At 60.8% G+C, this 57,671-nt stretch carries 39 protein-coding genes (1 of these 39 cut by a window edge); 26 read left to right on the top strand and 13 right to left on the bottom strand.

The genetic code is table 11. The features are described 5' to 3' along the window. From ASG72_RS04115 to ASG72_RS04090, 6 genes are all read right to left on the bottom strand, one after another. Positions 1 to 469, bottom strand: the 5' portion of a protein-coding gene (locus ASG72_RS04115) for an FkbM family methyltransferase (protein ID WP_056709291.1). Its footprint begins 398 nt before the window's first position; the window shows 469 of its 867 coding nt (coding positions 1-469); the start codon lies at positions 467 to 469; its stop codon lies off the left edge, out of view. A gap of 207 nt (positions 470 to 676) precedes the next feature. Next, positions 677 to 1,870 carry a beta-ketoacyl-[acyl-carrier-protein] synthase family protein gene (locus ASG72_RS04110; RefSeq protein ID WP_056709289.1) on the bottom strand — a complete coding sequence of 398 codons (1,194 nt, stop codon included), beginning with the start codon at positions 1,868 to 1,870 and terminating at the stop codon, positions 677 to 679. After that, positions 1,867 to 2,166, bottom strand: coding sequence for an acyl carrier protein (locus ASG72_RS20955; RefSeq protein ID WP_056709286.1), 300 nt, complete (start codon positions 2,164 to 2,166; stop codon positions 1,867 to 1,869). Before ASG72_RS20955 ends, ASG72_RS04110 begins: the two co-directional genes overlap by 4 nt. Positions 2,167 to 2,314: 148 nt before the next feature. Beyond that, positions 2,315 to 3,673 (bottom strand): aminotransferase class I/II-fold pyridoxal phosphate-dependent enzyme, encoded by a 1,359-nt coding sequence (locus tag ASG72_RS04100; protein ID WP_056709284.1) that lies wholly within the window; start codon positions 3,671 to 3,673, stop codon positions 2,315 to 2,317. After that, positions 3,673 to 11,118, bottom strand: a complete 7,446-nt coding sequence (locus ASG72_RS04095; RefSeq protein WP_082540059.1) for a type I polyketide synthase — start codon at positions 11,116 to 11,118, stop codon at positions 3,673 to 3,675. Before ASG72_RS04095 ends, ASG72_RS04100 begins: the two co-directional genes overlap by 1 nt. 312 nt (positions 11,119 to 11,430) lie before the next feature. After that, positions 11,431 to 12,378, bottom strand: coding sequence for a glycosyltransferase family 1 protein (locus tag ASG72_RS04090; protein WP_056709279.1), 948 nt, complete (start codon positions 12,376 to 12,378; stop codon positions 11,431 to 11,433). Between the two features lie 520 nt (positions 12,379 to 12,898). Here ASG72_RS04090 and ASG72_RS04085 point away from each other — a divergent pair. Next, complete coding sequence (locus ASG72_RS04085; protein WP_056709277.1) at positions 12,899 to 13,561, top strand: CDP-alcohol phosphatidyltransferase family protein; 663 nt, start codon at positions 12,899 to 12,901, stop codon at positions 13,559 to 13,561. 64 nt (positions 13,562 to 13,625) lie between these two features. Here ASG72_RS04085 and ASG72_RS04080 read toward each other — a convergent pair whose 3' ends face one another. Then, positions 13,626 to 15,398 carry a WcbI family polysaccharide biosynthesis putative acetyltransferase gene (locus ASG72_RS04080; RefSeq protein WP_156395782.1) on the bottom strand — a complete coding sequence of 591 codons (1,773 nt, stop codon included), beginning with the start codon at positions 15,396 to 15,398 and terminating at the stop codon, positions 13,626 to 13,628. Between the two features lie 226 nt (positions 15,399 to 15,624). Here ASG72_RS04080 and ASG72_RS04075 point away from each other — a divergent pair, with 226 nt between their 5' ends. From ASG72_RS04075 to asnB (ASG72_RS03970), 24 genes are all read left to right on the top strand, one after another. Continuing rightward, on the top strand, positions 15,625 to 17,346 hold the full coding sequence (locus tag ASG72_RS04075) for a fatty acyl-AMP ligase (RefSeq protein ID WP_056709273.1): 1,722 nt from the start codon (positions 15,625 to 15,627) through the stop codon (positions 17,344 to 17,346). 453 nt (positions 17,347 to 17,799) lie between these two features. Continuing rightward, positions 17,800 to 18,900 (top strand): hypothetical protein, encoded by a 1,101-nt coding sequence (locus tag ASG72_RS20555; RefSeq protein WP_156395781.1) that lies wholly within the window; start codon positions 17,800 to 17,802, stop codon positions 18,898 to 18,900. 364 nt (positions 18,901 to 19,264) lie between these two features. Continuing rightward, entirely contained in the window at positions 19,265 to 19,945 is a 681-nt protein-coding gene (locus ASG72_RS04070) for a winged helix-turn-helix transcriptional regulator (RefSeq protein WP_082540057.1), read from the top strand. 347 nt (positions 19,946 to 20,292) lie between these two features. After that, positions 20,293 to 21,333 carry an NAD-dependent epimerase/dehydratase family protein gene (locus tag ASG72_RS04065; RefSeq protein ID WP_056709271.1) on the top strand — a complete coding sequence of 347 codons (1,041 nt, stop codon included), beginning with the start codon at positions 20,293 to 20,295 and terminating at the stop codon, positions 21,331 to 21,333. A gap of 69 nt (positions 21,334 to 21,402) precedes the next feature. Continuing rightward, a complete protein-coding gene (gene asnB, locus ASG72_RS04060) occupies positions 21,403 to 23,274 on the top strand; it encodes an asparagine synthase (glutamine-hydrolyzing) (protein ID WP_056709270.1) in 1,872 nt (623 codons plus the stop codon). Further along, positions 23,271 to 24,119 (top strand): ABC transporter permease, encoded by an 849-nt coding sequence (locus ASG72_RS04055; RefSeq protein ID WP_156395779.1) that lies wholly within the window; start codon positions 23,271 to 23,273, stop codon positions 24,117 to 24,119. The genes asnB (ASG72_RS04060) and ASG72_RS04055 overlap by 4 nt, the downstream gene beginning before the upstream one ends. Before the next feature lies 1 nt (position 24,120). Continuing rightward, positions 24,121 to 25,539, top strand: coding sequence for an ABC transporter ATP-binding protein (locus ASG72_RS04050; RefSeq protein ID WP_056709268.1), 1,419 nt, complete (start codon positions 24,121 to 24,123; stop codon positions 25,537 to 25,539). 7 nt (positions 25,540 to 25,546) lie between these two features. Next, a complete protein-coding gene (locus tag ASG72_RS04045) occupies positions 25,547 to 27,184 on the top strand; it encodes a hypothetical protein (RefSeq protein WP_056709267.1) in 1,638 nt (545 codons plus the stop codon). Beyond that, a complete protein-coding gene (locus tag ASG72_RS04040) occupies positions 27,181 to 28,215 on the top strand; it encodes a class I SAM-dependent methyltransferase (RefSeq protein ID WP_244488684.1) in 1,035 nt (344 codons plus the stop codon). Before ASG72_RS04045 ends, ASG72_RS04040 begins: the two co-directional genes overlap by 4 nt. Positions 28,216 to 28,229: 14 nt before the next feature. Then, a complete protein-coding gene (locus ASG72_RS04035; RefSeq protein ID WP_082540118.1) occupies positions 28,230 to 28,817 on the top strand; it encodes an acyltransferase in 588 nt (195 codons plus the stop codon). Then, positions 28,814 to 29,953 (top strand): DegT/DnrJ/EryC1/StrS family aminotransferase, encoded by a 1,140-nt coding sequence (locus tag ASG72_RS04030; RefSeq protein WP_200939884.1) that lies wholly within the window; start codon positions 28,814 to 28,816, stop codon positions 29,951 to 29,953. Before ASG72_RS04035 ends, ASG72_RS04030 begins: the two co-directional genes overlap by 4 nt. A 37-nt stretch (positions 29,954 to 29,990) precedes the next feature. Continuing rightward, complete coding sequence (locus ASG72_RS04025; protein ID WP_156395778.1) at positions 29,991 to 31,451, top strand: hypothetical protein; 1,461 nt, start codon at positions 29,991 to 29,993, stop codon at positions 31,449 to 31,451. Further along, a complete protein-coding gene (locus ASG72_RS20180) occupies positions 31,448 to 32,926 on the top strand; it encodes a glycosyltransferase (protein WP_082540055.1) in 1,479 nt (492 codons plus the stop codon). Before ASG72_RS04025 ends, ASG72_RS20180 begins: the two co-directional genes overlap by 4 nt. Further along, a complete protein-coding gene (locus ASG72_RS20550) occupies positions 32,923 to 34,758 on the top strand; it encodes a glycosyltransferase (protein ID WP_156395777.1) in 1,836 nt (611 codons plus the stop codon). The genes ASG72_RS20180 and ASG72_RS20550 overlap by 4 nt, the downstream gene beginning before the upstream one ends. 77 nt (positions 34,759 to 34,835) lie before the next feature. Further along, positions 34,836 to 36,287: a glycosyltransferase gene (locus ASG72_RS20175; protein WP_162246188.1), complete on the top strand. Its 1,452-nt coding sequence runs from the start codon at positions 34,836 to 34,838 to the stop codon at positions 36,285 to 36,287. Further along, a complete protein-coding gene (locus ASG72_RS04005; protein ID WP_056709257.1) occupies positions 36,284 to 37,738 on the top strand; it encodes a glycosyltransferase in 1,455 nt (484 codons plus the stop codon). The genes ASG72_RS20175 and ASG72_RS04005 overlap by 4 nt, the downstream gene beginning before the upstream one ends. A gap of 2 nt (positions 37,739 to 37,740) precedes the next feature. After that, the gene (locus tag ASG72_RS20545) at positions 37,741 to 38,853 is read left to right on the top strand and encodes a glycosyltransferase (RefSeq protein ID WP_156395776.1); all 1,113 of its coding nucleotides are present in this window, start codon (positions 37,741 to 37,743) and stop codon (positions 38,851 to 38,853) included. 21 nt (positions 38,854 to 38,874) lie between these two features. Beyond that, positions 38,875 to 40,764 (top strand): asparagine synthase (glutamine-hydrolyzing), encoded by a 1,890-nt coding sequence (asnB, locus tag ASG72_RS03995; RefSeq protein WP_082540053.1) that lies wholly within the window; start codon positions 38,875 to 38,877, stop codon positions 40,762 to 40,764. Beyond that, entirely contained in the window at positions 40,761 to 42,329 is a 1,569-nt protein-coding gene (locus tag ASG72_RS20170) for a glycosyltransferase family 4 protein (RefSeq protein ID WP_156395775.1), read from the top strand. The genes asnB (ASG72_RS03995) and ASG72_RS20170 overlap by 4 nt, the downstream gene beginning before the upstream one ends. Positions 42,330 to 42,381: 52 nt before the next feature. Further along, on the top strand, positions 42,382 to 43,506 hold the full coding sequence (locus tag ASG72_RS03990; RefSeq protein ID WP_056709251.1) for a class I SAM-dependent methyltransferase: 1,125 nt from the start codon (positions 42,382 to 42,384) through the stop codon (positions 43,504 to 43,506). A gap of 11 nt (positions 43,507 to 43,517) precedes the next feature. Further along, positions 43,518 to 44,396: an NAD(P)-dependent oxidoreductase gene (locus ASG72_RS03985; RefSeq protein WP_056709249.1), complete on the top strand. Its 879-nt coding sequence runs from the start codon at positions 43,518 to 43,520 to the stop codon at positions 44,394 to 44,396. A gap of 6 nt (positions 44,397 to 44,402) precedes the next feature. Then, positions 44,403 to 45,584 carry a glycosyltransferase family 1 protein gene (locus ASG72_RS03980; RefSeq protein WP_156395774.1) on the top strand — a complete coding sequence of 394 codons (1,182 nt, stop codon included), beginning with the start codon at positions 44,403 to 44,405 and terminating at the stop codon, positions 45,582 to 45,584. Next, the gene (gene wecB, locus ASG72_RS03975) at positions 45,581 to 46,627 is read left to right on the top strand and encodes a UDP-N-acetylglucosamine 2-epimerase (non-hydrolyzing) (protein ID WP_056709244.1); all 1,047 of its coding nucleotides are present in this window, start codon (positions 45,581 to 45,583) and stop codon (positions 46,625 to 46,627) included. The genes ASG72_RS03980 and wecB overlap by 4 nt, the downstream gene beginning before the upstream one ends. Positions 46,628 to 46,667: 40 nt before the next feature. Beyond that, the gene (asnB, locus tag ASG72_RS03970) at positions 46,668 to 48,566 is read left to right on the top strand and encodes an asparagine synthase (glutamine-hydrolyzing) (protein ID WP_056709243.1); all 1,899 of its coding nucleotides are present in this window, start codon (positions 46,668 to 46,670) and stop codon (positions 48,564 to 48,566) included. Here the strand turns inward: asnB (ASG72_RS03970) and ASG72_RS03965 are convergent. The 6 genes from ASG72_RS03965 to ASG72_RS03940 all read right to left on the bottom strand — a co-directional run bounded on the left by ASG72_RS03965 (position 48,555) and on the right by ASG72_RS03940 (position 55,061). Continuing rightward, positions 48,555 to 49,763, bottom strand: coding sequence for a glycosyltransferase (locus ASG72_RS03965; RefSeq protein ID WP_056709240.1), 1,209 nt, complete (start codon positions 49,761 to 49,763; stop codon positions 48,555 to 48,557). The two genes, asnB (ASG72_RS03970) and ASG72_RS03965, sit on opposite strands and share 12 nt — an antisense overlap. A gap of 102 nt (positions 49,764 to 49,865) precedes the next feature. Next, positions 49,866 to 50,981: a glycosyltransferase family 4 protein gene (locus ASG72_RS03960; protein ID WP_082540050.1), complete on the bottom strand. Its 1,116-nt coding sequence runs from the start codon at positions 50,979 to 50,981 to the stop codon at positions 49,866 to 49,868. Beyond that, positions 50,978 to 52,132 carry a DegT/DnrJ/EryC1/StrS family aminotransferase gene (locus ASG72_RS03955; RefSeq protein WP_056709237.1) on the bottom strand — a complete coding sequence of 385 codons (1,155 nt, stop codon included), beginning with the start codon at positions 52,130 to 52,132 and terminating at the stop codon, positions 50,978 to 50,980. The genes ASG72_RS03960 and ASG72_RS03955 overlap by 4 nt, the downstream gene beginning before the upstream one ends. Then, complete coding sequence (locus ASG72_RS03950) at positions 52,132 to 52,734, bottom strand: acyltransferase (protein ID WP_280137732.1); 603 nt, start codon at positions 52,732 to 52,734, stop codon at positions 52,132 to 52,134. The genes ASG72_RS03955 and ASG72_RS03950 overlap by 1 nt, the downstream gene beginning before the upstream one ends. 4 nt (positions 52,735 to 52,738) lie before the next feature. Further along, a complete protein-coding gene (locus ASG72_RS03945; RefSeq protein WP_056709233.1) occupies positions 52,739 to 53,677 on the bottom strand; it encodes a Gfo/Idh/MocA family oxidoreductase in 939 nt (312 codons plus the stop codon). 43 nt (positions 53,678 to 53,720) lie between these two features. Beyond that, positions 53,721 to 55,061, bottom strand: coding sequence for a nucleotide sugar dehydrogenase (locus ASG72_RS03940; RefSeq protein WP_156395773.1), 1,341 nt, complete (start codon positions 55,059 to 55,061; stop codon positions 53,721 to 53,723). A 269-nt stretch (positions 55,062 to 55,330) separates the two neighbouring features. On the opposite strand from ASG72_RS03940, the gene ASG72_RS03935 reads away from it, so the two are divergent. Beyond that, positions 55,331 to 57,370: an NAD(+) synthase gene (locus ASG72_RS03935; protein ID WP_056709231.1), complete on the top strand. Its 2,040-nt coding sequence runs from the start codon at positions 55,331 to 55,333 to the stop codon at positions 57,368 to 57,370. Positions 57,371 to 57,671 lie beyond the last annotated feature (301 nt).

Genomic DNA, 57,671 nt, shown 5'->3' with positions numbered 1-57,671 from the left:
GGACAAACAGCTCCAACGCTTCCTGAGAGCAATCGCTTGCCGCGGCTTGCACCAATGTGACGGTGCGATCGAATCCATTTAGCGCCACCGTCTCCTGCAGCAAATCAAATGTCGCAGGATTTGGCTCGATAGCTATGACTTTTCCGGTCGGTCCAACCCGATCCGCAAACAGCAGCGTATAATAACCAAGATTGGCTCCGACATCGAAGGCGACCATGCCGGGCTGCAGCGTCCGCGCACAGAAGATGGTTAGCCAACTTTCCCAGTAGCCATCGAACATCACATGCCGAGAAAAACCGCGATCGCTGGCGCGCAAGAGCATCTTATGGCTTCCCAGGACGCGGGAGAGAATAACGCCGTCGCCCAAGGGCACCGTCTGGACCCGGCTACGAATCTCGCGCTCGGCATCCTCTCTAGTCATCATACCGAGCTGCGCGGCGGTAACATCCAACATATCGAAGGCACTCATCCATTTGGCGGTCGGCTAGGTCGAGCACTAACCCACGCGGAGAAGATAAATCTCAAAGCACGCTTCAAAACGAGAGATTTAGCGATATACGTGACCCGCTGCGAGATCGGACGCGTCTGAATCGACTAGCCTTTGCGTCACCCAGGTCATTTCGGCTTTTGAGCTGGAGCCGACAGGCTGCAGCCTCCCATTGATTGCATAGACCGATCACGCGAGCGCCCTGAAAACCAAAGCAGCGTTCAGCCCGCCGAACGCAAACGAGTTCGACATCGCCGCTGAAATTTGCAGTGAGCGTGCTTCATTCGGTATGCAGTCGAAATCACAATCGGGATCAGCGGCGTCGAAATTGGCCGTTGGGGGGACTATGCCGCGCTCAATGGCCATAATCGTCGCGATCGCCTCAAGAGCTCCGGCAGCCCCGAGCGCATGCCCTGTCACCCCTTTTGTGGAGGAGACTGGAGGTAAGCGGCGATCCGCGAAAAGGCGCTTTAGCGCGACAGTCTCGGTGCGATCATTGGCTCGCGTCCCGGTCCCATGCGCGTTGATATAGGCTAAGTCGCCCGCATCCATCTTGGCGTCTGCCAATGCGATGTTCATCGCTCTCAGCATGCCGTCTGCATCGGGTGAGACGATGTTGCCAGCATCGGCGCTAAAGCCGAACCCCGCGGCTTCGACGGCCGGACGCAAGCCGCGGCTGCGCGCATGCGACTCCGTCTCCAAGATGATGACGCCAGCGCCCTCTGCTAGAATGAGTCCATCGCGACCGGCTGCGAAGGGCCGACAGGCCGTGCGTGACATGATCTTCATTGCGTCCCAAGCGGTGACGGTGCCCACAGATAAAGGGGCCTCAGTGCCTCCGGCGACCATCACATCGGCCAGGCCCGCTCGCAGGAATTGCATCGCGATACCGATTGCATGGCTAGACGATGCGCAGGCGCTCGATGTTACGAAGCACGGGCCGGTGATGCCAAAAGCCATCGATACCCAACTCGCCGATGAGCTTACCATTGCCTTTGGCACAGTCATGGGATGCAGGCGCTTATTCTCGCGATACAGTCGGACATACTGATCGTCCATGCTGCATTGGCCACCCGCACCGTTGCCTAAAATGACGCCGATACGATCGGGTTTGAGCGGCCCCAGCTTCACGCCCGAGGCAGCCAACGCTTGGCCTGCGGCTGCAACGGCAAACACCGCATTCCGGTCCATCGCCGAAGCCGGGACCGGCAGGTTCTCCAGGAAAGCGCGATCTAAAACCTCGGACACCTGAATCCCGGAACCCGGCAGCACAGAGGCTTCGCTGAGGTTGTCGCTGCCGGTGACAAGAGATTGCCAGAAGCTATTAGCGTCGCAGCCCACGGAAGAGATGACGCCGACGCCAGATACGACGATTGTCGTCATATCGGCTGTTTCTTGGCCACGAGCTTATCAATCTCGCCTGCAAGATCGCCTACTGTCTTCAATTCATTGATCGATCTGTTGGCATTATAGTCGATTGAGATGTCAAAACGCTCTTCCACTTTAAAGATGAGTTCCACGAAATCAAACGAGTCGACCCCGGTCTCTTCGATAATGGTTTGACGACCCCAACTGATGGCTTGGATGGCTGCTTCGTCGCGAAACGCGCTCTCCATCATAACCTGCTTGAGCATGCTAATGACAAAATCGACCGTGGTCGATGGCGCCTCGGGCGTCATGGCGTTTGGCTCTCTCTGGTCCAATTCTGACACACTTATACACGCTGGCAGTGAGAAGGGCGGCTTAAACCGGATCCGTTTGAAAATACGGGCGCCATCTGGCCTCCGCGCCGCAAAAGAGCGCCGAAGCGCTGACCAGCCGTCGCGCTCATGACGCCAAAATCGTCTTAAGTGAAATGTCCCCGAGCTCAGCCATTTCATGCGCGAGCGTGCTGATGGCCGTATCGATCTGCTCGTCGCTATGATCCGCATTGATGAAGAAGCGCAGTCTGGCCGTCTTCTCCGGTACGCCTGGGGGTAAGATAGGGAATGCGTTGACACCAGCCTCTAGAAGGCGTTCGGCGAGCTTCAGCGTTGCGACGGTGTCACCGATGATGATCGGTATGATCCCACGCCCCCAACTATCGCCGGTATCGAACCCAGCCGCATTCGCGCCGGCTTGAAACCGCAAAGACTTGCGCTGCAGTCGCTCAACACGATCGGGCTCTCGCTGCATAATATCTAATGCAACGATCGAGGCGGTGACAGCGGTAGCGGGCATGCCGACGCTATAGACAAAGCCCGGCGCCTGATGCTTCAGCAAATCGATCGCGGCAGCATTTCCAGCCACATAGCCACCACAACTAACGAGTGTCTTGGATAAGGTGCCTAGCCAAAGGTCGACCTCGCCAGGGGACACAGCCTGGTGCTCGAAGATGCCGCGTCCTGTGGCGCCGAGAACTCCAAGTCCATGGGCGTCGTCGATCATCAACCAAGCGGAGAAGCGCTGTTTAATCGCGATGAGACGTTGTAAGTCCGGCCCGTCGCCATCCATGGAGAAAAGACCTTCGCTTACGATCAAAACCCGTTCGAAGCGATGGCGATCGGCGGCCAACAATGCCTCCAGCGCATCTAAATCGTTATGGGGGAATAGCCGCCGCGCGCTTCCGGCAAGTTGGGCGCCTACAACAACGCAATTATGAATGAGGGCATCGTGGACGATGAGGTCTTTCGGCCCCATCAAGGTCGCGAGTGTCGATACAGCGGCAGCATGACCCGAGACAAAAGCCACACAATCCGCCGCTTCATAATTTCGGGCGAGCGCGCGCTCGAGATCGCGGTGGATCCCCCGTTCACCCGCGCTGATCCGGCTTGCGGAAACCGATGTGCCTAGATCACGCGCAGCCTTAGCGACGGCTTCGGTAATCTCCGGATGACCGTTAAGTGCGAGATAGTCGTAGGAAGCAAAATTGAGGACTGGGCGGCCCTCGATGACCGAAAGCGCCCCGGCTCTCATGTCATGCTGTCGATAGTAGGGACTGCGCAGGCCGGCGAAGCTTGCAAAACCTCGCTGGAATTTCATTTGCTGGTAAAGCGGATGATCTTCGAACGCTACGCTGTAGTGCCGCTCGGCAGTCCTCTGTTGCGGTGACGAGGGGGCTGTCGCCACCTCCGGCGTCCACCGCATCTGCTCTATAAGGTCGGCGAGGGCATCGTCTGACAGCGGACCAGAATCGCTGTGAGCCATCAGAATGCTCCTCGACGCGAGGCGCGCACGGCTCGTTCGAGCTTGCTAGCCTCTTCAGGCGACAGGTCGGCCGTCGAATGGATGCCAGCAAGCGTTGCGACCGTCGCAGGAAGGCTGTCTGCTGCTTCTTGCGGGGGCTGATTATCGCCATGGTTGATCTGGTCAACGATCATGCGAGCCATGGCCGCAAGATTGCGATCACCGGCCCCGACAACGGCGATTTGCACACCGAGCGCGGTCTCGAGCGACATGTGAAGCTCCAGCGCCATCAGCGAATCCAACCCGATATCGATCAGGGGTTGGGATAGATCAATTTTGCTTTCCGGCATGCGCAGGATCTCGCTGACCTCGCGGCGCAAAATCCCGGTGACGATCTCAACAGCTTCGCTGGCGCTCTTACCCCGCAAATCGAAAGCTGCCTCGTCTGTGGGCCCTTGCTGCCCATCCCGCTTGATGAGGCCAAGCCCGACAAATGCCGGGCTTTTCAAGAGAGCAAGTTTCTCTGCGCCAGCGCTCTGAGCGATATTGGTCAAGAATTGCACCGGATCGATGGTGTCACCAAGGCTAATGAGCCGTCCGAGATGCGCCAAGGCCTCCGAGGATCGCATAGCGACAACGCCCGTCGTCCGACGGAGCCGCTGCCCCAGTTGTTTGTCCCGTGCGATGATGCCCACATCGGAAATTGCTCCCCAGCCGATGGCTAGAGCCGGTTTTCCGAGCTTGCGACGACGGCGCATGAACCCTTCGAGAAACGCGTTGGCGGCGACATAGGCGGCCTGACCAGGGCTGCCAACCATCGTCGTGGCCGAGGAATACGCTACAAAAAAGTCGAGTGGCTGGCCCTCGGTCGCTGCATCGAGATTGATGATCCCGTCCACTTTCGTCCGCAAAACCGCATGCAGGCGTGTCGGCGTCAGGTTGGCGATCAGCCCGTCATCGAGATGGACCGCGGCATGCACCACGCCGCGGACAGGGCCGTAGCTTTCCGAGAGTTCGCTGATGAGGCTGTGGACGGCCATCGCATCGGTGACATCGAGCTGTCTGACCAGCACATGCGCGCCGTGGCGCTCCATCTCGGCGACAAGAGGCGAAAGCGCTTCCTCGACCTGCCCGCGCCTCGATACCAAAGCGATGTGCGACGCACCCATCCGCGATAGCCAATGGGCGGTAGCCAAACCCAAACCGGCCGTTCCGCCTACAACAAGGTAAAGACCGGCCCGCGCCGCATAGCTCAGGGACGCAATGTCCGCACGCGCTGAGCTGGCTGGGCGGATCACTATCTTCCCAACGTGCTCGGACGCCTGCATGCTCCTGAACGCAGCGCCAGCTTCATGCGATTCAAAGGTTCGATAAGTCAGCGGCAGCAAAGCTTGGCGGGTAAACAGTTCAGCAAGCGAGGCCATCATCTCGCGCGCCAATTGCGGTTTGGCGGCCAGCAGCTCGTCGAGATCGATTCCGCTATAGGCAATGTTGTGCAAAAACGGCCGGAGAGCGAGCTGCGTGTTGTCTAAAAAGTCGCGCTTACCCAATTCGAGGAAACGACCGAACGGCTTAAGCAGCTTGAAACTCGCCAGCATCGCATCGCCGGCAAGCGAGTTCAGCACGACATCTACGCCGTGGAAGCGCTCTTTGATGTCTGCTGCGAACCTCTCCTGGCGCGAATCGAAGATCATGTCGGCGCCTGCTCCTTGAGCAATCGTCCGACGGGTGCCGCTGCTCGCCGTTCCCAGGACCCGAGCCTTTTTCAGCTTCGCGATCTGGATCGCAGCAAGCCCCACCCCGCCTGCGGCGCCATGGACGAGTACGTCCTCGCCGCCACGGATTTGGCCCCGTTCGACAAGCGCATACCAAGCGGTGGCGAAGGCAACGGGGATCGTTGCAGCGGCCTCAAGACTCATGCCCTCGGGCACGGGGAAAAAATGCCAATCGGGGCATACCACGTGGGAGGAGAATGCTTGGGCAGCAAACCCCATCACTGCATCGCCTACTCGGTGCTGGGTCACGCCTGGGCCAACGCGGACGACGATGCCCGAGCATTCAAATCCAAGCGCCGCTCTTGTCATGCCGGCGCCGAGCAAATCATCGTCGAGTATGCCAAGACCTACCAAAACGTCGCGATAATTCAGCCCCGCGGCTGCGACCTCTACCTCAATCTCGCCTTCGTCAGGCGCGGGACGCGTTTTCTTGAGCCATTCGAAACCGTCTAGCCCGACTCCGTCGGCGAAGTGAAGCACCGAGCGATCGTCAGAGGTTAGAGCGGAGTCCGTAATCATTCCGCGCCTGACACGGGTAACCGTGAGGCCCGAGGCTGTGATCCGCCATTCGCGCTCGGCGGACCCGGTAGCAAGAATATCTTGGACGCGGGCCGCTGCGGCGGGACGTTCAATGTCGATCGTTCGGATATCGAGATCGGGAAACTCGTTGATTGCTACCCGCACAAACCCCAAAACGGCGGCATTTGCAGGCGCACTCTCCGCATCCCCTGTACGGGCGCCTTCGGTCAAAACGAACAGCCGGCAGGGCTGTCCAAGATTTCCGAGCTTTAACAACCAGTTTGTCAGGACATCCAGATGGCTCGTGAGGTTGCGTGCTGCAACATCCGCCCGATAGGGCGCGAAAATAAGTATGGCGGGGGTATCCTGCTGTAGCGCGCCAAGCCAAGCATCAAACGCCGCGAAGTTCTCGGACGCAAGCTGGACGCCGGCTTTCAGCCCATAGACAGGTATCAGATCGCCACTGCTAGAATGTGCGATCACCGCGACGCTTGCCGCAAGCGTCGCATTGCGATTGGCTTCTCTGGCTGCACGACCGCCAAAGAGCCGCAGGATACCGTCCTCAGTCAGGCCTACGGTCCGGTCGACCACGCGGGCCTTCGCGAGTTGCTGGTCGATCGCATCATGGCCCCCACCTGCTGCTTCACCAGCCATCTGCTCTATGGCTGGCGTCGATGCATGAAGCAGGAATGAGAGATAAGCGTCTTCGACCGGCTCACCAAGCAGGATAGGCGCGCCATCGCCGAGCATGGCAACGCAGCGCTCCAGCAGGCCAGGAGACGCAAGGCCGGCCGGCGATCCCGGCAGGCTGAAACCTATCAGAGCGTCAAAATCGGTGGTCGGTCCGGTGCTGCCGCTTTCAAGAACCAGCAATTCCAGTAGGGTCCCTATACCGGGCAGATGGCGCTGGTCATCGGCTCTCACCTGGTTCGCCACGATCAGAGTGGCTGAAATCTGTCCGGATTCGATGCTCGGCTTCAATGCGGCCGAAAGCGCGGCGTTCCAATCGCCTGCAATGAGAATACGCAGTTTACATGGAGCCGATTTCAGCAGCTTCGCGATCGCCTGTTGGACAGCGCCTCGAAGGGGGTCTGCCAAACAAACTAAGCCCCAATGGTCGGTTGGGAAATCGGGCTGCTTGGCGGGAAGCGTGCCGGAGCGGAGCAATTTGCCCGCCTCCGCCATTGCCTGCGCTGCCAGTCGGATCTCCATGTTTGCCCGCGGAAACCGTTGGATTAACGTCCCTAAGATCGCCTGGGGCGAAGGAATCATGAAGGTAGGCGACAGGCGCTTGCCTTCAACGGCTTTCTCCACAGCGCCGGCGAGTTCCAGAACCTGCTGTATCCGCCACCAGAGCGGCTGCGCAGCAGGGGGAATTGCGCCTTCCTCGGCGAGCGCTTCAAAGGTCCGGTTCGTTTCAGCCGCCAATAACTCTGCCGCCAGTTCGCGCGCGAGCGAGATTGAAAGCGCTTTAACCAGCGAGCGGATACTCGCGAGGTCGCCAGGCGAACCGGTCCCTTCGGGCAATAGCGATGGAAGCGGCACCGTATCAATGACGATGGCTTCTTCACGGAATGTGCGGTCGGCCATGAATGGCTTGATGAGGTGAACGGAACGGAATACCGCGGCGTCGATGGTCGCGACGATCTGCCCATCCTCTCCCAGCAAGAACACTGAAATTGATTTGAAGCGCGACGATTCCTCTTTCAGCTCCGTGACCGATTGCGCGACCGCCGCCCCCGGCTTCCAAACCCGAATGTGCCTAAAGCGGATCGGAAGAAACGCCTTGCGTTCGCCATCGCGCTGAGGCCGTGCCAGGAATAGAGTATGGAAGGCTCCGTCCAGTGAGACTGGGTGAAGCACGTGAAGATTATCATACGCACCCAAACCGCCAGAGGGGACCTTCAGCGCGCTGCGGCAAATGGTATGGTCTCGTTCGCTCGACTCCGCGACCTGAAAATAACTGCCATATTCCAGCCCCGCCCGGTTAGCCTCGGCGTAGATATCTTCAGCAACGTCCAGAATCGGATCTCTTGGACTTGGAATGGCCCTCGGAGGAGCAGCCGATGGCTCAATCCGTCTGACCGTTCCTCGCGCATGAAGTAGCCATTCGTTACCCGCCAGACGTCTCCTGCTCCAGATTTCTACTGTGCCGGACTGGCTGGAATAGCGGGTCGACAGTTCACGAGTCTCGTCCTCGGCAAAGGTCAGAGCCTTGAGGATATCGAATTCGTCCACCTCGATCGGGCCGTCGCCGAGGATCTCAGAGCCAACAGCGAGCGCCATATCGATTAGAGCGGCGGCCGGGAGGACAATCGTGCCATCGACACGGTGGTCATTGAGGTAGGGCACTAACACAGGGTCTAGCAGGCAACGCCATTCGGGCGACCCCGCCGCCGCGCGGCTGCCGAGCAACGGATGAAGCGGCACGCTTTCGATTAGTCGGCCATACGAGTTTATCGCTTCAGAAGTCGAACCTAAGTGAAATTCCTCCCGCTGCATGGGATATCCAGGCAGCACAACGACGTTGCCGGGGGGCTCGCCGAAAACCGCTCGGCGATCGTGCGCTAGGCCGTGCGCCACGAAGCGCGCAGTTATGGTCCGGATCGGATCTTGCTGTGGCTTGTCTGTTGACGAAAGCGTTGCCAGGATTGGGTTGCGAACCTGCTTTTGCTGCAGGATATCGGCCATGGGCCCAAGCAAAATCTGACGTGGCGTGATCTCGACAAAGGCGGCGTCAGGATAACCATCGAGCGCCTCCTCAATGGCCTGCTGGAAGCGGACCGGACGGCGAACATTATCCCACCAATAGCGCGCTCCGAGTTCCCCGATACTGAGCCGTTTCCCAGTCACAGTCGAAAAGAATGGAGTATGGGCGGGGGTTGCGCGAATCTCGGCGAAATCGTCGATAATTCGCTGCTCTAGGAAATCCAGAGCCCTGGAGTGGAAGGGGTATTCGACCTTCAGCGTAATGCTGGCAATGCGCTCTCTTCGGGCAAGTGCCGCGATAGCTGCGATCTCATCAGCCGGTCCGGATACGGTCGTTGAAAGCGAGCTATTATACGCCGCAATATCAACCGAAGCTGCTTGTGCCCGGTCAATCAAGTCCTGCGTGCTGTCGGGATTGGTCGCTATAACGAGCATGCGGCCCCTGCCGCGCATCCCCTCCTGATGCTCGCTACGAAGGTGCACGACACGAAGGGCGTCGGCTCTAGAGAGAAAGCCGCAGCACTCCGCTGCTGCGATTTCACCCACACTATGTCCCAGAACGGCGCTGGGATGAAAACCATAACGTTTGAGAACCGCCGCCAGCGCCGATTGGACGGCAAAAAGCAAAGGTTGGGTCCGCGAGGTCGTGTCGAGAACGTCACGTGACACACCGTCTCGAAACTGCTCCGCAATGGACCATCCAGCTATGGGGCGATAGAGAGCGTCGATCTCCTCGATCTCGCGACGGAATGCGCTACTCGCCTGGTAGGCAACCTCACCCATCGCCGGATATTGCGCGCCATTGCCGCTGAAGACGAAAATGGGCTTGCGGTCGATCAACGCTGCTGTTGCGCTGGTCGCCTTGCTGGCGTCGAGGCCACCATTCGCGAAAGCCTGCAGGATCGCGACGGTCGCGTCGTTATCCGCTGCCACATCGGGCAGGGGAACAGCCAGCCTATGTGAAAGAATCTCGTGCCGGTACGCGAGCGTACTGGCAATGTTGGTTGCAGGCACTCCCTCACTCAACGTCGCGGCGATTTGCTGGCTACGTACGCTCAGTGCTTCGGCGGTAGCGGCAGACACGAGCAGGATTTCAGCCTGCTTCCCTTCTGGCGCCCCGGGCCCAAAGCCGGTCGCCAATCTCACGCATCTTGCCGATCGCTTGGGCGCGGACCTTAGGATGACGTGAGCGTTGGTCCCGCCGAAACCGTAATTGCAGACGCCAGCGAAGATCTCGTCGTTTTGGGGTTGGATTAGCCTCGCGCTTACGATCGGAGCAATATTAAGCCCGGGAAAATCAATTGCAGCGTTCGGGGTCTCGGCGAACAGGGACCTTGGCACGACGCAATGTTCAATCGCCATGCTAGCTTTCAACAAGCCGGCTAGTCCTGATGCGGCTTCCAAATGGCCGATATTGGATTTGATGGAGCCGATCGGGAGCGGCGTTGAGCGATTTTGCCCTAGGCTTGCACCAATGGCCGAGGCCTCAATGGGATCACCGACTTTGGTCCCGGTTCCGTGCGCCTCGACGAAGGCTAGACGTTCGGGGTGGACACCTGCCGCCGCATACAAACTTTCAATGAGGCTCTGTTGGCCATGCTGCGATGGCAGCGAAATCCCGTTCGTGCGACCATCCGAGTTGATGGCGGCTGCCATCACGACGCTGCGAACGCGCCGGCCAGACGACTGCGCATCGGACAGACGCTGCAAAATTAGAACCACTGCTCCTTCCGATCGCACGTAGCCATCGGCCTCGTCGGAGAAAGGGCGGCAGAGGCCGGTCGGTGAGAGCATCCGAGCCTGTGAGAAGCCGATGAACGGCGCTGGCGACAGCAGCATGTTGACGCCGCCGACAACGGCCATGTCGATCTCGCCAAGATCAAGCGCCCTCATGGCCTGCGATAGTGCGACGAACGACGACGAGCAGGCCGAGTCGAGCGTGAAGCTCGGACCTTTCAAATCAAATACGTAGGAAATACGGTTCGACAGGATCGACAGCGCATTTCCGGTCATAAAGTGGCTGCCGATGACAGCAGGGTCGTACCCGCCACCGCTCTGGTAATCGACGAGCGAAGCGCCGACATAGACGCCGACATTGTGTCCAGCCAGCGAGGAGGGAGGCACGCCTGCGTCCTCTAGCGCCTTCCATGTCGTCTCGAGCAGCAATCGTTGCTGCGGATCCATCTGTTGGGCTTCGCGTGGAGATATTCCGAACGGAGCGGGATCGAACGCGAAGGGCGCGTCAATATAGCCGCCAGCAAACGAATAGGAAAACCCCGGTACAGGCTTGCCGGCTCTCAAGAAGCGCTCAACGCTCCAGCGTCCGATTGGGCGAGGCGAAACGACATTGCGTTCCTTCAGCAAGACGTCCCACAGCGCATCGATAGAATTCGATCCTGGAAGATTGCAGGCATATCCAACGATGCCTATATCGCCAAGTATCGCGCTGGTAAAATCAGACATAGGCTGAAGGATGTAACCAAAAGTCAGAGTACGGGAATTTCGGGCGAGCAGCAACCAGTGCTACGGGGTTTGGATAGACAATTCGAGCGCGCATGGCAATCCATCGTGGATGCAGTCGCTCTGATTTCTATAGAGCGTTGCGCTCACGTTTTGGTGGGATCCAAGGCCCCCCTAGACTAGCCTGCGGCCGGCTTCCGGACGGAACGAGGCCGACAGTAACGCGAGACCGCGAGCTGGACGCTTCCAGAAGTAAATGGTCAACGAGCTGGGCGCGCGGGGCAAAAGTCTGATAAACGCTCCGCGCGGCGCCTATCACCGATCAGTTGCCTTAATCTCGCGCACAAAGTCTCGCAGCGCACCAAAATATTCGTCCCAGGCGAAAGTGGCGTAATCGCCAAACAGGCGCGCGGGCGGCTTCGACGCCAGCAGCGACAGAATCGCTGCTCCCCAGCCCGGGCCGTCGATCGGATCTACGAAGATAGTATCCGGACGTGCGATCTCTCGGTGCGCGGGGATGTCGGAAGCCACAACCGGGATGCCCAGGGCTCCTGCCTCGAGAACGGGCAATCCGAACCCTTCGCTAAATGATGGCATGAGCAGGCCGCGGGCGCCGCTCATGAGGCGATGCAGAGCGGGCGTTGAAAGACCACTGACTACATGGATGTGCTTATTAACGTCGGTCGAGCGTTCGAACCGGTCCCTGATCAGGTTGCCTTGCCAACCCGCTGATCCGACGATTACGAGGTGCGGCGTATCTTTGCCGCTGCGTTGTAGTCGCCGCCAGACCTCCAACAGCATTAGCTGGTTCTTACGATGCTCAATGGCGCCGCAGACGACGAAATACGGGATATGCGCCAGGGAAGCGTCTGGGTCTGCGGGTTGTCGGAAAATCGCTTGAACGGGCAACGGTAAGGATAAAGTCGGTATCTGTCGCGATCCCCGGCGGTGAAGCTCGCCCAGGACAGCTGCCTTCGCTGACTGTGTCGTCACGATGAGGCCTGCGGCGAGACGCGCCGTTTGGTCCACCATCGCCGAATGTCCCTTCACGGCGCTCGGCTCGACATATTCCGGCGTTTCGAGTGGGATTACATCGTGGAGCATAAACAGCGGGCGTACATCGCGCCGTCGCTCGAGCCAGCGCAACAGGAACGGAATGGCAAGAGTGATTTGGCCCACGTTGAAATAAGCCGTGTCGGGCGCCAGTCCGGTATCGACACTTGTCCCAAAACCGATCCCTGTAGCTTTCAGCAAGGACGTCATGCGAGCGGCGACTCCGAGGGCAGTTTGCCGTTTCGGAGGGGCGCCACTTGGCTTATTTCCTTGAAGGCGCGCCTTCACATGCTGCCAAGCGATGTCGTTTTCAGGCTGAGTATTTTCAGACCACAACTCCTCCAGCCGCCCCAATCCGCGCAGCACTCGCTCGCGGGGAAAACAACGAATTCCCCAGACTGTTGGCAAGATTGCGAAGCATTCTTCGCTCGAGTGCAAAAAAAAGTGCCGGGCATACTCCAAATCAACACGGTCTATTCCGCGCGGAGTTCGTGACAACGGGCCCAGAAACAAACGGGTCGCATCATAGGCGAATGGCAAAATGGCACCCCGTGGATAGGCATCGACGTGATGTCGCCGCTGCAGCCCTTTTTCGTTCGCGGGCGGTTTTCAAGCCACCTGCTAACACGGGCTGGATATCAAAATTTTGAAGGAGCAGTACAGCTTGATTAACTGAAGGGGCTCGGCGATAGGTGTGGCACATCGAGCAAGCCTGAAAGCGCCGAATTCATTGCTGCGTATTCACAACAGTCTCTTTTCTGGCTTGGAACGCGAGGTATTGATCTGGCTAGCCAAACGGCTGCCGAGATCGGTCACCCCTGACGCCGTTACAGCCTTTGGCGTTTATGGCGGCATCGTCACGTTGGCTGGATACGTCCTATCCCATTGGGCGGTCGAATTTTTGTGGCTGGCCTCTTTGGGGCTTGTTTTCCACTGGCTGGGCGATTCGCTGGATGGCACACTTGCGCGCGTCAGGCAGATTGAACGACCCAGATATGGATATTTTGTCGATCAGACCGTTGATGTAATCGGCAACCTGTTGATCGCTGTCGGCATGGGTCTATCGCCATATGTGCGCATGGACGTAGCGCTGCTGGCCCTTGCAGGCTATCACGCCCTCTCGATATACTCGTTTGTCAGAACATGCGTTTCCAGCGAGTTTCATGTCTCGCTGCTTGGCTCGGGGCCGACCGAAATTCGCCTGCTCATCATCGGGATGAACACTTTCATCTTGCTTTTTGGCGCTCCGCAATTTGTCATCTTTGGTCGTCCGATGACCTGGTGCGACCTCGCCTTGCTGGCGATGGCCACCGCCTTCATGGTCGCGTTCGTCTGCCTCGTTTTTTCCTATGCGCGCTCATTGAGCGAAGTCGACCGTAAAGATTCGATTTGAGACCTGCAGCCCGCGCTCCAGGTCTCGGCTCAGATTTGTCAGGGAAGCCTCACGTCCAATCAAGTCAGCCGTAATGGGCAATGTATCTGCGCACATACTCTTCCCAGGTCACCCAGTCGCCACGGACGAGATAGCGGCGGTCGTCTTTGACCCAGCGGACCTGGAGCGCGGCCGCAACTTTCGGGTGGATCGGCACTTGGAGACGTTTTAGCGAGTTTAGCTCTCCGGGGAACCAGAACGATTGGCGAACCCCGAGCTCTTTTGCGATCTGCTCCATCAGCATCTTAAGAATTTTGCCGTTAGGATGCCCTGTTGTGTAAAAAATCTGCCGCCTTCTGAAGTTGTCGAGGATGTAGGCGCCGATGCCTCCAGGAAATGAACGGTCCATGCCTTGGAGGCGTTTTTCTTCAAAGGTATGCAGACGCCTTACGTCGATCACGCCAGGTACCTCCAGCGAGCGGTACGCGACGAAGCGCTGCTCATGATCGGGAATTTCCCTCCTCAACCGCGCTAGCAACCCATCGAAATAGGTGAATTCGAAATTCGGCATATCGTGATTGCGCGCGTGATGGTCGTCGGGACCGTTGAAGGCGTCGAACGGCCAAAGCGATGCAAAGCGCACGCATGGGAAGCGCAGGATCGGCAAATGCGCCGGGACATGCTCGCGCAGGGGATAGCGTTCCCATTCCCGTATATCTTGGACCAGCAGCATCTCACACGATTCTAAGTCCCGCTTGCCCTGTTCGTGCAAATTGGAAGACAGCTCCATGAAATGATGCTTTAACGAGAAGTGGCGTGCGAAACCCGAATGGCTCCCCAAAGCCTCGGCTATCAAACCGGCCTGGCAATTGCCAAAGATCACAATCTTCTTGGCGCCCAATCGGGCCGGAGCGCTAGCTTTTGCCGCGTGCGCTACGTGCTGAACGGCCTGGTCAGGTGGAAGTCTGCTGAGGTCCAGGGAGGTCAAAGTAAGCCAGGTGTTCCTGAAATGCCTGACTTCGATCTCGATATCGCGAGGCGTGCCAATATCGAGGCTGACATCGATTGGCACCTCGAAATTAAAGGATGCGTGACCGGTCGACAGTTGATCAGCGCTAAAGCGCTCGCTGCCGATTGGCGCGTGATCGCGTGCGTGGACGATGATTTCCAGCGCAGCCGAATGTGTCTCCTTCGCTCGCTTTACGGCGCACATAAGGTCCAGGCGGTAACGTCCTGATGGGAGCCTTAGGCGCGCGGACATGCGCCCGAGCTTAAGGCGGCTGATGGAGAAAGGGGACAGTGTGACGCTACCCAGGATCGGAAGCGTCTTCAGCCGACCCAGCAGGCGCCAGCGCTCGCTGTCCGATTTGCCAGACTCTCGGGGTTCGGTTGACGGAAACGCGGCAAGCGTCACATCGCTCATCTCGAATACGGCGTTCCCAAAATGCGAGAACCTGAACTCAAACGGGGCGTCGGTGCCGCTTTCTGCCCCAAGCTCGTCTGGTACGTCGAACGTTACACTCTGCTCACCGTCTTGAAGGTCGCCAGCGGTATAATCGCGCCAGCGGATAAGAGCCCGGTTCTGAGCAATCACCTCTAGGCCGATCATCGGATGATTGCCTTGCAGCGCGACGAAGGTCCGACACCGAAAGCTTAAGCGATAGCGTCCCTTGGCCAAGCGAAGGAAAGGGCCGTAGAGAAAAATCTGCGCGGGAACCGGCAGCAGTACATAGACTGAACCGCTTCGGCCCCGGAAAGCCGGTTCGCGCACCTCCATTGTCGCGATAAGGCTGCGCTTCGCCATCGGCAGCAACATGGGGGCAACTGCGGCCGTTTCATTCGCTTTAGCGGTATCCATTGGCATGTCCGTCAGTCTGACGCCGACATTCTCGGTGCGCCAGCAGGAAATCTGTGAGCGGTGAGGGACGGCGAAATTCGGGTCTCATTCATCGAGTGCGAGGCCCGTTTCATCACCCACCAGACCGGGAAAGAAAATCGAATAGAGGAAGGTCGACAAAAACCCTTCACTCGTCCAAATCAGCCACGCTTCAAAAGCGTTGGTGGAGTGATCTAGGATTAGTGAGATGCAAGGCTTTTTGTCCCTCCCTGAGATCGTGCAGCGCCATGCCACTGCGCGACCGGACGCTTACGCAGTCATAATGGATGCAGGACCGACAGCGCCTTGCCTCACGCTGAGCTATGGCAGCCTTTACGCCCGATCGGCCACCCTCGCTAAAGAACTTCAGACGAGGCTCTCGCCTGGCGATCGAGCCTTGCTCCTCTTTCCAGCCAGTCTGGAGTTCGTAGTCTCTTATTTTGCCTGCCTGATGGCTGACATTGTAGCTGTTCCGCTGATGCCGCCCCGTCGCAATTCCAGTCACGACGCAAGCGCCGCGATCATCGCAGACTGCCAGCCTCGGCTGGCGTTGACCTTGCCAGAGGATGCATTGCCCGGGACGATGCTGCGTGCGCGCCTCGAAGAAGCGAGGGTACCGCAAATTGGCGTTGGCTCATCAAGCGAACTGGCCCAATCGCCTTCCCTCGAAAAGGGACGGAGTGATATAGCTTTTTTGCAATATACCTCGGGATCGACGTCCCTGCCCAAGGGTGTGATGGTTAGCCACGGCAACCTGGTCGATAATCTGGAAATGATCCGGGCCCGCCTAGGAAATCACGCGGGCTCGACCCACGTGGGTTGGATCCCCCATTATCACGACATGGGCCTGATCATGAATTTGCTGCAGCCGATTTACCTCGGCGCGCGGTCTGTCATCATGAAGCCGGCAGGATTCATGCTTCGCCCGCTAAATTGGTTACGAGCAATCCAGAACCACGAGGCAGAAGTGGCTGCCGCGCCAAATTTTGCCTATGATCTCTGTGTCGAACGTTTTCGTCCCGATCAGATGGAGGGCGTCGATCTCAGCGGCTGGAAGGTTGCGGTGAACGGTGCTGAACCAGTACGGGCGGCCACGCTTGCGCGTTTTGCCAAGACATTTGCTCCCTACGGGTTCGATGCCAACGCGATGCAGCCTTCTTATGGGCTTGCCGAAGCAACACTGATGGTCACGAGTGCCGGGCGCGGTGCCCCGGTGAGAAAGCGCACTGTCAGCGCCGCCGGGCTTCATCGCGGTCTCATAACTAACCCGGAGCGAACCGACGACGCCCGTGAAATCGTAGGGTGCGGCAGCCCGGTGGACGGTGTTTCAGTGGCTATTGTGAATCCAGACACGCTAGCGAAGGCGCAGCCTGCCGAAATCGGCGAAATCTGGGTGCAGGGGAACAGTGTAGCGCAGGGATATTGGTGCCGCCCTCAGGAGAGCGCCTCGGTATTCGAAGCGCAGATAAAGTCGTTGTTTGCTGACGAGGCGCTTCAAAAAGGGAATTGGTTACGAACAGGCGATCTGGGCCATCTGGACGATGATGGCGAACTCTATGTTATCGGCCGCATGAAGGACCTCCTCATTATTCGCGGAGTTAACCACTATCCTCAGGATATCGAGATGACGGTGGCCGAGAGCCACCCAGCGCTGCCACGCGACCATGGCGCCGTTTTTGGCTTTATAGACGAAGGCGGTACCGAGCGCGTGGTTGTCGTCCACGAAGTGGCGCGCTCACAGCGCAGGACTGCTAGCCGCGATATCATCGCAGCCGTGCGCGCTGCTGTTGTCCATAATCACGACTTAGCGTTCCACGAGGTCGTTCTGGTGCAACCTGGGTCGATTCCAAAAACCACCAGCGGCAAAATTCAGCGCAGCCTTACTCGGCAGCGCTGGGTCGACAAAACGCTCGAGTTGTGGGCCGATTAAACAGTCTTCTCCCATTGCTGAAGAACGAAGATCGAGAGCTTTATGGATCGGGCCGCAATAATATTTGAGATTTGTCAACGAATCTTGGCTGCAATGCTGGACTTGAAACCTGATGAGATCACGCCTGCTACCACCTTTGCTGGCTTGGGACTGGATTCAGCCGCGGCAGTTCATTTCGTACTAGCAGTTGAGCAAGAAACAGGTCTGGAACTCGAACCTGGCGTAACCGAGGAGTATTCGTCTCTCGAATCGTTCGTCGAATTTATACTCGGATTGCAGAGCACGAAGGTCACTCAATAGGTGCGCTATGGGCGAGGCGCGCCTTGAACGATCAGATGGCATGACTAAAATGTATAGACCCGAGTAGCGTGGCCGCAAACCAGATCGTCGCGCGAAACTCACTTTCATCTTCGACTGACGTCAGTGGCCTCTATATCAGGGAAAGATGAGCGTTTGGAGCAGATCTACCGGTCAAAGAATTTACTGGTTAAAGCGGCCCACCGAGGAGGCGTTCACTGCGTTGTGACTTTTGATCCTCACGCCGAAGACGAGCAAATGAAGCGTCTGGCTTTCGGGGAAGAGTTCTTCGACAGACACAGCATTTCCGTTGTCCATGTTTTAAGCAGGCGTAACCGTTGGTACCACGAAGCGGATTGGCGCAAGGCGATCACGGCCGTGAAATCTGCTGCAAGCGGCTACCAGAGGGTTATCACTTATGGGTCGAGCATGGGTGGCTACGGCGCTCTGCGATTCGCATCGGCAATTGGCGCGCAGCTAGCACTGGCCCTGGCTCCTCAATACAGCGTTGATCCCCGCAAAGCGCCCTTTGAAACGAGGTGGCCAAGAGCGAGGCGAGTTCGATGGCTGTCAGAGCTGTCAGGGCCACTATCCGCGGACGTGCCCGCTATCATCGTCTATGATTCAGCGATGCAGCTGGAGCGTCAGCACGTTGACTTGATCGCAGGTGAAATGCCTATCCAGCGGGTAGCCTTGCCTAACTCAGGGCATCACATCGGGGCCTATTTGGCGGAATGCGGATTGTTAGGCGCCTTTGCATTAGGAGCGGTCAACGGCGAGCTCGATCTGGCTTCTTTGCGACAAGAGGCGCGTCAACGGCGGCGGCGGTCGCCTCATCGGCTGATGGCCATTTCCCAGAAGGCCTTCAAACGGGCACCTGAAGCGGGAATACTTATAGCGCGAAGGGCTGTCGATCTGGCGCCAAATGCCAATTTCGCTTGGACCAACTTAGGTATTTTGTTGGGGCGAGCCAGACGATGGCAGGACGCCATAAAGGCTCACGAAAAATCGGTGGCGTGCGATCCGCGTCACAGTCTTGCCTATATTCCACTTGCGATTGCCTTCCGAGAATCTGGAGACTTGCCAGCCGCCCTCGGGGCGCTCAAGACAGCTGAATCTTTGAATGGTTCGCTTGATCGCCGATTGAACATTTGGATGGTTAGGCTAGGGATCCTCATGCGGCTGACGTCGGCGACTGCAATAAATCCTGCCTTAAAATTTCGCGCGCGTGTCCGAAAGTTGCTGTTTCTCCCCTAGTCGGTGTGGTGGAACTGGCCGGGCTGCGCGCTAACCGCGACGATCACCGCCACCTAGTCGCTCAGGTCACGTCGATCCAGCCTGCGGCCGGTCAGCCGCCCCTCATCCCATTGCCTTGGTCAGGTCATGATCGACCGGGCAATTGCTGCGTCATAGAAAAGCCCAGTCGCGCCTCCGCGGCCATGCTGCGGGCGAGGCTTGGGGAGGCGCACCGTGATGGTGCCGTCGGCACGAAGCAGCATATTTTCGCACGCTTCTGCATCCCCAAGGCGCGTTTGAAAGGTTGGGTAACGACGTGAGAACAGTCATGTTCAGCTGGTGAACGAGTTTGACGTTCACGTGTTGAACGTGGTAGGCGCCATGCATGACTGATGGATCTAACGCTCGGGCCGCCGCTACGGCCTTTCAGCCGGGCGGTGCCAGGCTCGGGGCTGCTGATGCGGAGCGCCGCCACATCGCTGGACTGCTGGCCTTCGTCGAACGAGAAGCTCATGTCTCACAGCGGATTCTCGCCGGCGAACTCGGCGTCGCCCTTGGGCTCGTGAACACCTACATCAAGCGTTGCGTGAAGAAGGGGCTGATCAAGGTTCAGCAGATTCCGTCGCGGCGTTATGCGTATTATCTCACGCCTTCAGGGTTCGCCGAGAAGTCCAGATTGACGGCTGAGTATCTGTCCTGGTCGCTGTCTTTTTTTCGTCAGGCGCGAACGCAATATTCCGACCTCTTCTCGGTCGCCCACCAGCGTCAATGGAAATCGGTCGTGCTGTTTGGAGGCAGCGATCTCACAGAGATCGCAATCCTGTGCGCCTCTGAGCAGGGCGTCTCGGTTGCCGCAGTGTTCGATGCTAGGATACAGAAATCGTCTATCTTCAATATCCCGGTCGTCGCTTCGCTCGATATGCTGCCGGCAGGGTGCGACGGATCGATTGTCACCGGCATCGAGGATGCTCAAGTTTGGTTTGAGGCGGCGGTAGGCGCTTTCGGACAGGCGAATGTGCTGGCGCCGCCCATGCTGTCGGTCCGCCTCGATGGCCCCCGACCATGAGTTTCCCTGTGCATTTCGCTATGAGCGAGGGTCCTCGCTGCTATGTCGTTCGGACGCGGCAGCTGACTGGACGCCATCGGCTATATCGCACTAGCGCGACGGGCCGACCTTGTGTCGGTCAGGCGTTCCACGTGAGGTCCGACGGTTTTGCTGACCGGTTGGAATTGTTCGAAGGCGTCAGGGACCAGGATCGGGTCGCAATCCTGCTTGAAAATATTGGCAGTACGGTGCGTGCGCCGCTGGATGAGGACGTGGTTGAAAAGGCCGCGTTAGCGGTCCGGAGACCTGGATTTGAGGAGACAGTCTGGGCATCTCATGCGCCCGGACTGCGGTAGCTCGGGAAAACCATGCGTCGGTCTCCGCCGTCGCATCGCCAACAGGGGAAGTCGAACGTGGAACTGCAGGGAAAGCGCGTTGTCGTCATTGGAGGGGCTGGACTCATCGGTTCGCATGCCGTGGATCAGCTGACCAAGACGGATGTCGGCGAGATCGTGATTTACGATAATTTCGTGCGTGGCACGACGGAGAACCTCGCCGACGCGCTGAAGGACCCGCGCGTCAAGATCTTCGAGGCCGGCGGCGACATCACGCAGACCGACATCCTGGATGCGGCCCTCAAGGGCGCTGACGGCGTCTTCCAATTCGCCGCGCTCTGGCTGCTGCAGTGCCATGAGTATCCGTGCACGGCCTTCGAGACCAATGTCCGCGGCATGTTCAACGTGCTCGACGGCTGCGTCCGCAATGGCGTCAAGCGCCTGGTCTGGTCGTCTTCGGCCTCCGTCTACGGCGACGCCGTCGAGGAGCCGATGACCGAGGACCACCCGTTCAACAACAGGAACTTCTACGGCGCGACCAAGATCTGCGGCGAGGCGATGGCCCGGGCCTATCATTTCCGCTACGGGCTCGACTATGTCGGTCTGCGCTACATGAACGTCTACGGCCCGCGGCAGGACTATCGCGGCGCCTATATCGCCGTGATCATGAAGATGCTCGACGCGATCGACCGTGGCGAGGGCCCGACCATCATGGGCGACGGATCCGAAGCCTTCGACTTCGTCGCCGTCGAGGATTGCGCCCGTTCCAATCTCTGCGCGATGCAGTCGACCGCCACCGACAGCTTCTACAATGTCGGCACGGGCAAGCGCACCTCGCTCAAGGAAGTGGCTGAAAAGCTGCTGAACCTGACGGGTTCGAACCAGCCGATCAACTATGCCCCGCGCAGCCAGGCGACGCTGGTGCGCAACCGCATCGGATCGCCGGTGAAGGCGAGCAAGGAGATCGGCTTCACTGCCAAGATCGATCTCGACGAGGGGCTGAAGCAGCTGATCGAATGGCGCAAGAGCCATATCGAGCAGGTCGCACAGCGGCGCGCCAAAGCGCAGATCTGAACCGTTACGCTATGGCCGGGCCCATGCCCGGCCATGCCTTCTGCCCTGAATTGATCGGACGATGAGCGCATGTGCGGTATCGCAGGCATTCTGCACCGGGACGGCAGGCCGGCCTCACCGGTGACCCTGAAGGCGATGACTGACATCATCGCCCATCGCGGTCCCGATGGCGAAGGCCATTATTGTGACGGCCCGGCCGGGCTCGGCCACCGCCGCCTGTCGATCATCGACCTCACGGACGCCGCGCGCCAGCCGATGGCGACGCGCGACGGGCGATATGTGCTGAGCTACAACGGCGAGATCTATAATTTCCACGAGCTGAAGGCCGAGCTGAGCGCGCGCGGCCACCTCTTTCACTCCAGCGGTGACAGCGAAGTCCTGCTGACCGCCTTTGTCGAATGGGGCCTTTCGGCGCTGCTGCGGCTGAACGGCATGTTCGCCTTCGCGATCTGGGACACCAAGGAGCGCAAGCTTACGATCGCCCGCGATCGCTTCGGCGTGAAGCCGGTCTATTACGCCGAGGTCGACGGCGCATTTCTGTTCGCGTCCGAAATCAAGGCGTTTCGCGGATTTCCCGGCTTTTCAGCTCGGATGGATATTGGCGGATTGGCCGAATATCTGACGTTCCAGAATTTCTTCACCGACAAGACCTTGTTCGCGGGCGTCAAGCTCCTGTCCGCCGGCTGCTATCTCGAAGTCAAAGCTGGACGCGAACCGCTGGCGCCGAAGCGCTATTGGGATTTCCATTTTCAGGAGCCGGAAGGGCCTGTCGACGAGGCCAGGGCGCTGGACGAACTCGATTTCCTGTTCCGGCAGGCCGTCAGCCGCCAGATGGTCAGCGACGTCGACGTCGGCTCCTATCTTTCGGGAGGTATGGATTCCGGCTCAATCACGGCGTTGGCGGCGGCACAATTGCCGTTCATGCGCACTTTCACCGTCGGATTCGATCTGAATTCCGCTTCGGGTGTCGAGCTTGGCTACGATGAGCGCTCGAAAGCCGAGCACATGTCCTATCTCTTCAAGACCGAGCATTACGAGATGGTGCTCAAGGCGGGCGACATGGAGCGCGCATTGCCGCGTCTCGCCTGGCATCTGGAAGAGCCGCGCGTCGGCCAGTCCTACCCAAATTATTACGCGGCGAAGCTGGCTTCGAAATTCGTCAAGGTCGTGCTCTCTGGCACCGGAGGGGATGAGCTCTTCGCCGGGTATCCCTGGCGCTATTACCGTGCCGTGGTGAACGATGATTTCGACCATTACGTCGATAAGTATTCGGGTTTCTGGCAGCGTCTGGTGCCGAGCGATCTGCTCCCGCAGATGATGGCGCCGGTTTGGGCCGAGGCGTCGACCGTGTCGACGCAGGAGATCTTTCGCAACGTCTTTCAGGACCACGCCCATACGCTGACGCGCCCTGAAGATTACATCAATCACTCGCTTTACTTTGAGGCAAAAACCTTCCTGAACGGGCTTTTGGTCGTCGACGACAAGCTTGCCATGGCGCATGGCCTCGAGGGCCGCGTCCCGTTCCTCGACAATGATCTCGTTGATTTCGCCATGCGTTTGCCGGCCAAGATGAAACTCGGCAACCTCACCGAGGTGGTGCGGCTCAACGAGAACGAGCCCGGCGGCAAGGCCGAGCGCTATTTCGAAAAGACCCGCGACGGGAAGCTGATCCTGCGCAAGATGATGGGCCGGCATATCCCGGCCCAGGTCGCCGACCGCGAGAAGCAGGGTTTCTCCGCTCCCGATGCGAGCTGGTTCAAGGGCGAGAGCATCGACTACGTCCGGCGGCGTCTGATGAACGATCGCGCGAGGATCTACGCCTACGTCGATCGGCGCACGGTGAAGACACTGATCGACGATCATCTTGAGGGCCGCCAGAACCGGCGGCTGCTGATCTGGTCTCTCCTCAATCTTGAGCAATTTTGTGAGGCCTATCTGTGAGCAACGCCATCCCCCAAAAAGTGGCGGGGCCAAGCCTTGCCACTATGCTGATCGAATTTGTCCGCGTGATCCGGCGCAACTATGCGCTGATCCGCGAAATGGTGCTGCGCGACATCAAGGGTGGCCACGCCGGACACGGGCTCGGCTCGCTCTGGGTCTATGTACAGCCCATCGTCGTCGTCGCCACTTTCATGCTGATTTTCGGCGTGGTCATCGGCACCAAGATGGCTGTCACCGCCACCTTCCCGGGCGACTACACCAGCTACATTCTGGTGGGGCTCACGCCTTGGCTGCTGATGTCGAACGCGCTGGGGCGCGCGCCCAACGCCTTCTCTGGCAATGCCAATCTAGTGAAGCAGGTGGTGTTCCCCATCGAGACGCTGCCGGTCGCCAGCATCGTCGCCTGCTTTGTGATCTACATTCCGACCTTTGCGCTGATGATCGGCTACAAGCTATTGATCGGAGGCGGGTTGAGCTGGCTCGCGCTCGCTCTGCCTGTCGTCTTGGGGATGCATGCGCTAGTTTGCATAGGCTTAACGCTGCTGCTTTCGGTGACGACCCCCTTCCTGCGCGACATCCGCGAATTCGTGACCATGTACATGTCGGTTTCGATGTATTTTACCCCTGCCATCTACCTGCCTGACTGGGTGCCCGCGCTGGTTCGGCCGATCCTTTATCTTAATCCGTTCAGCTATGTGGTCTGGGTCTACCAGGATACGCTTTTCTTCGGCGAATTCCGCCACCCCTTCGCCTGGGTGGTGTTCGCCGCGATGGCTATTGGCCTGTTCATCGCGGGGCTGGTCGTGTTTCGCCGGGTGAAGCCGGTCTTGGGAAATGTGCTCTGACATGGCCACCTACGATCTGGCGCCCACAGCTATGTCCGACTCAGAGGCCAAGCCTGTTGCAATTCGGGTCACGGGGCTGAGCAAGGCCTACAAGATTTATGACAGCAACAGCGCGCTTCTGCGCGAGGTGTTCACCGGCCAGCAGGGACACCGCGACCATTGGGCGTTGAAGGATCTCTCCTTCGAGATCCCAAAGGGCGAGATCGTCGGCGTGATCGGCCCGAACGGCTCGGGCAAAAGCACGCTTCTGAAGATCCTCACTGGGCTGCTCGACGCCAACGCCGGTACGGTTGAGGTTAATGGCCGCATCTCCGCAATCTTAGAGCTCGGCACCGGCTTTCATCCGGATTTCACCGGCCGCGAGAACATCGTCACCGGCGGCATGTGCATCGGCATGAGCCGCGCGGAGATTGAGGCTAAGTTGCCATGGATCATCGCCTTTAGCGAGCTGGATAGCGTAATTGACCAGCCCTTCCGAACATACTCGAGTGGCATGCAGGCGAGACTGACCTTCTCAACCGCCATTGCTGTCGACCCGGAGATCTTCATCGTCGACGAGGCGCTGGCGGCGGGTGATGCGTATTTCGTCGCCAAATGCATGAAGCGCATCCGCGAGATCTGCAATTCCGGCGCAACTGTGCTGTTCGTCAGCCACAGCTCGAGCCAGGTGGCTCTGCTCTGCGACAAGGCGATCTGGATCGAGAATGGCGTGCTGCGCGACATCGGCCCGGCCCGCGCGGTTACGCGGCGCTATGACTATAACGTCCATGAGCGTCTTTCTGCCGGAAAGGTTATCGAAATCGACGCGGCAGCGCTAACCTCGCTGGAGGATGGTGACGAGGCCCGGTCCTCCGTTCCGATGATCGCCAACGGCGAATTGCCGCTCACTGGCGAAGAGAAGCGCGGCAAAATCGAAATCTTCCGCAAGGGTCCGGTAGTCATCCAGAAGGTGCTGTTCGTCGATGGCGAGGGAAAGCCAACGAACGTGTTCCGCACTTGGGACCCTTGGCGCATTGAGGTCCATTATGTCTGCGAGGGCGAACTGCCCGAGTATCCGCTCGGTATCGCTATGACGATCGAGCGCGAGGCGGATTTACTGCGCATGGCGCAGTTCAACACCTCCAACCCGTCGGGGCGCGAAAGCGACAACGGCATGTTGGCTGCTTATGAGCGCCGGGCGGGCCGCAGAGGCGTCGTATCCTGCACCATGCCCGAGCTGCAGATGCTCGAGGGTGACTATATCGTCTCCCTCGCGCTCCAGCCCAATGTCTCGGGGCTAAACGATTATTACGAGTATCACCAGCGCGCGCACCGCTTCACGGTGATACCGGCGGCCTATGCGTCCGGCTCGGTGTTTTATCCGCTGGTCGAATGGCGTCACGAGGCGGCCGAGCCCGAAGCAGCTGCGGCGGTGGAGTGAGGGGCCTGTGAACGCGCTGCGCCACAGTCTCGAGCGCGTCCGCGCCCTCGGCGGAGTCCTCAGGGCGCTGCCCTATTATCGTCTCGACAACGCACGGCTCGAGGCCTCGCTCGGCGAGATGCGCTATCAGCTTGATGCGGTTGCGGCGCAGGCAAACGAAATCGCTGCGCGACTCCTCACGCAGGAGAGCACAAACGAACAGATTTTCGCACAACTGGTCCAAGCGACGGCGCGCGCCGCGGCGGCAGCCGGTGACCACAGGCTCGTCCCGGCTTTCGAGGTGCGCGGGGAGGATGCAGGCCCCGCCGGTCCGCTAAAAATCGGCCTGTTCGATAACCTTGCCAACCAGGCCTACATCACCGCGCGCGCGTTGCGCCGGCTCGGACATGATGTCGATGTGGTGCTCCAGACGAACCTCCACGACATGTATGTGATGGCGCACCCCCAATGGGAGGAGTGCGAAGCGCAGGACATCGACCCCTTGAGGTTCGATGTGGACACCTTCGGCTGGACCGCGCCGGAGTTCGTTAAGGACCATCCCTACGATCTCGAGCGGCAGATTGCTTTCCAACGTAAGAGCGAGACGGTCAGTCAGGTGAAGGAGCTTTACCAATCGAGCTTCGGTAAGCAGATTTCTGACGACGTCGCGCTCCTTTTGGCGCAGTTCATGGGCCACTGGGATTATATCCGCGCCATGAACGACTATGATGTCGTCATGCTGTCGATGAACGCCATCACGCTTGGGCTTTTCTCCCCTAAGCCTGTAGTGGTCTGCCCGCTTGGCAATGATGTCTACACGCGCGGCTTTCAGGAAGATGTGGGCGGCCTCATCACCCGCGCCGCCTTCCGCCAAGCGGCGCATCTTGCGGTGCCGGAAACGGACTATTTCGGCTATCTCGACCGGATGGAGACCACGGCCCCGCGCAGCTTCATGCCGCTCATCGTCGATACGGATGTCTATTGCCCGGGCGCGGAACCAGATTTGCGCGCCGAGTGGCAGGCACGGATCGGGGGGGAGCATTTCCTTCTCGGCGTGTGCCGTCAGGATTGGGTGTGGAAAGGCTCCGACAAGTTGATCCGGGGATTTGCCCGCTTCCGCGCGGCCAATCCCAAGTTGGCCGCTGGCTGGCGGCTTTTGCTACAGAGCTGGGGCACGGACCTTGAAGCCTCGCGCGGACTGGTTACCGAGCTCGGCCTCGATGACGTCACGCTCTGGCTGAGCCTGTGCTCGAAGCCGCTGCTCCGCCGCAGGCAGCGCGCGGCGGACGCCGTGGCCGACCAGTTCGTTATGGAGGGCTATGGCGCATCTGTGCTGGAATCGCTTGCGGCGGCGAAGCCCGTCATCATGCGCCCGGTTCCGGATAGCTCGGAGCATCATTTCCGCACCGCGCCGCCGCCCTTTATCGGCGCGGCGACCGATGTGGAGATCGGCCACGCGCTCGTGCGCCTGGCTGATCCGCACACGCGCAAGGCGGCGGGCGAGGCCTCCCGGGCCTGGGTCGAGGCCGAGCATGGCTACAGGACGCTTGGGCCGCTCTACATGGTGATGTTCGAACAGGCGGCGCGCCATCCGGCCAGCAGCTCGGCTTCCGTTGCCCGCCCATCGGCTGCCGCAGCTCCGACAAGAAAGAACCGCATATTATGATAGCCGATGCGACCACCCGTTTTGCGTATCCGGAATGGTTCTGGCCGCTGGTGGGCTCGGCGCCTGTCAAGGAGGACGAGCGCCTCGAAAGTTGCGGCGTGCCATTAGTAATGGCTGAGGGCATGCTGCGCGACGAGGTTTGCCATGATGCGGGGCAAACGCAGACGCGCGAGACCTTCGGCTACAAATGGCAGCGCGAAGACAGCTACGGTTCGCCGGCAATGGTCGAATTCAGCCGGCAATGGCTGGAAGAGCGCTATGCCGCGCTCTGGGCGCATCCGGCCGCTGAGCTCTCCGGCGGCCATCGGCCGCTGATGCTGGATGCCGGCTGCGGCTCAGCCTATTCAGCCAGCATTCTGCTACAGCGGCGCTTTCCAAAGCTGCGCTATGTCGGTGCGGACATTTCGCGAGCGGCGGATGTGGCGGCGCGCAGCTTCGCGCAGAAGAGCGTCGACGGCGCTATTGTTCAGGCCGACCTGATGCGCCTGCCTTTCGCCGATGGCGCTTTCGATATCGTGTTTTCGGAGGGCGTGTTGCACCACACCCCCTCGACCCGCGCCGCCCTCGCGGCGGTCGCGAGGAAGGCGCGCAAGGGCGGAGCGGTCGCCTTTTATGTTTATCGCAAGAAATCGCCAGTGCGTGAATTCACCGATGACTATATCCGCGACCTTGTGAAGGATCTTCCGCCCGAAAAGGCTTGGGCGCTCATGGAGCCGCTGACCCGGCTCGGTATCGCGCTGGGCGAGCTCAACGCCGAGATCAACATTTCCGAGGAGATCGGCCTGCTCGGCATTCCAGCCGGTCGCATCAATGTGCAGCGGCTGTTTTACTGGCATGTCTGCAAGCTGTTCTACCGGCCCGACATGGCGCTAGACGAGATGAATCACATTAATTTTGACTGGTTCACGCCAACTTACGCGCATCGCCAGAGCGCGGAGGAAGTTACGCAGTGGTGCGGCGAGATCGGCCTGGACATCGTCGAAATGAAGGCCGAAGAGGCTGGCATCACCGTGGTCGCGACGAAGCTGTGAGGCTGCGGTGCCTCATGGTGGAGCTTCTCTCGTGGCTGATCGGAGCGGCGCATCGGGCGCGCCGGGCTCGGATGAAGTATCGTTGGAAGCGGGTTCTGCCCTTCGGGGAGGTGTTCACCGATCGCTGGGAGAAGGCGCGATTCCTCGAGTTTGGCGAGGGGGCTAGCATCTATGACAGCGCCGTGGTGATAGGCGACGTTAAGGTAGGAGCCAAGACTTGGATTGGGCCGAACTGCGTGCTCGACGGCTCAGGCGGCCTGACGATCGGCGCGACTTGCTCCATTTCGTCAGGCGTCCAAATTTATTCGCACGACACGGTGGAGTGGGCCGTCTCCGGCGGCGTCGCGCCCTACCGGCAGCAGGCAACCGAGATCGGAGACCATGTCTACCTGGGTCCTAACACGGTGGTCGCCGCCGGCAGCAGCATCGGCACGGGCTGCATCGTAGGCGCCCAATCTTTCGTCAAGGGTGAACTTGCACCCTATACTTTCGCGGCCGGCTGCCCCGCCCGCGTACTGGGCCGCGTCAGCATCGCCAAGGACGGGTCCGTGATCATAATACGCGCCGAGGCGCACGCCAAATCCTCCGAGGAACAAACATGATTAGCATCACCGAACCAAGTTTCGATGAAACCGAAGTCGAGATGGTCCGGGCCGTGCTCGCCTCTAAATGGGTGACGCAAGGGCCGATGACCGAGCGCTTCGAAAAGCTCATCGCGGAGAATCAGAAGGCCGCTTTCGCCCTGGCCTGCACCTCCTGCACCGCCGCGCTTCATCTCGCCACCATGGCGCTTGGTCTCGGGCCGGAGGATGAGGTGATCGTGCCGGCCTTCACCTGGATCACCAGCGCGCATTCGGCCGAATATGTTGGGGCGAAGGCAGTGTTCGCGGATATTGATCTGGCGACATTTAACATTGACCCTAAGGCACTTGAGGCTGCGATCACCCCGCGCACGAAAGCCGTGGTGTCGGTGCATCTGTTCGGTCTCGCGGCGCCGATGGACGAGATCCGAGCCATCTGCGCGCCTCGCGGCATCCGCATCATCGAGGACGCAGCCTGCGCCATCGCCACCACCTACAAGGGCGAGCCCGTCGGGGCGATCGGTGATCTCGGCTGCTTCTCCTTCCACCCGCGCAAGGTCGTCACCACAGGCGAGGGCGGGGCGGTGACCACAAACGATCCAGAGCTTGCGGCCGCCCTGCGCTCATTGCGCAACCATGGCACTACGGGTCTGCCTTCCGCTGAGATCGAGCCGCATGGGCCTTGGACCATGGGTACGTTCAACCGCATCGGCTTCAACCTGCGCCTGTCGGACATCCAGGCGGCAGTCGGCGTCGCGCAGATGTCCAAGCTAAAGGCGCTGGTGGCGGATCGGCGCGCCACCGCACAGCGCTATACTCAGATGCTGCGAGAGGTGAATGATCTGGTGTTGCCCGTTGCCGGCGAGGTGGAGGGCCACACCTACCAATCCTATGTTGTCCGTCTTGTCGAAGGCGGGCGCAGGCGGCGCAATGCGGTGATGTCTGCGATGGCGCTAGCCGAGATGCAAAGCCGGCCAGGCACCCACGCCGTCCACCGGCTTGGCTACTACCGCAACAAATACGGTCTGAAGGCGGAGCAGTTCCCCAACGCCTGCGCGGCGGAGGACACCACTATCACGCTGCCAATCGTGCCGTTCATGCGCCATTCCGACCAGGAACGCGTTGTGCATGTCATCCGCCAGGCGCTGAAGGGCTAAGGGTGGCCGCTTTACACGCCATTGCGGGCGAGGCGGCATGAGCTTCATCGCGAGACGACGTGCCGAACTCCGGCGTGCGGTCGATGGCCTGCCGCACGAATGGCGAGGGCCGGTGCGCGCTGTGCTACATGCGTTCAAACTGCCGCTTCGCGCCATGCTCGCGCTGCGGCATCTGCCGTCCTGGCTAAGATGGACCATGATCGCGCTGGCCAATCGGATGACGCACGCACTGCTCACGCGTGTCGCGGTGCCGATCGGGCGCCGACGCACGCAGGCGCGCCTCGCGCAGGGCATTCCGGCCTCGCTGTGGGGCACGACGCCCATCCTCACCCTGCCGCTGAAGGCGCGGGCCGACCGAATGCTGGGCTTGCAGAGCCAGTCGCTCGTCCTCCAGACATACTACATCGCGCGCGATTTCGATTTTAACTTGGAGCGAGTCATCCGGTGGTTGGAACGGCATGCGGGCGGGCTGATCGCGCCCTTTGAGCGGGTGCTGCTCGCCTGGGCGATGTGGCGCTATGATGTTTTCCATTTCTTCTATGATAAGGGCCTCACGGCGCCAGTGACGCGCTATGGGGTCAATCCGGCGGAATTGGATCTTCTGCGCGCTGCCGGAAAGCGCGTCTATCTATACGCTTATGGTGCCGATGTGCGCCGGCGCGCGGAGACCCTGGCTCTTGGCAGATGGAATTTCTGCGCCGAATGCCCAGAGCCGGGCCGCTTCTGCACCTGCACGCCGGAGAGCGCTCCGATCATGGCCGGGATGGCGGAGCGGGCGACCTGCGCGGTCGCGCTCGGCGACATGCTGGCTTATGTGCCGGATGCGCGGAACCTGCATTACTGGCCGATCGACCTCGCGCGCGTCCCGCCCGCTCCGACCTCCCGTCTCGACGGGCCGCTATGCATCGCGCATGCGCCCAACCACACTCATTTCAAGGGTTCGCATTATCTGGAGGCTGCCATTATTCGGCTGCGCGCCGAAGGCCACGCCATCGAATATGTAAAGGTCCAAGGCGTGCCGAACGCGGAGGTCATCCGCATGTTCAGCGAGGCGGACCTCGTCGCGGATCAGTTCATCGGCGGCGCCTATGGCTATACCGCGCTGGAGGGAATGGCGCTCGGCAAACCCGTGATGACTTATGTACGCGCGCCGGAACTCGTGGAGTCGGTCGAGGAGTGCCCTCTTATCAATGTCATTCCCGACACCCTGGAAGATGCGCTGCGCTGGTGTATTGCCAATAGGGCGCTATTGCCTGCCATTGGCGCGCAGGGGGCCGCATATGTACGGCGTTGGCATTCGATCGATGCTGTGGCGGAGCGTCTCGGGCGGCTCTACGAGCAAACAGCTGGGTTTCCAGAAGCCACACTGAAGCCTATCCGCAATGCCCGCGCCGCAGTCGTCGCTGCACGCTTGACCATTCCGCAGGCGGAAGGGTGGCAGCATCCCTATACGGTGATGAAGGGCGACCCCGCAATGCTTATGGGCTTTACGGCATGAGCGCATTGATCTCCCGGATCCGACAGCTGGCTTCGCGGCATCCGCGCGTCTCCGGTGCAATGCGGCCGGCCGTTCGCAGCATAATTGGAGGCTACTGGCGAGTGCGAGAGGCGCTGGAGCCGGTGGGTATCTATGCGAAAACTAAGGTATTTTGGCAGCTTCGCCTCAGATGGCGACTGGCTACAGCTACGATGGCTTCAAAGCTCGCTAAAGGGCGGCTGCAGTCTGATTGCATTCTCTCCTTCATGGGGCTTCGACCGCGGATCGGGGGCGTAGTCGATTCCAACCTGATTGTCATGATTGCATTTGCCGATATTCGCCATGACCCGCGGATCGAACGCGAGGCGAGGACGCTCGCGAAAGCGAATTATAGGATCAAGATTGTGTTCCCAAAAACGAGTAATTGGGATGACGGTCCTGTCGATTGGGGCACAGGCGTGAACTTCATGCCCATCGCCGACCAAGCCGGGCTTTTCTGCACGAGATGGCCGGGTTTCATTGGAGACGAACTCTTCGCTGCGCTTCTGAACGAAAACCCCTTCGCAATTCATGCTCATGATCTAAATATGGCATTCATTGCCTTCGCAGCCGCACGTCGAACGGGCGCTAAGGTGGTTTGCGACTTTCACGAATGGTACTCGGAGAATGTTACGTATAACATAGAAACCGAAAGGTTCTCGCTGCACTCATGGCCGCAGCGGCTGGCCTATAGGTGGCTCGAACGACACAGCCTGATCAACGCTGATGCGGTAGTCACAGTGTGCGACTCGATCGCGGACGCTATGGCGAGGGAGCTCGGTGGCGGACGTCGACCGGATGTGGTGCGCAATATCCCGTCGATGTCGGCTGTACCGACGCGCGCGTACCGGAGTTTAAAACAAGAGCTTGGATTGTCGGAGGAGCGCTTCGTTCTGCTCTACCAGGGCGGCCTAGGACCCTCTCGATTGATAGAGCCGATCGTCGAGGCGCTTGCCCACTCACCGGCCTGCACGCTGGTAATCCGCGGTCCTCAACTCGAACGATGGGGCCCTAGCTATGCCGCTATCGCCGCCCGAGCCGGTGCCGCGCATAGGCTGGTGCTCGCGCCAGCCGTACCCTCGCGTGATGTGGTGGTGGCGGCACGAGGGGCGGATGCGGCAGTTTACACGGTGCTGGGGATGGGCAGGAATTTCATCTATGCGCTGCCGAACAAGGTCTTTGAGTATATGGCAGCTGGTCTGCCGCTGCTCGTTGCCAATTATCCAGAAGTTTCGCGTCTGGTGGATCGGTTCGACGTCGGCCTGTCGTTTCAACCAGATGATCCGCGGTCTATCGCTCATGCGATCAATGTGATGGTGGAAAACAAGGCGCTGCGTGTGCGCATGGGGGCAAACACGCGACAGGCGTTGTTGGAACTGGATGCCGAGAGCGAATGGGAGCGCCTGGCTGCGATTTATGCGCGGCTGCGCGCCAGCGATGCCAATGGTTCTTCATGAGCCAGCCGTTCGAGAACCAGACGCTAAAGACCATTGCTGCACGGCTAGGCCGACCGTTGCGGGTGCTACATATCGGTAACATCGCCAATAATGCCTACAATAATGCCCGCATCCAACGCCAGTATGGCGTTGAAGCGGATGTCATCTCATACGATTATTACCATGTAATGAGCACTCCCGAGTGGGAGGATGTAGAATTCACCGGTGATGTGGACGCCGATGCGCCGGATTGGTGGAGCACGAGTCTAAGAGGCTGGAAACGGCCCGATTGGTTTGTGCAAGGGCCCGCTGATGCCTGCATCCAGTATCTCAAGGCGCGGCACCTTGGCCTCGACAAGCTAACTCGGCTGCTTTGGACGTATATGGAGGCACGCAGCCTCGGGCACGTGCGCCATCTCCAGCAGGCGGCCGGCAAACCAATGACTGCGCTTAGCTGGAGTCAAATGGCAGCCATTGCTGTCGTTGAGAACCTAGGAATCGACAAGGTTCCAACCTGTGAGGGGTCCGGGCTGGAATCAACAGCACCGTCGACAGGTACATTGCTTTCGCAAGAGCGGGAGTGGACGACGCTATCTATCCCGGCGTTGCGGTCGCCGTCACGCCTGCGAAACGCGCTCCGCCCCGTAGTGCGATCGATGATAGCATCCCACTACGCGTTCAAATCTCGCCTGGTCCGCGGCGGCCGGGAATTGCGACGCCGAGCCATTTATCTCGCTGCGCAGCCGCTGCTCGCCTTCTACCGGGTTGAAGCCGTTCAACTGTCTCGCTGGACGGACAATGAGGCGCTCGTGAAGCGCGACCGCGCCTTTGCACTGCGCGTAAAAGAGACCATGGAGTTAGAATCAAATCTAGGCGCTGTAGACCGTGACAGGCTAAGCGATTATTTGACCAAACATCCTCGACGATTTTTTCGTATTCTCGGTGACTATGATGTTGTGCAGCTCTATTCGCTGGATGGGGTCATTGCATGTATGAACGGGATTGAACGTTATTGCGCATATGAGCATGGCACGCTGCGGGAGCTGCCATTCGAGAACAGCTTCTACGGCGCATTGACGCGTTGTGCCTATCGTCATGCGACCGGCGTGTTTGTTACCAACTCTGATGTCCTGCCCTCGGTTGCCCGGATGGGACTCGAACCAGCGCGCGTCATCCACCTGCCGCACGCGTTCGATGACCGCAAGCTGATGCGATTCCGTGCCGAGAATCCGGGACTGACGCCGCCGGCCGTCCCACCGGTGATTTTCAGCCCAGCCCGTCAGCATTGGAAGGACCGCAGCGGCTCCTGGACAAAAGGCAACGACATTCTTTTTCGCGCGGCGCGGATTGTGGCTGACGAGGGCTTTGATTTCCAACTTCATTTGGTCGCTTGGGGGCGGGATGTGGAGGATAGCAAGGCGCTGATCGCTCAGCTTGGCATAGCCGACAAGGTGATCTGGTTGCCAACGATGAAGAAGCGGGAGCTGTGGCAGGCGTATTGCAAAGCCCACGCCGTGGTTGATCAATTCATGCTGCCGGCGCTCGGCGGCGTCGCCTTCGAGGCTATGGCGCTTGGTCGCCGGCTGATTACAGCAATCGACGAGGCCCAACTTACGCTATTCTTTGGCGAGGCGCCGCCCTGTTTAGGCGCGCAGACGGTAGAGGAGTGCGCGGGGCGGCTTCGGCAGATTGTGTCCGATCCAGAAGATACCGCAGGGCTTGGCCTTGCCGCGCAGGCTTGGATGGATGCGCGCCATTCGGCCCGACGAATTGTCGATATTCAGGCGAAAGCCTATCTCGAGTTTATACTAACTCTAAATGGCCTTGGCGAAGAAGCGGTTGTGCCAGCATGAGGGCAGGGTCTCGCATTAAATCCATAGCGGCTCGATTTCCAGGCTTCGCCGCGGCAATACGTCCGGCCGCCCATGCCTTGATTGCGGTCGCGACGCGCGACAACGTCACCTGGGCTAAGCACAAGCTCGGTATGGATACGCGCAGCCAATGGGAAAAGGAGCACGACGACGCAGCGGCGCGCATCGAGGCCGAGGCTCAGCATCACGCTCTGGTAATGACCGAATTGGCGCGAGACGCCGCCGAGGCAAAGAAGCGGCTGATGGGAGCATTATCCGATCCGTCTGCCTTCGGAATCGGGAATCGTGCGTCTGGTAACGCTGTTCTAATGATCGTCGTCTCGGATCTGCGCGTCGATCCGCGTGTCGAGCGTGAGGCGAGGGCGCTCGCTGCGGCCGGCTATGCCGTTACCATCCTCTGTCCCGATCCTACGCTTGGCAAGGATCCAGGCGTCGCAGTCAACTGGGGTCCAGGGGTCGATGCCCGCTTTGTTGATTGGCGGGCGTCTCATTATGTGAGCGAGCGGCCCGGTTTTGAGGGCGGTCTGCTGTTCGACATCGCGCTGAGGGTTGCAGAAGCCCTGAAGCCTCTCGCCATACATTCACACGATCTCAATACCGGCTTGGTCGCCTATGCACTGGCCAGAATGACCGGCGCACACCTTGTCATCGATTTCCACGAATGGACATCGGAGAACGTCCATTGGGATCTGCTAACATTAGCTTGGAAGCCGTACCCCGCAGAATGGCGCCAAGAACTAAAGGCTCTTGAACACCGCCTTGTGCTGGAGGCCTCGGCTAGCATAACTGTTTCCGAACACATCGCACAGGCTATCTCGGCTGAGATCGCCGGACAGCGTTCGATTCATCTGGTCCGGAACGTGCCAAATGTTTCGATTGAGCCAACGCGGCCCTACTCCTCTCTCAAGGAAGTATTAGGCGTTCCCGACGGTCAATTTTTACTGCTTTATCAAGGCGGAACAGGGCCAACGCGGCTGCTTGAGCCGATCATTGAAGCGATGGCTTACGCACCGCGTTGCGTATTAGTGGTGCGTGGTCCTTCTCTAGACCTTTATGGCGAAAGCTATCGGCAAATTGCGCGAGTCGGAGGCTTCGCGGATCGGCTGATACTTCTTCCGCCCGTCCCATCTCGAGATGTGGTAGCTGCTGCAAACGGGGCGGATGCGGGGATTTATTCGGTTCTTGGGCTCGGCAAGAACTTTATATATGCAATGCCAAATAAGATCTTTGAATATGCCGCCGCAGGCCTGCCCGTATTGGCGGCAGACTATCCAGAAGCGCGTCGTTTCGTGGAGGTCAACGGGCTTGGGCTTACCTTCGATCCGCTCGATCCCATGGCTATTGCCAGGGCAATCAACAGCCTTATTGGAGATGCGACGCTCACCGACGGGTTTCGCGCCAATGCCGCGAAGCTGATCTGCCACCTTAAGCAAAATGACGAGTGGGAGAAGCTCGTCGCTCTGTACAGAGACTTGCCGCGGCGATCGCTAGCTTCAAGGTGTGGACAATGATTACAAAGTTGCTCCATGCCGCTGCACGCTGGTCGCCGGGCCTTGCAGCGCAGGTCAAGCCTGCGCTGTTGCCCATTATCGCAGCAGCGTCGCGGCTCGCACAATTCAGCCCGCGCGACTTTATGTTAATGCACTGGCAACTGGCACGCCAGCTGAGCAGCAAGACCGGGGCGGCCGGACGATTGACCCGCGCCGCGGCACAGGCCTCGGCTCCGGGGATCGGAGCGCGGGCTATCGGCAATCGCATTATTATGCTGGTGGTCTCCGACCTTTGGAATGATCCTCGCGTCGAGCGGGAGGCGTTGGCGCTGGCGCGCGCTGGATACTTGGTTGAGGTGCTGTGCCCCGACCTTGCAAATCCCGAAGGCTCCAAGCCCGTTCCAGAATGGGGGGAAGGCATCACGATTCGATTGATCCCGCGCGAGGCGGCCAGCTTCTGCGTTGAGCGACCAGGTTTCATCGCCGGCCACATGTTCGATGCGGCGATGAAGGTGATTGGACCTAAGCCGCCCCTCGCTTTCCATGGCCACGACCTCAACACTTGCCTCGCAGCCCTAGCGGCCGCTCGCCTGACTGGTGCGCATTTTGTTGCAGACTTCCACGAATGGACTTCCGAGAACGTGCACTGGGATCCTGCATCGCAAGCCTGGCAGCCCTATCCCGAAGATTGGAAAGCGGAGCTTCAGGCGCTGGAGGCGAGGGTATTGCGCGAGGCCAGCGCCGTCATCACGGTCTGTGATTCAATCGCAGAGGCGCTCAGCAGCGAACTCGGCGCCGGCCGCAGAGTCCATGTCATCCGAAACATCCCAACCCTTTCGACCGTTCCTACAAAAGATTATCCGCCGCTCAAGGCACAACTTAGTTTGCCAGAAAGTCAGTTTGTGCTGCTCTGGCAGGGAGGTACCGGGCCAACCCGATTGATCGAGCCGATTATCAGAGCGTTAGAATTCGCTCCTAATTGCGTCCTGGTTATACGGGGACCTTCGCTCGACATTTTCGGCGACGCTTATAGGGCCGTAGCGGCAACGGCTGGCTCAGCAGACCGGCTCATTCTCATTGACCCTGTGACCTCGCGAGACGTCGTAGTAGCGGCGCGCGGCGCAGATGCCGGAATTTGGACCTTGCCAAACTTGTGTCGGAACTTCACATACGCCTTGCCGAACAAAATTTTCGAGTACACAGCTTCTAATCTCGCGCTGCTCGTGGCGGATTATCCAGAAGCCCGGCGCGTTGTCGACACTCACAGCATCGGCTTGACTTTCGAGCCGTATGAGCCGCTATCAATTGCCGCCGCGATCAACCGATTGATCAACGAGCCCGGGCTGGCCGAGAGTTTCCGCGCCAATACATTTGCCGCCTTGAAAAGTATTGATGCAGAGGGTGAATGGCAAAAACTTGCTGCACTGTACGATGCATTGCCGCGCGCCCTGCAGGCGGAAAGCCGAAGCTGACGATGCGTATCCTTCACGGCCCTGTCAACGTGGGCAATCAACCCTGGACTCTGTCTCGCGCCGAAAGGGCGCTAGGGCACAAGAGCGACGTGGTGCAGAATTATGGCACTTGGATCGGCTATCCAGCGGAGCGCACACTGAGCGAATACGCAAGAAACACCCGCCGCGCGCGGTTCAACCGGAGTGTATTCAGCCTTACTGCACCTCTCCGCTACGACGTAATTCATTATTATTTTGGCCGCAGCTTTATGCTGTGGGACGATTTCGGTATGACTTACGGCGCTAGCCGGGACATGGATAGAAAGGCATTGAGCGATGTACATCTGGCGCGGCGCCTTGGCCGCACCGTAGTGATGACGCTGCAAGGCTGCGACGCTCGCCAAGCTCGCGAATCTCATCGTATAAATGCTGTGACCATGTGCAGAGATCAGGCATGCCCAGCCTTTGGCGCATGCATCGACAGTCTCGATACTAACCGCAGAGCAATGATTAAAACTCTATTGCCCTTGATGGATCGAGTATTCTACCTCAATCCCGAAATCGGACATATGGTACCCCAAGGGGAGTTCTTGCCATATGCTAATGTCGATGTAATGGCGGAGACGGTCAATCTACCAGAACCCGGCCGCCGGCCGCGGATATTACATGCGCCAAGCAACGCTGGTATCAAGGGCACTTCGATGATCCTTGCTACGCTCGAACGGCTCCGGAGCCGTTTCGATTTTGATCTAATTCTTGTCGAAAATACGCCGCATGCGGAGGCGATGAAGCTCTATCGCTCAGCCGATCTCGCGATCGACCAGATTCTTGCAGGTTGGTACGGCGGTTTCGCAGTGGAGCTAATGGCGATGGGTAAACCTGTCGCTGCCTTCATCCGTGAGGAAGATCGCTCATTCGTGCCGCCCTCGATGTGGAACGAAATGCCGGTGTTGCGCATAGACGAGCGGACGCTGGAAAATGATCTGGCCGTCATACTTGCTGATCCGCAGGCACTGGTGGCGGCGGGCGAACGTTCTCGCGCTTATGTCGAGCGCTGGCACGATCCCCTAAAGTCGGCGCGCGCGCTGACCGCGATCTATCGCGACCCGAAGGCCCCGCTCGTCCTCGGCTGTTGAGTTCTCAAAAGGCGATCAACCATGTGTGGAATTGCAGGCATTCTCCATCGCGGAGCATATTCTGACGCGCCCGCGCGCGTGAAAATGATGGCGGATTCGATCCCACATCGGGGGCCGGATGACGAAGGGTTCTGGTCCGATCGCGATGTGGCACTCGGCTTCCGCCGACTCTCGATTGTCGATATCGCCACCGGTCACCAACCAATGTCCAACGAGAACGGGACGGTTTGGGTCGTTTTTAACGGCGAGATCTACAACCATGTAGCGCTTCGTTGTGAGCTTGAAGCCGCCGGCCACCACTTCGCCACCGACCATTCTGATACAGAAGTGCTGGTGCATGGTTATGAGCAATGGGGCGAAGGGCTCTTGTCGCGCCTCAATGGTATGTTCGCGTTCGCGGTCTGGGATCAGATCAACCGTCGCCTCATGCTCGGGCGAGACCGGCTCGGGATTAAACCTCTCTACATTGCCGAACGGCGCGACGGCGCGCTGATCTTCGCTTCAGAAGTGCGCGCCATACACGCTTCGGGACTGGTTGAAAAAGAGCCAGACGAGGGCGCGGTTTATGCATATTTCCTGCAGCAGAATATCTGGGATGGGCGCTCGATGTTTAAGGATGTCCGCCAGCTTCTCGGTGGGCATCTACTTGTTGACGAGCCTGGACGGCGAAGGACGACCCAGTTCTGGGACATGTCGTTCAACCGGCGTCAGAGTGCCGCCCAGCCGGCTGCTCAAGAATTCCGCTGCATGCTGGAGGACACGATCCAGCGCCAAATGGCAGCCGATGTGCCAGTAATGGCCTATCTTTCGGGCGGTATCGACTCCTCGGCGCTTGTGGCTGGTGCGCACCGCATCAGCCCTGGAGTGAAGGCCTACTCCTGCCTATTCGACCTGACCGGCGTTGGCGCAGACCGGATTGTGGATGAGCGGGACTTTTCCCGCGCCGTCGCGGGGCATCTTCAAATAGAGCACGTTGAACTTGAGCTTGCACCGACTGCAATGATGGCCTCGCTCCACGCCACGATCGATGCGCTGGAGGAGCCGCGTATGGGAATGGCATATGTCAATTATCTTATTGCCCAGCGCGTCGCGCAGGATTCGAAAGTCGTTCTGTCGGGCTGTGGCGGTGATGAGATTCTCGGCGGCTATGTTGGCCGCTATGCGCACCTGCGACAGCCGTATCCGGTGTCAAATTCACCCAAGCCTAGCTTGCTAGCTCGTCTCTTGGGCCGGGCACTAAAGCCGACCGGCCTCTCGCTCGATCCGATGCGACGCATGCTTGAATTGTACTGCTTTCCGGTGCCGCCACAGGACATCGACACCGCCTTCACCCCCATGGCACGCCGCTCTGGTGGCGGGTACACCGTGGCGGGGGCGCTTTCCAATTTGCTTAAATGCTGCCCGTCGGAATTTGATTTTGACCGTCTCATGTATGCCGATACCAAGACTTATCTTACCGGGTTGCTGATGGTGGAGGATAAACTCTCCATGGCTCATTCATTGGAAGCCAGGGTACCGCTTATAGACAATGAGGTTATCGACCTTGCCATGTGCTATGATTGGCAACTGCTTTACGACGGTGAGACGGGCAAGAAAGTTTTTCGCGATGCCATTCGGGACTGGGTTCCGCCGATCGTTGCCGACAAGCCGAAAATGGGCTTTGGACCGCCGGATGCATCTTGGTACCGGGGTCCTCTCCAATCCTGGATCCGCGAAATTCTGGCCCCCGACCGTATTGCCGCGCGGGGTGTCTTTCAACCCGCTTACGTGGCCGACGCGATTGAGCAGCACATGAGCGGAGCGGCCAATCGGCTACCACTGATATGGTCCCTGCTCTCATTCGATGCTTGGTGTGAAATCAACGGCTTTTATGGCGGCGATTTAGGCCGGCCTTTCCGTCCGGCAGCTTGAACCTGCGTCTCAATGGCATGACACGCCCGGCTGTAGATGATGAATTGACCCGCCTCGGCAGGCATGCCGAGCGGTATCGGCTGTTCAAGCCCGTGGTCGCCAAGCTACGCACCTTTGTTGGATCACGGCCGAGGCTGGAGGCGCGACTGCGCCCACCAGCCCTGCGTTTGGCCGTTTCCTTAAGGCCGTCCTTTCGCATTTTCTACATCGCCACGCGCCAAGCCACTCGCAGCGTCGCAGGTTGGGCTGCCTGGCCGGGAAACGTCTGGGCATTCGGTCGCGCCTGGTTTTCTTTCAATCGTTTAGGAGTGGGCGGCCGCCCTGTTGGCCGCCAGATCGTCATGTTGGTTATCGCCGACATCCGCTTCGATCCAAGAGTTGAGCGTGAAGCGCGGGTGTTGGCGGCAGGTGGGTTCCAAGTCCATGTCATCTGGACCGATCCGCAATGGAATGGGTCCAGCTGTACCGCCGTCGACTGGGAGGAAAGGATCACATTCGAGGCGCTGCCAATGTCGGCTGCCCGCTTCTCCGAGCAATTTCCCGGCTTTTTGGGCCGCGATATGCTGAAGGCCGCTCAGGCTCACGAGCCTTTCGCATTTCACGCCCATGATCTGAATACTGCGCTGATCGCTTTGACAGCCGCGCGGCAAAGCGGCGCCCATGTTGTTTGCGATTTCCACGAGTGGTACTCGGAGAACGTGACTTGGTCACCGCTACGTGGCGTCTACCGTTCCCATTCCCGCGCTCGGAGAGCAGCGTATCGCTGGCTTGAAAGGCTTTGCTTTCAGCACGCTTCGGACTTGGTGACAGTCTGCCAATCCATCGCCGATGAGATGTCGCAGACCCTCGGCGACGGGAGCCGCAAAGTTGCAGTGATCCGCAACATTCCAGATCGCACACTCGTGGCAAGTCGCCCCTATCCGTCGTTGAAGCAGCAATTCGGCATACCCTCGGACCGTTTTACCTTGTTGTGGCAGGGTGGCATTGGTCCTTCCCGAATGATCGAGCCGGTGATTGAAGCATTGGCTCACGCACCTCAGTGCACCTTTGTCATCCGCGGGCCGGAAATTGAAACTTACGGCCCGGGCTATGCGCGGCTCGCGGCGCGCGTCGGCGCCTCGGACCGACTTATCCTGGCTCCGGCTGTCCCCTCCAAGGACGTCGTTTCAGCCGCTCGCGGCGCCGATGCCGGGATCTGGACGCTTCCGAATCTGTGCAAGAATTTCACATATGCCTTGCCGAACAAGATTTTCGAGTATCTATCATCGGGATTGCCCGTATTGGTCGCGCACTATCCTGAGGCTAGGCGCCTCGTCGACACTCACCGTGTCGGACTGATATTCGATCCTTACGACCCACGATCGATCGCTGCCGCCATTAATCGTCTTGCCGGTGACATGGCGTTGAGAAATCAATGCGCGGCCAATACAAGCACGGCCTTGGCGAACATGGATGCGGCGGTCGAGTGGGAAAAGCTCGCAGCGCTCTATGACTGTCTGCCGCGCACGCCGGAGTCGTCTGCTCCGGAGGTTGATGAAAGCGCTGGACGGCCAGTTTGCCTCTGACTAGGACCACACGAACTCGATCGAACCACCTCACCGACCAAGGATCACGGCATTGCGCGCCAGCAGCGTTTCCCATTTCAGACCGGCCCAACTCGGCGGCGAGCCGCTCTCAGTCGAAGCATTTGAAACGGATGGCGATCAGATCCGCGAGGGTGTGCTAAAGACATCCGATGGCCGCTGGGTGCCGATCATCGACGGCGTTCCGTCATTCCTCACCGGCGTGTTGCAGCAGGATTTGTCTGCCTTCGCGCAGAAGCACAACCTGCCCTGGCAACAGACTTCCGCGCGCGCTGCAGCAGCCGAGCAGGCCAAGACCAACGAGACTTTTTCCGATAAATGGCGGCGGTTCAAGAATTACGGCCTTGAGCCCCAGCACCAGGAATTCCTGTACGGCTGGTTCATGAAGAAGTTCAACCTCGCCAATCTCGACGAGTTGAAGGCCTTCCATGCCAAGCGCAAGCGCATCCTCGAATGCGGCCCGGGCTCTGGCTTCAACTCGCGCTTCATGGCCGAGCAGACCAAGGGCGAGGTGTTCGCGCTGGACATCTCGGCCGCGGCTGTGACGACCTATGAGAATACGCGGGATCTGGCCAATTGCACGGTCGTTCAGGCCGATCTCATGGAAGCGCCTTTCCCGGACGATTACTTCGACTTCATCATCGCCGACGGGGTGCTGCACCATACCCCCGACACCAGGCTCGCCGTCGAGGCGCTATACCGCAAGCTCGAGCCGGGCGGGCAGTTTTTCTTCTATGTCTACAAGAAGATGGGACCGGCGCGTGTGTTCTGCGACGAGCATATCCGCAAGAATTTCATGCCCATGACGCCGGACGAATGCTACGCGGCCTGCGAAGGTCTGACAGAGCTCGGGCGCGAACTGTCTCGGCTCAACGCCAAGATCACCCTGGAGAAACCGATCCCGGTTTTGGGCATTCCGGCGGGCACGCACGATGTCCAGCGGCTCATCTATTATAACTTCGTCAAGTGTTTCTGGAATGACGCATTCGATTACGAGACCAACAATATGGTCAATTTCGACTGGTATCATCCTCACAACGCTTGGCAGCATACCCAGGAAGAGGTCGAGGGCTGGCTTCGTGATCTCGGCGCCCGGGAATGGCAGATCAATGATGCGAACCCCAATGGCATTTCTGTTCTGGTGACGAAGCCCGCTTGAGGATTGAGCGGATGCATATTCTGATCACTGGCGCCTCGGGTTTTGTCGGGCAGGCCCTCGTCAGGGAGGCCCTGAGTCACGGGCACGGGGTCACGGCCCTGGTCCGTGACGAAGCCGCCGTTCCGCATGGCGCGGCGGCCTTGGTCCATAGCCTCGGATCAGGCCAGCCGCTGCGCCTGCCGGACACGATCGACGCCGTGGCTCACCTCGCTCAGTCCCGGGCCTATCGCGCATTTCCGGGCGACGCTGACGAGATGTTCAGGGTCAATGTGGCCGGAACGCATGAGCTGCTTGATGCGTCAGCCAAAGCTGGTGTGCAGCGCTTCTGCCTGGTGTCCAGCGGCACGGTCTATGAACCGTTTCTGCAGCCGCTGGTCGAAACCGCGAGCCTGCAGCCCGTCTCGAACCTCGGCGCTACGAAATTTGCCGCGGAAATTCTGTCGCGGCCCTATTCGGCATTGTTTCCGATATCTGTCCTGCGCGTCTTTGCTCCCTACGGGCCGAACCAGGCAGAGCGGCTGATCCCTGATCTGATCCGTCGCATCCGGCAAGGCGTTCCCGTCTCGCTGCCGGTCGATGGCGGCGGCATGGAGTTCGCCCCAACCTATGTCGATGATTTCTGCCAGGTCCTGCTCGTCGCGTTGCGCGACTCGTGGAGCGGCATCTTCAACGTCGCGGCGCCTGAGGCGCATTCGATCGAGCACGTCGCGACAATGATCGGCAAGCATCTGGGATTGGCGCCTGTCTTTGCGCGAAACCTCGTCTTGCCGGCGGGCACCGTGCCGCCTCGCGTGGTTCCCGACCTGACGAAGCTGGCCACCCGCTTCGATCTTTCGCAATTCCGTCGCTTCGAGGATGGGCTGGGTCCGACCCTTTCCGGAGAGCGCTGAGCAGATATGGCTCAGCCGCCTGCCATTATTCGCAACGGGCGCCCATTGCGGATCCTCCATTGCCCCTGGAATGTCGCTGGTCAGTCGGCCCAGCTCGCGGCCGCCGAGAGGGCGCTGGGCGCCGATAGCCGCTGCATCGTCATCGAAGAAACGGCGCAGGGATTCCCCGCCGATCAGGCATTGGCGCCTCCCAATGCGCGCATCTTGGTCAGGGAAGCTGCACGGTGGCGACTCCTCTGGCGAGCCATCGCCTGGGCCGATGTCGTGCATTTCTCTTTCGGGCAAAGCTGCCTGGTGCCTCATGCCTATCCCGCGCTCGACAGGCTGGAGTGGCGCAACCCGCTATCCGTGGCGTGGCGACTCTATTGCCGTGCGATCTGGCTCAAGGATCTGCCGCTCCTGTCGGCGATGGGCAAGAAACTGGCCGTCACCTGGCAGGGAGACGATGCGCGTCAACACGACAGGTCGCTCGCGCTGTTCGAGGCCTCGATCGCCCATGAACTGGGCGATCGCTATTATGTGCCCGGCTCAGACGCATGGAAGCGCCGGACCATTGCTGCGTTCGCCCGGCACGTCCCCATTCACTACGCCTTGAACCCGGACCTCTTGCAGGTGCTTCCGGAGCGCACGCGCTTTCTTCCCTATGCCAGCTTCGACCCTGCCAGCGTTTCACCGGCCCCACCCACGGCAGATGCGTCTCGTCCGCTGATCTTCGCGCACGCGCCCAGCCATCGTGGCGCCAAGGGCACGGAATATGTACTGGCCGCAGCCAGCCGGCTAAAAAGCGAAGGCGCCGTTTTCGAGTTGGACCTGGTGGAGGGGCTTCCGCGCGCGGAAGCGCTCGCGCGGTATCGACAAAGCGATGTCGTCATCGACCAGCTGCTCGCCGGCTGGTATGGCGGCCTCGGCGTCGAAGCGATGTCGCTCGGCAAGCCTGTCGTAGCCTATCTCCGGCGCAATGACCTCGAGGCTGTAGATCACTCATTCGTGTCAGATTTGCCGATCATAGAAGCAAATCCTGACAGCCTCTATGATGTCATGCGCGGCCTGATCGCCGCGCCGCGCGCAAATCTTCACGCGATGGGACAACATTCCCGGCATTTCGTCGAGACATGGCATGACCCGCTTGCGTTAGCGAAGCAGACATTGGCGGATTACACGAAAACCGGGGCGGAATCATCGATATGACATCAAAGACGATCCTCACCATTGTCGGCGCCCGCCCGCAATTCATCAAGGCGGCCGCGGTCAGCCGGGCGCTCAGGGCTGCTCCCGATCTCTCGGAGATCCTGATCCACACCGGCCAGCATTTCGACGAGATGATGTCCGAGGTGTTTTTCGACGAGCTCGACATCCCCCGGCCGCATCAGAACCTCGCCATCCATGGCGGATCGCACGGCGCCATGACCGGGCAGATGCTGGAGGGGATCGAGCGGGTCCTGCTGGAGCATCGGCCCGACTGGGTCCTGGTCTATGGCGATACCAACTCGACCTTGGCGGGAGCCTTGGCGGCCGTGAAGCTGCAGATCCCGGTCGTCCATGTCGAAGCCGGGCTGCGCTCCTTCAACCGGCGCATGCCGGAAGAGATCAACCGCGTCCTGACCGACCATGTCTCGACATTGCTGCTCAGCCCGACCCGCGCGGGGGTCGACAATCTCCGGACTGAGGGCATCGTCGACGGGGTTCATCAGGTCGGCGACGTCATGTACGACGCCATGTTGCATGCGCAGAAGCGCTCGCGCGAGACCTCGGCCATCCTGCGCCGCCTGGACATCGCGGAGGGCGGTTTCGTGCTCTCCACGGTCCACCGGGCGGAGAACACGGATGATCCCGTGCGCCTGCAGCGGGTAATGGCCGCGATCACAGACGCGGCCGGCGGCCTGCCGGTCATCCTGCCCCTGCATCCCCGCACCCGCCAGGCCATCGCCCGCTCGGGCACCGAAACCGGGGGCATCCGGATGATCGACCCTGTCGGCTATCTCGACATGGTGCGCCTGCTCGACGCCTGTGCCCTGGTGCTGACCGATTCCGGGGGATTGCAGAAGGAGGCCTATTTCGCGCGCCGGCCCTGCATCACCTTGCGCGACGAGACCGAATGGACTGAAACCATCGCACATGGCTGGAACCGGCTCTGGACCAGTTCCGACTGGCTGCCGCGGTCCGATATCGAAGATTACGGCACCGGCCATGCTGCCGAGGCCGTCATCGCCAGCATCCGGCAGGCCATGTGAGGCCAGCCGGCTCCGTCGTTCAGGATCCAAGGCACCGATCATGTGTGGAATTTTCGGCTCGATTGGCTTCCCGCCCGATCCTGGCTGCATCGACATCGTGGCGCATCGCGGCCCGGATGGGCGCGGTTGGCGCGTGTTCGACAGCCCCGCGGGTCCGGTGGCGCTGGGCCATCGGCGGCTGGCCATCATCGACATGTCGGACAATGGCTTGCAGCCCATGGCCGATCCGTCGGGGCGCTATCAGCTCGTCTTCAACGGTGAGATCTACAATTACATCGAACTGCGCGACGAGCTGCGGGCGCAGGGCGTGGCGTTCACCACCGAGTCGGATTCGGAGGTGCTGCTCCTCGCCTATATCCATTGGGGCGAGAGCGCGCTGGCGCGGCTGCGCGGCATGTTCGCCTTCATCATCTGGGACGATCTCGCCAAGCGCTTCTTCGCGGCGCGCGACCGGTACGGCATCAAGCCGCTCTATTTCGTCGCCAATGCGCAGGGGATCGGCTTCGCCTCCGAGATCAAGCAGCTGCTCGAACTCCCCGGCATCCCGCGCGCGCTCAACCTGGCACGGGCGCATGACTTCCTCGCCAATGGGATCTCCGACCATACCGCCGAAACCTTCTTTGCCGGCATCCTGCAGCTTCGGGGTGGCGAATCCGCCCTGATCGACCTCTCCGCAGGGCGGGTCTCCGCCCCGGTCGTCAGGCGTTGGCACGCGGTCGCCCTGCCGGACATTGCGCCGATCTCGGAGCGGGATGCCGCCGACCGGTTCAGAGCGCTGCTGAGCGATTCCGTGCGCCTGCATCTGCGCGCCGATGTCCCCGTCGGCTCATGCCTGTCCGGCGGGCTGGATTCCTCCTCCATCGTCTGCCTGATGGCGCAGATGCTGACGGCATCCTCGGCCGGGCTGCACACGGTCTCGGCCTGCTACGAGGATAAGTCGGTCGACGAGAAGCCCTTCATGGATGCGGTCGTGGAGCGGACCGGGGCCCGGGCGCATTTCATCTTCCCGCGTGCGGAGGATGTCTTCCAACGCGCATCCGACATCACCTGGCATCAGGACGAACCCTTCGGATCCACCTCGATCTTCGCGCAATGGTGCGTCTTCGAGGAGGCCCGCAAGGCCGGCATCAAGGTGATGCTGGACGGGCAGGGCGCCGACGAGATTCTGGCCGGATATCACAGCCTGTTCCCGGTCTATCTAGCCGAGCTCGCCCGCTCCTTTCGCCTGCGGGAATTGGCGCGGGTGATGCGGGATCGCCAATCCACTCATGGACAGTCGCTGCTGCTGCAAATCGCCAGGCTCGGCTTCTCGCTCGCGCCGGAAGGGCTGAAAGCCAATGTGCGGCGGACCCATCGCGGGCAGATGCAGCATGGCTGGATGGCGACGGAGGCTCTGGCCGCCCTGTCCCGGCAGCCGACGGCGTTGCAGACGGCGGCGGAGTCGCTCGGATTGGCGGCCCCGAAAGACATAGCCGGCTACTGCCTGGTGATGGCCCATGCCTCGAACATGCCCATGCTTCTGCACTGGGAGGATCGCAACAGCATGGCGCATTCGATCGAGGCGCGGGTGCCGTTCCTGGACCCGCCACTGGTCGATTTCGCGCTCGCCCTCGGCAACCAGCACAAGCTGGTCGGCGCGGATACGAAGCGCGTGCTGCGGCGTGCCATGGCCGATATCCTGCCGCCGGAGGTGTCGCAGCGCCGTGACAAGCTGGGCTTCGCCACGCCCGAAGAGGCATGGTTCAGGGGGCCCCTGCGGCATCTGGTTCTGGACGGCGTCGAGCGGACCTTGCGGTTGCTGCCCGGCCTGCTCGACCCCGCCGGCGTCCGCCGCCTGGCCACCGATATCCTCGATGGGCGAAAGCCCTTCGATTTCGCGCTCTGGCGGATCGTCAGCCTCGGTCTATGGGCCGAGCGCTTCCGCGTGTCATTGCGCTGAGTGGCGCTCGCAGCGGGCGCCGCTGCGCTCCAGCATCGACCTGAAGCTCTCGCGCAGAATCTCGCGCTCGTGCTCCCAGCAGAGCTCCAATGCGGCCAGGCGCGCATTGCGGCGATAAGCGACGACGGCGGGTTGGGTCAGCCCGTTGATGGCATCCGCCACGGCGCGGGATCCGGCATCGGCGCTGACGACACCCAGGCCATAGGCCTCGACGATGCGTCGCAGATCCGCCCCCGGCGATACCGCGACCGCCAGCCCGGCGCCGATATATTCGAAGAGCTTGTTGGGCAGGCTGAAATGACGCTGCTTGGTCTCGAGCGGCGTGAAATGCACCCCGATATCGGCCTGGGCTGCGGCGAGACTCATCACCTCGCCGGGGGGGACGGCGGGTTCGAAGCTGACCTGGGCCTGCGCGCCGGTCTCGGCGACGCGACGGCGCAGCCGGTCGATATAGGCGGCGTTGCCATCGCCGCGGATCGTCAGCCGATGCCTGGTCTGCCAGAGCGGAATACTGTCGATCAGGGCTTCGAGCCCGCGATCTTCCAGGACCTGCCCGTGATAGAGGAGTCGCAGCGGCCAGGCGGTCGGCTGTTCCGGGGGAAGGGCGATCTGCTCCGGCGTGTTCCTGACGACGAGAGGCGTCTCGGGCAGGCGATAGTGCTCCTGGAGCGCTTCGGCGAGTTTCGGTCCGACGGTCGAGACCTGGTCGGCGGCGCCGATCGCCATGCGTTCGAGATGCGTGACATAGGGCTTGTAGATCACCCGCCAGCTCCGCCGTTCATCGAATTCCAGCGTGGCGAATTCATGCGTGTCGTAATGCACGAGGCCGCCGCTCTCCGCCTTCCACCGCGCCGCCACGACGAGAGCGGGCCAGTCATTGGCGAGAACCAGGGTGCAGCCGGAGCGGCGCAGCTGGTCCAGCGCCCACCGATATTCCGGCCGCATCCAGAAGCCCGCCAGCGCGGCCGAGACGCCGAGATGGGCGGGCAGCTGCCGCAGCACCGTCTTCAGCCGATGCGCCAGATCCGGCTGCGGCGTGGGCCAGAAACGATGGGAATGGCCGACGCTTTCGCCGGTGCTGCCATAGCCGATGACGACCGGCTCGGCGCCGAGCTCAGCCAGCAGATCGCATTGCCGCAGGACCCGTCGGTCGCGGGCGATCCGGGAGAACGAGAGGACAGCGACCCGATGGTTCATAAGGCTGGGAGCTTTTGATCGGTGCAGGCGCTGCGCATCTGCGAGTGAGCGGGCGGGGCGACACAGGCGGGATGCCTTGCCGACTTCTCTATTTCAGCACCACTAGCGCGAAGGTAGAGCTTCGGCATCAAGATTATGCGTCAGCACGTCTGAGATTTCGCCAGCCCGCTTCGCCCAGGTCGCGTGTGCGTTGACATAGGCGACGCCGTTGCGGCCGAGCCGGCGCGCCAGATCGGGATCGTCGGCCAAGGCTCTGACGGCACCGGCGAGAGCCGGCGGGTTGCTCATCGGGATGACGATCCCCGTCTCGTGCGTCCCGACGAGCTCCTTCTGGAAAGGCAGGTCCGTGACGATGACGGCCGCCCCGCTGGCCATCGCCTCGAACAGCTTCAGCGGAGCGACCCCGGTCGCGAGATGGTCCGCGGAATCCTCGGTGATCGACAGGGCGGCCAGAGCCCCTCTGAGATAGGCTGCAACCTCCTCGGGAGGCCGGCGGCCCAGCCAGTGGACGCGGCTGCCGAGGCTGTCTCCGGTCAGAAGATGACGCTCGACACCGTCGCCGATGATCACAAGCCGGACATGATCGGGCCAGTTCGGCTGCCGCGTGGCCGCGATCATGGTGGCGATGCCGTGCCAGGCCGTCAGCCCGCCGACGAAGGCGACATAGGTGCCGAGCCCTGCGGGCCGGGGTCCCTCGGGATTGAACAGGGCCGTATTGGCGCCATTGCTGACGACACTGACCCGCTCATGCCCGGCTTCGGTCTGCGCCCACCGCTTCAGACCCTCGGTCACGACGAAGACATGTGCGGCCATTTTCATCTGGCTGCGATAGAGCCAGTTCACCAGCCCCGACAGCCGCCCGAGCCAGGGATAGGTCACGAAGATGTCGGCGGGCAGGCCATTGATCTCCTGGAAGACCGGCACGCTCCTGGCCGAAGCGAAGGCCGCGGCCGGCCAGGCGGCGAAATGGGCGCGCATATACACGCCGTCATAGGCGCCGAGCCGGCGCATCAGCCGCCATTGCGCGCCGATATAGTCGCGCAGCCGGGCGAGATAGCTCGAGCCGGAGCTGGCCCCGCCGCTCCCGGTCGCGATCAGATCGACCTCCCATCCGATCGCGCGCAAGCCGGCTATGATCTCATGGACATGGGTATAGGTCGCCTGTCCTGGCCGGGGGGTCTCGAGGCAGAGATAGGCGAGGCGTCGGCCCGTGGTCACGCCGCCGCCGCCGACAGGGCCAGAGCCTCGCGCACGGCTGCGATGATGTAGTCCTGCGTCTCTTCGTCGAGATAGGGGTGCATCGGCAGCGAAACCACTTCGCGGGCCACCCGCTCCGAGATCGGCAGACCGTTGCCGGCGACCGGGAAATGCCTGTAGGCGGTCTGCAGGTGCAGCGGCTTGGGATAATAGACCGTCGTCGGCACGCCCTTGGCCTTCAACGCTTCCTGGAAGGCGTCGCGACGATCGGCATCGACCCGGATCGTGTACTGCGCCCAGGTCGAGACGCAATCGGGCATGACATAGGGCGTCGTGACCAGATCCTTGAGCGCCGCGGTATAGCGCTGCGCAACGATCTGCCGCTTCTCGATCTCCTCGGCGAAGACCTTCAGCTTTTCGATCAGCACCGCCGCCTGGATCGTGTCCAGCCGGGAATTCACCCCGACGCGGACATTGTCGTATTTGTAGGAGCCCTTGCCATGGAAGCGCAGCGACCGCAGCAGCTCGGCATGCTCGTCGCTATTGGTCAGGATCGCGCCGCCATCGCCATAGCAGCCGAGCGGCTTGGCTGGGAAGAAGCTGGTCGTGGCGAAGGCGCCGATCCCGCCGGCGACCCGGCCCTTGTAGCGCGCGCCATAGCCCTGGGCGGAATCGGCGATCAGGACGAGGCCGTTGCGTTCGCAGAGCGCCTCGATCGGCTCGTAATCGCAGGCCTGGCCGAACAGGTCGACGCTGATCAGCGCCTTCGGGGTCAGCTCGTGCTTGCGGGCCGTCTCGATCGCGGCGGCGATCGCGCTGGGGTCGAGATTATAGGTCGCCTCGTCGATCTCGGCGAAGATTGGGGTCGCGCCCATCCAGGCGACGACCTCGGCCGTGGCGGCGAAGGTGAAGCTGGGACAGATCACCGCGTCGCCCGGCCCGATGCCCAGCGCCTCCAGCACCAGGATCAGCGCATCGGTGCCATTGGCGACCGCGATCGCGTGCTTCGCGCCGCAGAAGGAGGCCAGCCCGGCCTCGAACTGCGCCACCTGCTCGCCGAGGATGTAGTTGCCGTCATGGACGACCTTCAGAATGGCCTCGTCCATCGCCTTGCCGATGCGCTGGCGCTGGGCCTTCAGGTCGATAAACTCGATTGCGGGACGCTCGCTCATCAGACGATCTCCTCCAATCTGTCGGGCGCGGTCTCGCGGTAGCGCCGCCCGGTCTCCGGGCAGACGAGATCGGCTCCGAGCTTGGCGCCATTATGGCTCATCCAGCCGATGCGGCGGGCGGGAACCCCGGCCATCAGCGCGAAATCGGGCACATCCTTCGCCACCACGGCGCCCGCCGCGATGAAGCAATAGGCGCCGAGCGTGTGTCCGCAGACGATGGTGGCGTTGGCGCCGATGCTGGCGCCGGTCTTGACCAGGGTCCGCCGGAATTCGGATTTGCGGTTCAGGAAGGCCCGGGGATTGTTGACGTTGGTGAACACGCAGGACGGGCCGCAGAACACGTCGTCTTCGAGTTCGACCCCGTCATAGAGGGCGACATTGTTCTGGATCTTGCAGCCATTGCCGATGGTGACGCGCGGACCCGCCATCACGTTCTGGCCGAGGACGCAATCGCGGCCGATCGTCGTCTGCCCGAGGACATGCACGAAATGCCAGATCTTGGTGCCTGCGCCGATCGTGACGCCGTCGTCGACATAGGCGCTCTCGTGGATCTTGGCGCCTGCGAACCGCGGATCGTCGCGCATTTCGGGAGCAGCGCCCATCCCGTCAGGCCTTCTGATATTTGTCGACGAAGGGATGGCGCTCGCCGCCGGCCTTGATTGGCGCGTTGCGGAATTCCGATACCACCTCGACGCAGAAGCGGACATCGTCCAGCCCGTAGCCCCGGCCGGCCAGGATCTCCTGATAGCTGCGCGTGTGCAGGTCGGTGAAACCTTCGGAGAATTCGACCTCCTCGCCATCCATGGTGATCGAGCGATAGGTCGTCTTCTTGCCTTTGACGCTGTCGGGCAGGTCATTGGCATCGACCGAGAGGAACCAGCGGATATCGGCCTTCTCATAGGAGAGCAGACCGCCGGCACGCTCGGGCTGGCGCAGGCTCGCGGTCTGCGATTGCAGCGGTCCGAAGACATAGGCCAGCATGTCGAAGAAATGCACGCCGATATTGGTGGCGACGCCGCCCGACTTGGCGTCGTCGCCCTTCCAGGAGGCGTGATACCAGCGACCGCGCGAGGTGATGTAGGTCAGGTCGACCGAATGGCGCTCGTTCGACTGGGCGACCCGCTCCTTCAGGGCCTGGATCGCCGGATGCAGCCTGAGCTGCAGGATGGTGTTGACCTTGCGCCCGGTCTGCTGCTCGATCTCGGCCAGCCCGTCGATGTTCCAGGGGTTCAGGACCAGCGGCTTCTCGCAGATCACGTCGGAGCCGGAGCGCAGGCCGAAGCGGATATGCGCGTCATGGAGATAGTTCGGCGAGCAGATGCTGATGTAGTCGAGATGCTCGCCCCGGCGCTGCAGCTTGTCGACATGGCGGTCGAAGCGCTCGAATTCGGTGAAGAAATGCGCCTGGGGAAAATGGCTGTCGATGATCCCGACGGAGTCGTTGGGGTCATAGGCGACCCGGAGATCACCGCCCACGGCCTTGATGGCCTGCATGTGGCGCGGTGCGATGTAACCCGCGGCGCCGATCAACGCGAAATTCGTCATGGCTGATTCTGGACCTATCTGACCCGCAGAGGCGGGCGTGTGCTCAGGCTTTGAAGACGTTTTCGGCCATCACGCCTTTTCGGGCGCAGGCATTGCGCGTGTCGACGACCAGTTTCGAATCCCGAACGATGGCGCCGTAATCGAGCTCGTCGTGATCGGTGGCGATCAGTACCGCGTCGAAGCCGGCGAGCGACTCCTTGCTCACCGGCACGCTCTTGCGCCCGGTCAGTTCCGCATGCTCGCGCGTCGCGGGGATCACCGGAATGAAGGGATCGTGGAATTCGACATGGGCACCGCGCTTCTCGATCAGCTCGATCAGCTTGAGGGCCGGGCTTTCGCGCATGTCGTCGATGTTTTTCTTGTAAGCGATGCCGAGGATCAGGATCCGGGAATCGCTGAGGTTCTTGCGCACCTTCATGTCGACGAGCTCGGCCAGCTTGTTCACGACGATATAGGGCATGCGCGAATTGATCTGCCCGGCGAGCTCGATGAAGCGCGTGGTGATGTCGTATTCCCGCGCTTTCCAGGTCAGGTAGAACGGGTCGATCGGGATGCAGTGGCCGCCGAGCCCCGGCCCCGGATAGAACGGCATGAAGCCGAATGGCTTGGTCGCCGCCGCGTCGATGACCTCCCAGACGTCGATCCCCATGGCGGAGTAGACGCCCTTCAGCTCGTTGACCAAGGCGATGTTCACCGCCCGGAAGATGTTTTCCGTCAGCTTGACCGCCTCAGCCGTCGCGGTCGAGGAGACCGGAACGGCCTTGACGACGAGCGCCCCGTAGAGGGCCATCGACATGGCCAGCGCATCGGCACCATCGCCGCCGACGACCTTGGGAATCGTCGAGGTTCCGAAGTCCGGATTGCCGGGGTCCTCGCGTTCCGGCGAGAAGGCGAGGAAGAACTCCTCGCCGCTCTTCAGCCCGGTCGCCTTCTCCAGGATCGGGCGCATCACCTCGTCGGTGGTGCCGGGATAGGTGGTGGATTCCAGGACCACCAGCTGCTCGCGGCGCAGCCTCTTGCCGATCGCTTCCGTCGTCTTCACGACATAGGACAGGTCGGGCTCGCGATGCTTCGTCAGCGGGGTCGGAACCGCGATCAGCAGCGCGTCCGGCTCGGCCATCCGGTCGAAATCCGTCGTCGCCAGGAAGTGACCCGTCTTTACGCCCTCGACGATCAGATCCATCGGGATGTGCTTGATCGCGCTCTTGCCGGCGTTGAGATCGTCGACCCGCTTCTGGTCGATATCGAAGCCGATGACCTTGATGCCACGACGCAGCGCCGCGAGCGCCAGCGGGATCCCGACATAGCCGAGACCAACAATGCCTATGACGATCGAGCGGTCATTGACGCGTTCGATAAATCGTTGCGCAATCTGAGAAGTCACATTCAACCCCGACTACCGCGCGGCACCTTGGCCGTTGGGTTTCTTAATGGAGGCTGCTTCTTCCAGAGATACTTAACTGCGTCAATATCCGCACGACCCGTCACTGTGAGCGGGGCGGCTGAGCTTTTTGCTCGAAATCGACACGCGACATGCTCCTGGAGCAGGCTGCACGCCGCCCTCGCGCCGCCTCCCGCTCTTGCCCCGCATCCCGGGCGCGCGCGATAAAGGGAGCCGCTCGCGAAGGATGGGCGCTGCCAAAACGGACGCCGATGAGTTTTCACAACCTCCACAGCCACGGCTTCATCCGCCTCGCCTGCGCCGCGCCGCGGCTCAAGGTGGCGGATCCCGCCTTCAATGTCGCGCAGACGCTCGCCATGCTGCGGCAGGCCGATGCGCAGCACGCCGCGGTCGCACTGTTCCCCGAACTCGGGCTCAGCGCCTACGCCATAGACGATCTGCTGCAGCAGCATGCCTTGCTCGATGAAGTCCTCGCCGCGATCGGCACGCTCATCGCGGAAACCCGCTCGCTGCGCACGCTCGCCATTGTCGGCGCGCCGCTGCGCGTGGCCGGGCGGCTGTTCAACTGCGCGCTCGCCATCCATCGCGGCCGGATTCTCGCGGTGACGCCGAAAACCTATCTGCCGAATTACCGCGAATTCTACGAGCGCCGGCAGTTTGCGTCCGGCGAGCGGGCCGGGGTGGAGAGCATCACGCTTTGCGGGCAGGAGGTGCCGTTCGGCAGCGACATCCTGCTGAAGGCGAGCGATATCCCGGATTGCGTGCTGCATATGGAAATCTGCGAGGATGTCTGGACGCCGGTCCCGCCCTCTTCCTTTGCCGCTTTGGCCGGGGCGACCGTGCTGTTCAACCTCTCGGCCTCCAACGTCACTATCGGCAAGTCGGAATGGCGCCACGCTCTCTGCAAGGCCCATTCCGGCCGTTGTCTCGCAGCCTATGCCTATTCCGCCGCCGGGCCGGGCGAATCGACCACCGATCTCGCCTGGGATGGGCAGGCGATGATCTATGAGAATGGTGCGCTGCTGGCCGAGGCCGAGCGCTTCGCCGCCGAGCCGCAGCTGATCCTGGCCGATATCGATCTCGAGCGGCTGGTGATGGACCGCATCCGCCAGAACACCTTCGGCGACAATGCCGATGCCCTGCGCGATCGGCTGAGCTTCCGCACCGTCGCTTTCGAGGCCGGGCCGGATCGCGACAGCGATCTCGGGCTGAAGCGGCTGGTCGAGCGCTTCCCCTTCGTGCCCTCGGATGATGCCAGGCTGAACGAGCTCTGTTTCGAGGCCTACAACATCCAGTCGCACGGGCTGCGCAAGCGCATGGAGAGCGCGCGGATCGAGAAGCTGGTGATCGGCATTTCGGGCGGGCTGGATTCGACGCAGGCTCTGGTCGTCGCCGCGCACACTTTCGACGCGCTGGGCCTGCCGCGCAGCAATATCCTCGCCTATACGCTGCCGGCCTTCGCCACCTCCAAGGGCACCAAGGCCAATGCCTGGCGGCTGATGACGGCGCTCGGCGTCACCGCCACCGAAATCGACATGACGCCGGCCTGCCGGCAAATGCTCGAGGATATCGGCCATCCCTTCGCCCGCGGCGAGCCGGTCTACGACATCACCTTCGAGAATGTGCAGGCGGGTGCGCGCACCTCCGTGCTGTTCCGCCTCGCCAACCGGCACAATGCGCTGGTGCTCGGCACGGGCGATCTCTCCGAGCTGGCCCTGGGCTGGTGCACCTATGGCGTCGGCGATCACATGTCGCATTACAACGTCAACGGCTCGGTCTCGAAGACGCTGATCCAGCATCTGATCCGCTGGGTCGCGCAGTCCCGCCGCTTCGGCGAGGAGGCTTCGGCGGCGATGCTCGACATTCTCGCGACCGAGATTTCGCCAGAGCTGGTGCCGGGGGAGGGCGAGGGGCCGAGCCAGAAGACCGAGGATTTCGTCGGGCCCTATGCGCTGCAGGATTTCAACCTGTTCTACATCACCCGCTACGGCTTCCGCCCGAGCAAGGTCGCCTTCCTCTCGCAGCACGCCTGGTCGGATGCGGACCGGGGCTCCTGGCCGCCGCATATTGAGGCGGAGAAGCGGCGTGCCTATGATCTTCCGACGATCAAGCGCTGGCTCGGCGTTTTCGTCCGGCGCTTCTTCGAGACCAGCCAGTTCAAGCGCTCGGCCCTGCCGAACGGGCCGAAGGTCTCCTCGGGCGGGTCTTTGTCACCCCGCGGGGATTGGCGGGCCCCAAGCGACGCCTCCGCCGCCGCCTGGCTGGCCGATCTCGACCGCATCCCGGATTGACGACCGTCATTGCGAGCGCAGCGAAGCAACCCAGGGGGGTCGAGCGCGCGGCTCTGGATTGCTTCGCTGACGCTCGCAAGGACGGGTGAGGTTGGCGGGGCTGTGGCTTCCGTGTCGCTGACATCGCTCCCGTCATTGCGAGCGTAAGCGAAGCAACCCAGGGGGGCGCAGAGCGTGCGGCTCTGGATTGCTTCGCTTACGCTCGCAAGGACGGGTGAGATGGGTGGGGCGATGTGCTTCCTTCTCGCTGACAATCGCTCCCCGTCATTGCGAGCGTAAGCAAAGCAACCCAGGGGACGTG

Origin of the sequence: Allobosea sp. Leaf344, assembly GCF_001426225.1 — a bacterium.
Lineage (GTDB): Bacteria > Pseudomonadota > Alphaproteobacteria > Rhizobiales > Beijerinckiaceae > Allobosea.
The sequence above is the reverse complement of the archived record's forward strand: the minus strand, read 5'-3'. Positions and strand labels throughout refer to the sequence as shown.

Excerpts from the sequence above, each read along its gene's own strand:
- asnB (WP_082540053.1), top strand. The coding sequence starts at position 38,875 with ATGTGTGGAATTGCAGGCATTCTCCATCGCGGAGCATATTCTGACGCG.
- ASG72_RS03955 (WP_056709237.1), bottom strand. The coding sequence starts at position 52,132 with ATGAGCGAGCGTCCCGCAATCGAGTTTATCGACCTGAAGGCCCAGCGC.
- ASG72_RS04035 (WP_082540118.1), top strand. The coding sequence starts at position 28,230 with ATGGTGGAGCTTCTCTCGTGGCTGATCGGAGCGGCGCATCGGGCGCGC.
- ASG72_RS04095 (WP_082540059.1), bottom strand. The coding sequence starts at position 11,118 with ATGTCTGATTTTACCAGCGCGATACTTGGCGATATAGGCATCGTTGGA.
- ASG72_RS04100 (WP_056709284.1), bottom strand. The coding sequence starts at position 3,673 with ATGGCTCACAGCGATTCTGGTCCGCTGTCAGACGATGCCCTCGCCGAC.
- ASG72_RS20180 (WP_082540055.1), top strand. The coding sequence starts at position 31,448 with ATGAGCGCATTGATCTCCCGGATCCGACAGCTGGCTTCGCGGCATCCG.
- ASG72_RS04030 (WP_200939884.1), top strand. The coding sequence starts at position 28,814 with ATGATTAGCATCACCGAACCAAGTTTCGATGAAACCGAAGTCGAGATG.
- ASG72_RS03980 (WP_156395774.1), top strand. The coding sequence starts at position 44,403 with ATGGCTCAGCCGCCTGCCATTATTCGCAACGGGCGCCCATTGCGGATC.
- ASG72_RS03985 (WP_056709249.1), top strand. The coding sequence starts at position 43,518 with ATGCATATTCTGATCACTGGCGCCTCGGGTTTTGTCGGGCAGGCCCTC.
- ASG72_RS04040 (WP_244488684.1), top strand. The coding sequence starts at position 27,181 with ATGATAGCCGATGCGACCACCCGTTTTGCGTATCCGGAATGGTTCTGG.
- ASG72_RS03950 (WP_280137732.1), bottom strand. The coding sequence starts at position 52,734 with ATGGGCGCTGCTCCCGAAATGCGCGACGATCCGCGGTTCGCAGGCGCC.
- ASG72_RS04080 (WP_156395782.1), bottom strand. The coding sequence starts at position 15,398 with ATGGATACCGCTAAAGCGAATGAAACGGCCGCAGTTGCCCCCATGTTG.
- ASG72_RS20545 (WP_156395776.1), top strand. The coding sequence starts at position 37,741 with ATGCGTATCCTTCACGGCCCTGTCAACGTGGGCAATCAACCCTGGACT.
- ASG72_RS04050 (WP_056709268.1), top strand. The coding sequence starts at position 24,121 with ATGGCCACCTACGATCTGGCGCCCACAGCTATGTCCGACTCAGAGGCC.
- ASG72_RS03935 (WP_056709231.1), top strand. The coding sequence starts at position 55,331 with ATGAGTTTTCACAACCTCCACAGCCACGGCTTCATCCGCCTCGCCTGC.
- ASG72_RS04070 (WP_082540057.1), top strand. The coding sequence starts at position 19,265 with ATGACTGATGGATCTAACGCTCGGGCCGCCGCTACGGCCTTTCAGCCG.
- asnB (WP_056709270.1), top strand. The coding sequence starts at position 21,403 with ATGTGCGGTATCGCAGGCATTCTGCACCGGGACGGCAGGCCGGCCTCA.
- ASG72_RS03965 (WP_056709240.1), bottom strand. The coding sequence starts at position 49,763 with ATGAACCATCGGGTCGCTGTCCTCTCGTTCTCCCGGATCGCCCGCGAC.
- ASG72_RS03945 (WP_056709233.1), bottom strand. The coding sequence starts at position 53,677 with ATGACGAATTTCGCGTTGATCGGCGCCGCGGGTTACATCGCACCGCGC.
- ASG72_RS04065 (WP_056709271.1), top strand. The coding sequence starts at position 20,293 with ATGCGTCGGTCTCCGCCGTCGCATCGCCAACAGGGGAAGTCGAACGTG.
- ASG72_RS04090 (WP_056709279.1), bottom strand. The coding sequence starts at position 12,378 with ATGACGTCCTTGCTGAAAGCTACAGGGATCGGTTTTGGGACAAGTGTC.
- ASG72_RS20955 (WP_056709286.1), bottom strand. The coding sequence starts at position 2,166 with ATGACGCCCGAGGCGCCATCGACCACGGTCGATTTTGTCATTAGCATG.
- ASG72_RS04075 (WP_056709273.1), top strand. The coding sequence starts at position 15,625 with ATGCAAGGCTTTTTGTCCCTCCCTGAGATCGTGCAGCGCCATGCCACT.
- wecB (WP_056709244.1), top strand. The coding sequence starts at position 45,581 with ATGACATCAAAGACGATCCTCACCATTGTCGGCGCCCGCCCGCAATTC.
- ASG72_RS04025 (WP_156395778.1), top strand. The coding sequence starts at position 29,991 with ATGAGCTTCATCGCGAGACGACGTGCCGAACTCCGGCGTGCGGTCGAT.
- asnB (WP_056709243.1), top strand. The coding sequence starts at position 46,668 with ATGTGTGGAATTTTCGGCTCGATTGGCTTCCCGCCCGATCCTGGCTGC.
- ASG72_RS04005 (WP_056709257.1), top strand. The coding sequence starts at position 36,284 with ATGATTACAAAGTTGCTCCATGCCGCTGCACGCTGGTCGCCGGGCCTT.
- ASG72_RS04110 (WP_056709289.1), bottom strand. The coding sequence starts at position 1,870 with ATGACGACAATCGTCGTATCTGGCGTCGGCGTCATCTCTTCCGTGGGC.
- ASG72_RS20550 (WP_156395777.1), top strand. The coding sequence starts at position 32,923 with ATGAGCCAGCCGTTCGAGAACCAGACGCTAAAGACCATTGCTGCACGG.